Origin of the sequence: Staphylococcus sp. HMSC036D05, assembly GCF_001836225.1 — a bacterium.
Lineage (GTDB): Bacteria > Bacillota > Bacilli > Staphylococcales > Staphylococcaceae > Staphylococcus > Staphylococcus caprae.
In genome coordinates, this window is record NZ_KV827772.1 from 1 (window position 1) to 57,671 (window position 57,671).

Genomic DNA, 57,671 nt, shown 5'->3' on the forward strand with positions numbered 1-57,671 from the left:
GGTCAGAGGTTCGAATCCTCTATGGCTCACTCTTTAAAGCACCTTCATTATTGGAGGTGCTTTTTTTATTGTTAAATTTACAACTTCAAGTCGTTAAACCTTGAAAATTGCAAGCGTATACATTAATCTGAATCTATGTCAATGAAAGGAGAATATATCATGAATCAACGTATTGAAATAATTGGAGCACCTTCCACATTTGGTCAGAAAAAATTAGGTGTCAATTTAGGACCAGATGCAATTCGTTATGCAGGATTATTAGCGCGTCTTAAAAGAATGGGACATGATGTTATAGATAAAGGAAATATTGAAGTTCCAAATCTAGATGTTGAAAAGTTTCATTCTAATCAGGAAGGTTTAAGAAATTACAACGAAATCATAACTGTTTCTGAAAATCTTAGCAAAGCTGTATCTGAAACAGTTAAAAACGGAAACTTTCCACTAACATTAGGTGGAGATCATTCAATTGCTGTTGGTTCTATTTCAGGTATCAGTCAATACTACAATAATCTAGGTGTTATTTGGTATGACGCACATGGTGATTTAAATGTACCTGAAGAATCTCCTTCTGGTAATGTACATGGGATGCCTTTACGTATTTTAGCTGGTGATGGTCCAGAGGAATTAGTTCATTTAAATGGGTTCACTCCTAAAGTCAAACCTGAAAATATCGTATTAATTGGTATGAGAGATCTAGATAAAGGTGAGAGGGAATACATAAAAGATCAAAATATTAAAACATTCACTATGGCTGACATAGACCGTTTCGGAATACAAGAAGTCATTGAAAGATCTCTGGAATACTTGAAATCAAGAAATATTGATGGTTTGCATTTTTCTCTAGATGTTGATGCGCTAGATCCTACTGAAACACCAGGAACGGGTACTAGAGTATTAGGAGGCTTGAGTTATAGAGAAAGTCACTTTGCCTTAGAATTATTAAGTGAATCAAAACTTGTGACGTCAATGGATTTAGTTGAGGTTAATCCGCTTATTGATCATTTAAATAGTACTGCTGAACAAGCGGTAGCATTATTAGGAACATTCTTTGGCGAAACATTATTATAGAAAGTAGATTAAAGCTTACATGATTTATAATTATGTAAGTTTTTTCTATTTTAGTTATTGTTCATATGACACTATAAACAATGATTGGTATAATATTTAATATGGAAAAATATTACCCGGAGGAGATGTTATGGATTTTTCCAACTTTTTTCAAAATCTAAGTACATTAAAAATTATTACAAGTGTACTTGATTTACTGATCGTTTGGTACGTACTTTATCTTCTCATTACTGTATTTAAGGGAACTAAAGCGATTCAATTACTTAAAGGTATCGTAGTAATTGTTATCGGCCAACAAGTCAGTAAAATGCTTAATTTAACAGCAACCTCCAAATTGTTCGATATCGTTATTCAATGGGGAGTACTCGCATTAATAGTTATTTTCCAACCTGAAATTAGACGAGCATTGGAGCAATTAGGTAGAGGTAGCTTCTTAAAACGTTATACCAATACTTATAGTCGAGATGAAGAAAAATTAATTCAGGCTGTTTCTAAAGCCGTTCAATATATGGCCAAAAGGCGTATAGGTGCACTTATCGTTTTCGAAAAGGAAACAGGGCTTCAAGACTACATAGAAACTGGTATTCCTATGAATTCAGATATTTCTCAAGAATTATTGACTAATGTTTTTATTCCGAATACACCTTTACACGATGGTGCAATGATTATTCAAGGAACTAAAATTGCAGTCGCAGCAAGTTATTTACCTTTATCAGATAGTGTTAAAATTTCAAAAAGTTTGGGAACAAGACACAGAGCAGCAGTAGGGATTTCAGAAGTTTCTGATGCTTTTACAGTTGTTGTTTCAGAAGAAACAGGTGATGTATCGGTAACTTTTGATGGTAAATTACGTAGAGATATATCTAATGAAGTGTTTGAAGAATTACTTGCTGAACACTGGTTCGGTGCACACTTTCAAAAGAAAGGTGTGAATTAGTATGTTAGAAAGTAAGTGGGGATTAAGATTTGTAGCCTTAATTCTAGCCGTATTTTTCTTTTTATCAGTAAATAATGTATTTGGAAATGTATTTAATACTGATGACATATCCCAGAAATCTACTAAAACGATTCAAGATGTACCTGTAGATGTTATTTACAATAATAAAGATTTGCATGTTACAAAAGCACCTGATAGTGTAGATGTTAATTTATCGGGTCCTCAATCAAAGTTAATAAAAATTGAAAACCCTGAGGACCTCAAAGTTACAGTTGATTTATCAGATAAAAAAGCAGGAAGCTATCATAAAAAATATCAGGTTAAAGGTATAGGTAATGATGTTAGTTATAGTGTGAAACCTAAAACAGCAAACGTTAACTTAGAGAAAAAAGTAACGAAAGAAATGCATGTACAACCTGATGTTAGCCAAAGTGATATCGATGATAATTATAAAGTCAGTAAGCAAAAGATTTCTCCTGAAACTGTCAAAGTTACTGGAGGGGAACAACAACTTAAGAAAATTGCTTATTTAAAAGCTACTTTTAAAAATTCTAGTAAAATCACTAAAGATACAAATGATGTAGCAGAAGTTAATGCTTTTGATAAGGAATTGAATAAGCTTAATGTTTCAATTAATCCAAATGAGGTTAATTTAAAAGTCTCAGTCGCTCCTTTTAGTAAAAAGGTAAAAGTACATACTAAAACGACTGGGAAGTTAGATAATGATAAAGAATTAGACAATGTTAAATTGAATGATAAAGAAGTTCAAATTTATGGTAGTAGAGATGATTTACAAAGCATCAATGAAATAACTGCTGAAGTTGATTTGGATGGCATTTCAGACTCAACTGAGAAAACAGTGAAATTTGATTTACCTAAGAATGTTACGAAAGTAGATCCTAAAGAAACGAAAGCTTATATTAATGTTAAATAATTGATAGATACAAAAGGAGAGTTTAAGAATGGGAAAATATTTTGGTACTGATGGCGTTCGAGGAATTGCCAACCAAGAGCTTACTCCAGAGTTAGCATTTAAGTTGGGAAGATATGGTGGCTATGTTTTAGCACATAATAAAGGAGAGAAACATCCTAAAGTCCTTGTAGGTAGAGATACACGTGTTTCTGGTGAAATGCTTGAATCTGCTTTAATTGCGGGCCTTATCTCAATAGGAGCTGAAGTCATGCGTTTGGGTATTATTTCTACACCTGGTGTGGCTTATCTCACTAAAGAAATGGAAGCAGCTTTAGGTGTGATGATTTCTGCTTCTCATAATCCTGTAGCTGATAATGGTATTAAATTCTTTGGTTCAGATGGTTTCAAATTATCTGATGATCAAGAAAACGAAATTGAAACTCTACTTGACCAAGATAATCCTGAATTACCTCGTCCTGTAGGTGAAGATATAGTACATTATTCTGATTATTTTGAAGGTGCTCAAAAATATCTAAGTTACTTAAAATCAACAGTTGATGTTAACTTTGAAGGGCTAAAAATTGCATTAGATGGTGCTAATGGATCAACGTCTTCACTTGCGCCATTTTTATTTGGTGATTTAGAAGCTGATACAGAAACAATTGGCTGTAGCCCAGATGGATATAATATTAATGAGCAATGTGGCTCTACGCATCCTGAGAAATTAGCTGAAAAGGTTCTAGAAACAGAAAGTGACTTTGGTTTAGCATTTGATGGTGATGGCGATAGAATCATTGCTGTTGATGAAAAGGGTCAAATCGTCGATGGGGATCAAATCATGTTCATCATTGGTCAAGAGATGCATAAAAATCATGAATTAAATAACGATATGATTGTTTCAACGGTTATGAGTAATCTTGGTTTTTATAAAGCCTTGGAAAATGAAGGTATTCAATCCAATAAAACAAAAGTTGGAGATCGCTATGTTGTAGAAGAAATGAGAAGAGGTAACTACAATCTTGGTGGTGAACAATCTGGTCATATTGTTTTAATGGATTATAATACAACTGGTGATGGTTTATTAACAGGTGTACAATTAGCTTCTGTTATTAAAATGAGTGGAAAATCACTAAGTGAATTAGCAGCTCAAATGAAGAAATATCCACAATCTCTTATTAATGTTAGAGTAACGGATAAATATCGCGTTGAAGAAAATATCCATGTTCAAGAAGTTATGACAAAAGTTGAAACAGCAATGAATGGTGAAGGAAGAATTTTAGTTCGTCCTTCCGGTACAGAACCATTAGTAAGAGTCATGGTGGAGGCAGCTACAGATGAAGATGCCCAACGTTATGCTCAAGAAATCGCTGATGTCGTTAAAGAAAAAATGGGTTTAGATGAATAAAAGTTACAGATAAACTTTAAATCAAACATTACAAAACACCTCCGAAAGGTATTTCGATACATCTTTCGGAGGTGTTTATTATGGATGAAGTAGAGTATAAATTGTATGTTTTTAAACTCACATTTTTATAAAGCTTCTAAGGCTTTAACAATTTCATCAGCAAGTTGATCATCAACTTTAGCATAAGCTTTTAAGAACGCTTTAGCACCGTGTTCTTTAATATACGTATTCTTCTCAACTGTCTCTTGATCAGCTTTATCATCATAAGCGAGAAGTAGTGCTGCTGTATTAACTAAGCCGTCGCGTTCTAATCCTTTTTCATATAGGTATGTTAAAGGTTTAATAATACGATCTTTAGGGCCAATTTTACGTATCGTTCCTCGACCTACACGTGTCACTTCATCTGATAAATTTGGATTTTTAAAACGTTCGATAATTTTTTCTACATACTGTGCTTGTTCACTTTCAGAGAAATCAAATTGGTCTGTGATATATTGACTTGTTTCACTTAAAACTTGACGCAATCCAGCATTAATTTGATCATCTTCAACAGCATCTAAAACCGTAGCTTTATCACCATAATATCCTGCATATGCTAAATATGCGTGTCCAGTATTAACAGTTAATAATTTTCTTTCAATGTATGGAGTTAAGTCATCTACGTATTTGATGTGGTTTAATTCTTCTCCATACCATGCATCTTTTTCGATGACCCATTCGAAGAAAGGTTCTACCATAACATCTAATATATTGTCGTTCTTTTGTAATGGTACGATTCTGTCTACAGCTGAGTTAGCGAAGTGAATGTTATCACTTAATGGGCCTGTAATGTCTAAAATCGCTTTTTTCAAAGTATCTGTTGCCATAATTGCATTTTCACAAGCTACAATGTTTACGTGATTTTTCTTTTCTTTTAAATAAGGTGCAAATGATTTAGCGATAATAGGTAAAATGTTAACGCCGACAGCTGTTGTAATTAAATCTGCTTCAAGAATCGCTTCTTTAAGTTCATCAGAAGGTTGGGCTGAATTAATTGCATCGACATTATTAACACGTGTCGTTGTTTTGTATTCATCAGCTAGGATAACATCGTATTGATGCTCTTTATCTAAAGCATTAATGATTTCCTCGTTTACATCTGCGAAAGTCACTTTTACATTATTATCCGCTAAAATATATCCGATAAATCCCCGGCCGATATTTCCGGCTCCAAAATGGACTGCTTTCATTATGCGTCAGCCTCCTCGAAAACTTGTTTAATTTCTTCTGCTGATTTTGCGTTCACAATTCGATCGACATTTTCTTCTTCACTAAAAGTGATTGCAATTTTGGATAGTAAATCTAAATGTTCGCCATCTTTACCTGCAATTCCAACAACCACTTTAACTTCTTCGCCATTCCAATCTACGCCTTCAGGAATTTGTAATAAGCTTAATCCTGAACGAATTACGTTACCTTTAGCTTCTTCTGTACCATGAGGGATCGCTAAGCCATTACCCATAAACGTAGATACTACATCTTCACGGTCTTTCATTGCTTGAATATAGTTTTGTGTCACTGCACCGCTGTCTACAAGTGCTTGTCCTGCTTTTTCAATTGCATCGTTTTGACTTGATGCAGATACATTTAAAAAGATATTTTCGTTACTAAATAATTCACTCATTTTTATACACTCCTATAATAATTGACTTTTAATATGATTTAATAAATTTCTTTTTAGTATAGTTTTAAATTCCTGTGGTTTTTGCATATATTCATCAATATCCTCTAAATGTGAACTTAGCTCCTCAGATAGGGCGCTAACAAATCTAGCTATTTTTTGATTATCAGGAATAAACATACTAATCATATAGTGAATTGAGCTTTCATCATTTTGATTGTGTTGAAATTGAATTGGCTTTTCCAAAATAGTAATGAGTATCATAGGTTTCTTAAACATATCATCTCTTAAATGTGGAATTGCCACTGGATACGGATTAAGTACCCAATTAGGATTCTGTTCATATTTCAATTGCAACAAATCAGCGAATGATTGATTCCGCTCAATAACATTTTCATTGAGTAAATAGTCTTCTAAATATTGTTTCCAATTATCTACTAATTTATAATCTATTTTCACTGAATCTAACACTTCTAAACCTACACGCATGTCTTCAATTATAGTATCGGGATTAACGAAGGAATGTGTGTCAGTATCTTCAGAAGTATGCGTTTCATTCGATTTTGTACTTAAAAAGGAAGAAACATAAGCGACTTCATGCTCAGGTAATAATGGGTTTACAACGAGAAACGGTACGTCGATATCTAAATTAACAGTTGAAATAATTCCATCGTAAGCAGTTAAATCTAAAACATTTAAATCACTCACAGAAGCTTGAGTAATTCTTTCAATTTCATTAAAAGCTTGTTCTAAACGGGTTGATAACAAACGACTTGTGCCTATACCACTACTACATACGACCAAGATGTTTAAGAAGCGATTGCCTTGATTCTTAATCGAACCACCAAAGTGAAGTACAATAAAGGCGATTTCGCTTTCAGGGAAGATTAAGTCTGGCCAAACCATGTGCAAGGCTTTATGAATATTTTCAAAAAGTCGAGGATATTTAAATTTAATCATTTCAGTTAAAGGATTATACGTTTCGATATTTGATTTTAAACGATTAATTGCAGGATTAATATGCAGACTCAATCCCTCAACTAAATTGTCTTCATCATCAAAATGTTGTCCTGAAATGTGTTCTACCGTTTTTACAAATTGAATAATCTTAGAATCATTACTTTCATCTTCTGAAGAGGCGTCTTTCGATATCTTTCGCTTGGCACCACGCAAGTGAATCGTAATGAATGTGATTTCAGCTTGATTGAATGTGATATCATACATCTCTTCAAGTCGTTGAGCGATTTCTGTTGCAACTTTATGTTCAAGTGTATGTTTCACTGTTTCATAAATATCTTCATTAAGAGAAACATATTCGCCATTTTTCATGCGAGTGATACTTAAGACAATATGCACTGTTAGTGTTAAATAACTAGATTCAGTTAATGAATAGGGGAGTTCACCCAAATAATCCATGAGTATACGTTCGATCTTAAATATTCTGTCTAAATCTACTAAAGATTGTTGAGAATGATTTAATGACTGATATACGAAATGATTTTCAATCACTGAGTAGACGCTTGTACTATTCAAGTTATTTACCATGAGTTGGCTTAAGAACTCTCTTTTCTTTGATTCTGGACCGTTAAGATAAACACCTTCGCCACGCTTTCTAGATAGAAAAAGTTGATAAGAAGATAATTCAATTTCTAAATCATCTAATAATTTGGTTAACGTTTGAATAGAAACGCCTATTTCATGTGCCAAACTAAATTGTTTGATTGCGTGTTTGGACTGAATTAATGCATATAAGATGATAACTTTCTGCTCTTCAACTGATAAATCTAAAGTTTGTTGCTTTTTAACTTCTTCTTTTAAACCTTTAATATTAGCTTCTGTTCCTGCTAAGCGAATACCTTTTTTATTCGCACGTTCTAATTCAATAGAAAATGAATTGAGATATTTCTCGACATGTTTTAATTCTCTGTGAATTGTACGAGAGGACACCGCTAGTTGTTGAGCGATGTCGTATATAGTGACATATTGACCGTGATACTTGATTAATATATCAATAATATCTTTTTCACGTGTACTCAATAACATGGCGGTGTCCTCCATTTTCTTATATTTAAATTAGTCTTCTTTTTTCAAATTATTTAAAAGTTCTTCATATCTAGGTGAATTTAAGAAATTATCTACTGAAATATGAATGGCGTTAGGTACTTGTTTGATGGCACGGTCTGTCAATGTCTTTTGAGTAATAACAAGTTGTGCATCGTTAGGTAATTGGTTAATAGCTGTATTAGTTACATTTACATCTGTAATGCCAGCTTTCTTAAATTTATTACGTAACATACTTGCACCCATTGCACTTGAACCCATACCCGCATCGCATGCGAATATAACATGATTCACACCACTGTAGTCATGGGCATCTACATCCTCAGTATTATAGTTATCTAATAACTGTTCTGAGTCGTCTTCTCTTTCACTTGAGCTTGCTTGACTAGCTGTAGCGGCTGTTGCTCCTGTAGCACCAGCAGTTTGTTTAGATGTTTCAGTGCTTTCTTTGTCTGAAGCGGTTAATTTAGAAGACACATTCGACTTTTTACCTTTAGTAGCTTCCATTTGAGCAGTTGCAGCTTCTAAATCTTGTTTAGGTTCTTTCGTAAATTTCATGATTAATGCTGCGACTACAAATGATACGAGCGTTGCAAGAAATACACCAAGTAACATGTGTAGGAATTCGCCTTTAGGTGCGTTTAAACAATACACAATAAATGATCCTGGTGATGCTGGACTTCTAAAACCGAATCCAGTAGCTTGGTATGTTGCAACACCAGTCATACCACCTAAGATAACAGCTAAGAATAGTAAAGGACGCATTAATACATATGGGAAGTAAATTTCATGAATCCCACCTAAGAAGTGGATAATACCTGCACCATATGACGTTGCTTTTGCAGTTCCTTTTCCGAAAATCATATACGCTAATAAAATACCTAAACCTGGTCCAGGGTTTGATTCAATTGTGAATAAAATAGATTGACCTGCGTGCGCTGCTTGGTCGGAACCAAGTGGTGTAAATACACCGTGGTTAATAGCGTTATTTAAGAATAATATTTTAGCAGGTTCAACAATAATACTTACGATTGGTAGCATATGAAGGTGGACTAAGAATTCAACTGCAACTGATAAAATATGCATGATGAATTTCATAATTGGCGCTAAAATTTCAAAGCCAAGTATTGTCATGATGAAACCTAAAATACCAGCTGAGAAGTTATTAAATAACATTTCAAAACCTTGTGGCGTTCTAGGTTGAACAAATTGGTCGACTTTTTTCATTAACCAACCTACGAGAGGTCCCATAATCATAGCACCAAGTAACATTGGCGTGTCTGGTAATGCTACAATGACCCCCATTGTCGCTGTAGCTGCAATAATACCACCACGTAAACCGTGGATTAAACGTCCACCACTAAATGCAATAAGTAATGGAATTAAATACGTAATCATTGGTCCTGCTAATTGAGCTAAGTCTTTATTAGGGAACCAACCATTTTTTATAAAGATTGCGGCGATAAAGCCCCATGCAATAAATGCACCAATATTTGGCATAATCATACTACTTAAGAATGATCCAAATGCTTGAACTTTTCGTCCTAATCCTTTTTTCTCTTGAGTTTGTGACATCTCTACACCTCTTTTTAATTAGTATGTGTCTAAATTTAGTTTAAAGCCTTGGGTTACATTCACTCAATATAAACAAAATTTAAGTTTGTCATGTCATTTGTGACATATTAAATCTAACTATTGAAGATATTTAAAAGATGAATTAGTTTTTGTTTTAATTTCATTTCAATGGTTAAAAGAATAACTTTTTTAAATTGTTTCGAGAAACATTGTGAAATCATTTGCAAAATAAAACAACGACAGTGTACAATAATGATTAATGGAAAGGAGGAAAGAAAGGTAATAAATAATTATAGCGCCTGTGCAAAATGACTAAGTGATCATCGACGATTAAAAGTTAATTAGGAGAACTTTTATAGAGGATGATTTAGCTTTTGTAGACGAGGAGGATAGTGATCGAATAGATCGGCGGATGCTATCCCGGATGTGGCTCATTCGTTAGCTTATTAAGTAAAACACCAGGGTAACTTGGTGGACAAAGTTAATAAGATCGCCAAATATAATAAATACTTAGGGGAGCGTAGAGTAGCGTGTTTAAATTTGAATATCACACGCTTATTTCTTGATGTATTCAACATGACATCGTATATGATAGAAGATTATCAATCTAAATTAAGATAATGAATCATATTGCTCACGTTATCCCTCATTTTGGAGGAAATAAATTATGTGTGGAATTGTTGGTTACATTGGTTACGATAATGCCAAGGAATTACTATTAAAAGGTTTAGAAAAATTAGAATATCGTGGTTACGATTCAGCTGGTATTGCTGTAGTCAATGATCAAGGTACGAAAGTATTTAAAGAAAAAGGTAGAATTGCTGAATTACGTAAAGTTGCAGATAGCAGCGAAGAAGACGGAACAGTAGGTATTGGTCACACACGTTGGGCAACACATGGCGTACCTAACTATGAGAATTCTCACCCTCATCAATCTACTTCAGGTCGATTCACACTCGTACATAATGGTGTAATCGAAAATTATGAAGAGTTAAAAGCTGAATACTTATCAGATGTAACATTTTTATCTGAAACAGACACGGAAGTCATCGTTCAACTTATTGAGCGCTTTTCAAATGAAGGACTTTCAACAGAAGAAGCATTTACTAAAGTAGTGAAATTATTACATGGTTCATACGCTTTAGGCTTATTAGATGAAGAAGATAAAGACACTATTTATGTAGCTAAGAATAAATCACCATTGTTAATTGGTGTCGGTGAAGGTTTCAACGTTATTGCTTCAGATGCTTTAGCGATGTTACAAGCAACAAATCAATATAAAGAAATTCATGACCATGAAATTGTTATTGTTAAACGTGATGATGTCATCATTAAAGATATTAATGGTCAAGTACAAGATCGTGAATCTTACACTGCTGAAATCGATGCTTCAGATGCTGAAAAGGGTGTATACGATCACTACATGTTAAAAGAAATTCATGAGCAACCTGCAGTAATGCGTCGAATCATTCAAGAATATCAAGATGAAGAAGGAAACTTGAAAATTGATCAAGACATCATTAAAGATGTTGCCGATGCTGACAGAATCTATATTATTGCAGCAGGTACAAGCTATCATGCTGGTTTGGTTGGTAAAGAATTCCTAGAAAAGTGGGCTGGCGTGCCAACTGAAGTACATGTAGCATCAGAATTTGTGTACAATATGCCTTTATTATCTGAAAAGCCTTTATTCATCTATATTTCACAATCAGGTGAAACAGCAGATAGTCGTGCCGTATTAGTTGAAACTAAAAAATTAGGTCACAAATCATTAACAATTACAAATGTTGCTGGCTCAACATTATCTCGTGAAGCGGACCATACATTATTATTACATGCAGGTCCTGAAATTGCTGTTGCATCAACAAAGGCTTATACAGCACAAATTGCAGTTTTATCAATTCTTTCACAAATCGTTGCTAAAAATCACGGACGTGAAGCGGATATTGACTTATTAAGAGAATTAGCTAAAGTCACAACTGCTATCGAAACAGTTGTTGATGATGCACCTATTATGGAAGAAATTGCTACTGATTTCTTAGAAACAACACGCAATGCGTTCTTTATCGGACGTACAATTGACTATAATGTAAGTCAAGAGGGTGCGCTTAAACTTAAAGAGATTTCATACATTCAAGCTGAAGGCTTTGCTGGCGGTGAATTGAAGCACGGTACAATCGCACTTATTGAAGATGGTACACCAGTTATCGGCTTGGCCACTCAAGAGAACGTTAACTTATCTATTCGAGGAAATATTAAAGAGGTAGTCGCACGTGGTGCACATCCATGTATTATTTCTATGGAAGGCTTAGATAAAGATGGAGATACGTATGTTATCCCTCACGTTCATGAATTATTGACACCATTAGTTTCTGTAGTAACAATGCAATTAATCTCTTATTATGCGGCGTTACACAGAGATTTAGACGTAGACAAACCACGTAACCTAGCTAAATCAGTTACAGTTGAGTAAGCGTAGCTATCGCTATAGTAAATGCCGACAAAGAGTATTCTTTGTCGGTATTTTTAGTTTGAGTCTTATTTATAATAAATATTTTGAAAATATAAAAATTCATCTTACAATATTTCTATTTTAAAGTGATGAAGAACAATTTTTACTCCTGTGGTTGAAATAAATAGGTATTTTCTAAAAACTAAGTCGTTGCACTTTATCTTAAACAGTGCCACAATTTATTCAAGTAGAAATTGTAACGAGTGGAGGAACATATGAAAAACGTTAAAGCAATATTCTTAGACATGGATGGAACAATCCTACATGAGAACAACAAAGCATCTAGCTATACTAAAGAGGTCATCGACGAATTACGAGATAAAGGGTATAAAGTCTTTTTAGCGACTGGACGTTCGTATTCAGAAATTCATCAATTAGTGCCCGAAGGATTTAAAGTTGATGGAATTATTAGTTCTAATGGTACGACAGGTGAAATTGACAATCGTAATTTATTTAAACATAGCATGTCTTTAGAACAAGTTAAAAATATAGTTGAATTAGCTGAGCAACAAAATATTTATTATGAAGTATTTCCTTTTGGGGCACAGCGTATTGTTCTAAATAGGGATGAACAGTGGATGCGTGAAATGATTTCTAGTGAGACACCACCGAATCATGTAAGTCAAAGTGAGTGGTCATCTAGACGAGATGCCATGAGAGATAAGATAGATTGGCGCGACGAATTGCCTAATTTAGATTATTCTAAGATTTACTTATTCAATCCTAATTTAGATAAAATAACTATATTTAGAGACGAATTGATTCAAAATAAAGTGAAACTAAGTATTAGTGTATCTAATTCATCTCGTTATAATGCAGAAACAATGGCTTATAATACAGATAAAGGCACTGGCATTAAAGAAATGATAGAGCACTTTGGGATTAAACAAGAAGAAACGCTAGTCATCGGCGATAGTGATAATGATCGAGCTATGTTTGAATTCGGTCATTATACAGTGGCTATGAAAAATGCAAGACAAGAAATTAAAGACATCACAGATGATGTCACTGCAGAAACAAACGAGGAAGACGGCGCAGCCAAATATTTAAAAATGCATTTATTAGATAAATAATTGAAACTTAGATTATTTCAAGATATATGAAAAGCTCGCAAGTAACCATTATTGGCATTACCTGCGAGCTTTTTCATATCGATTTAGTTATTTGTTATCGAAAGTATCTTTTGCTTTATCACTGATGTTATCTTTAACGTCATTCGCTTTATGAGATGCATTATCTTTTAAATCTTGACCTTGATCAGAAATGCTATCTTTTTTATCGTTGATTTGACTTTCAGCTTTATCTTTGAAGTTATCATCAGTTGATTGATGATTATTAACTTTATCTTGTGCTTTTTCTTTCGCATCTGATGTTTGATGATTAACATCATCTTTAGTATCCGCTAAAGTATTTTTATTTTTCTTCTTATCTTTACGTGCTTTTTTATCAGGTTTATCAATCTTTTCACCACGAGTGATGAAGTAGTATACAATCCCCATGATGATAACGATGTAAATAAAGATTCTGATAAGGATGATAAGAATAAATACGATATATGCTAAAACTTGGGCAACAGATTGTGACATATTACCTGTTAATAAACTAAATATAGTAATAAGTGGTTGACCTGCAAGAAGCACAATTAGATTTAGTAATAATACACCAATAAAGAATTTAAACCATGTTTTATGACCATTTTTAATGCCTTTAAATCCTTCTTTGACATTGCTGAATGGACGACGCGTTGGATCTTCAGCAAATGCAACTGTGTAATTAATCATGAAAATAAGGAAGAACCAGTAAAATATTGATGTAATGAATCCCATTACTAAAATAAATACAATTTGAGAAATAAGTAAAATAGTCATTCCATTATCTGCAGTAGCTACGGATTGTTGAATCATTCCAAATAATGGTATTAATGTGAAATTGTATAATAAATTTAATAAGTATGCGATTGCTAATAAAATAAGGATTGTAATCACTGAGATCAATGCAAGTAATAAAGATTTTAAATAATACCCTTTATTAGTGAATGCAAAGAATAAATCGCTAAATTTTACTTTTTCATTTTTCATAGCTTTTTGGATAACATTCAATGCACCAGCGATTAATTGATATCCAATAAAGATGAATAGTATAGCTAAAATCAGATAAATAAGTAATAGTGGTAATAACAATGAAGTGGTCGGTTGACCAAATTGTTGTACCATTTGCATTTGTTGATTAATTTTAGTAGTCAATACAGATGCATATCTAGCAACAAAGAAACAAACTGCAAAACTTAATAAAGCAAATAATAAAGCTTTGAGTATTTGCGGTTTAGCATTTTTAAATGCTGATTTATAATATCTAAACAAATTATAAGCACTCCTTTACCGTAATATAAATACAATATCAAAAATCCTAATTTTTTTAAATTAATATCTAACATAATTAGGTATTGAGTGTTAAAATATGCTAATGAATTTATATTGAAAGGAGATATCATCATGAAATTTGCAGTTATTACTGATATCCATGGTAATTATGATGCATTAGAAAAGGTATTGGATGATATTGATAGTAGGGAAGATATCGATAAAATTTACAATCTTGGCGACAATATAGGTATTGGACATGAGACAAATAAAGTTTTAGATACTGTTTTTGATCGTGATGATATGGAAATAATTGTAGGAAACCACGATGAGGCAATTATGACACTTGTGAATGGTACAGAATATCCAGAAGACCTTAAAGGTAAATTTTATGAACATCATCAATGGATAGAAAGCCATCTCGACGAATCTTATTACGAGGAACTTAATCATTTACCACGTTATATAGAAACAACAATAAAAGGTAAAAAGGTTTTATTTATTCATTATGAAATTCCTAACGATAAATTAGACGTGGGTATTGAGGGACAACCGTTTGCTCCGATAGCAGGAGACGATGAACAAGAAATCGCTAAACTTTTTGAAGATAAAGAAGCTGATTTAATCTTATTTGGACACAATCATAGATTACACATGTTTGATGATAAATCTACCATTTATTTTAATCCTGGTGCAGTAGGTTTAAACAATGGAGCACACACAGTTTACGGTATTGTCACTATAAATGAACAAGGAATCTCAATCGAACGCGTTAAATTAGCGTATGACGATGAAGAATTTATAGAAGGCTTCGCTGAGAAACAAGTTCCTGCTCGTGATTTTATATTTGAAAAATTTATGTAAATAATACACATTACGAATAACAAATAGGCCGGTCTAGAGTGAATTTGAGGTTAATTCATTTTAGACAGGCCCTTTTTAATGTATACAATTTTAAACTCGAACCATTTTTAATGACTATGGGCGTGTTGATGTGTATGAGAATGATCATGAACGCCAGAGCATAATGTTGATTCGTCATGTTTATGTTTTGGTGTTTCTAATTGTATCGTCATATGTTGAACATTTTGATGTAATAAATCATGTTCGATTGTTTCCAAGAGTGATTCACATTCTTCAACTGTTAAGTGCTCAGGTACAACTGCATGACAACTTAATGCATTCATGTCGTTAGAAATTGTCCACACATGATAATCATGAACATTTTGGATACGCTTATCTTTAGTAATCGTTCTTATAACGGCCTCTAAATCAACATCGCTTGGTGTCCCTTCCATTAAAATATTGAGCGAAGATTTTGCTATGCCATAAGCACTTTTCAAGATAATAAGTGACACTAAAATACTAGCGATAGGATCGGCAACTGTGAAGTTGAATCCCCAAATTAATAATGCTGCTACGATGGCGCCAATAGATCCGAATAAATCGCCTAAAACATGTAAGAAAGCGCCACGCATATTTAGATTATGGGAAGTGTCGCCGCCTCTAAACATAAGTACTGCAACGATGACATTCACGATGAGACCCACCATACTAATGATAAACATTTCTTGTGATTGTACCTCTGGTGGTGCAAAGAATCTACGTATCGCTTCAATAATAATCATGATGCTAATGATAAATAGCGTTACACCATTGAATAGAGCAGCTAATACTTCAAAACGTTTATATCCATAGGTTTTAGTTTGTGTGGCATTCTTTTCAGCATAAATAAAGGCTACAAGTGCGACGCCGAGTGAAATCGTATCGCTTAACATGTGAAATCCATCTGAGAGTAATGCCAAACTATTAGCGACAAACCCACCGATAATTTCAACTATCATAAATAACCCGATAATAATAAATGAAATAAGAAGTACCTTTTTATTATTTGTGTGTACGTGACCGTGTGCATGATTGTGACCGTGATGTTGATGATTATGAGTTGTCATTTAATTTCCACCTTCATTAGGGTGACTTGCATGATGAATGGCTTGTTTCAGTAAAGTGGAGACATGCATGTCATCTAAAGCGTAAATCATAGATTGACCTTGGCGTTTAGATTTTACTAGATGAATACTTTTTAATAACTTAAGCTGATGAGATACGTTGGATTGAGACATGTTCAAAGTGTGAGAAATATGTCCAACACTCGCTTCACCATATTCAAGTAATTCCATAATTCGCAACCGATTTAAATCGCTCAGAGCTTTAAATATTTCTGTGACTCTCGTTAAAGTCTCAATATGAGAATCTACGTCATGTTCAAATTCATTCATCATGCTACACCTCTTTATATGAATATTTGTTCATATATTAATATAATCCACTGGCCACCTTATGTCAATGTGAATTGAATGAAGTTTATCTATGGAAAATAGTGGTAAATATCTTATACGATTTTTATAAGGAGGACGTTGATAATGAGTATTTTATTAATAGGTGCAAACGGTGGCGTAGGTTCAAAATTAGTGCAACAACTCAAAAATGATCATGTAGAATTTACTGCAGGTGTACGTAAAGATGAACAAGTAAAAGATTTAGAAAATGAAGGCGTAAAAGCCACACTCGTTGATGTAGAGAAAGATAATATTGATGACTTAACTAAAAAATTTAAAGAGTTCGATAAAGTGATATTTTCAGTAGGCTCTGGTGGTAGTACAGGTGCGGATAAAACAATTATTGTTGATTTAGATGGCGCAGTTAAAACAATGGAAGCAAGTAAAAAAGCAGGTATCAAACACTATGTGATGGTTTCAACATACGATTCTAGAAGAGAAGCATTTGATCCAAGTGGAGACTTGAAACCATATACGATTGCTAAACACTATTCAGACGATTATTTAAGAAATTCTGGTTTAAATTATACAATTGTTCATCCTGGATTGCTTAAAGATGAAGCGGGTTCAGGAAAAATTGAAGCAGGACTATATTTTGATGATAAAGGTTCAATCCCACGAGAAGATGTTGCCTCAGTACTTAAAGAAGTTGTAACGTCTGATAAATATGCTAATCAAGAGTTTCAAATCGTAAGTGGTGAAAAAGATATTAAAGACGCACTTCAAAAATACGAATAAAATTTGTGATTGTAGTGAATTAATCTTTCTTCAAAGAAGTCGAGTTGTTCAAAAATAACTCGGCTTCTTGCTTTATTTTACATAGATAAAGAGTAAAAGTGATGCTATTCAATTTTTAGTGCCATTGATATAATAATGAGTAACTTCATTTCAACTTTATAGAATATTGTTGAATTTAAATTTAATTAATGACGATTTGTTCTATTTGATTTTAAATAATTATCTTTATTTAAAAAATTCGATACTTCGCTAGAATTTGAAATATGGTACAATCATTAATAGTGATAATGGGGAAGAAATAAAAGTACATAGATACAGGGGTCTATACATATTCAATCATTTAAATCTTTATTTTTTAAATGATTCATATTACGAAGTAAAAGATATTAAAGTATCTGATGGGATGTAAAGATACTAAAGTTAACTTGAAAAACGATAGATTAAGTTAACATGTGAGATAATGGAGGTGTAATTATGCCGTTATTTTTAAAGCCAATTTTTCATGAAAAAGTTTGGGGAGGTAGCAAACTTGAACAATTTGGATACAACCTTCCCAATGCCCATATAGGTGAGTGTTGGGGAATTTCAGCACATCCAAATGGTAAAAGCGAGATTATCAACGGACCATATGCTGGGCAAACGTTAGATCAAGTTTGGAATGATCATAGAGAACTATTTGGCGAATTTCCAAGTAAAGACTTTCCTTTAATGGCCAAAATTGTAGATGCTGAAGCACCTCTATCAATACATGTCCATCCTGATGATTCATATGCATATGAAAATGAAGAAGGACAATACGGTAAGTCTGAATGTTGGTATATTATTGATGCAGAGGAAAATTCCGAAATTACAATTGGAACTCATGCTACATCGCGTGAAGCGTTTGAAAAGCAATTAAATGAAGGCACATTTGAAGAAAACTTGAGAAAAATTAAAGTTAACCCAGGTGACTTTTACTTTATTCCAGCAGGTACAATTCATTCTATTGGAGCTGGAATTATGGCATACGAAACGATGCAATCATCAGATATTTCTTATAGAGTCTATGATTATGATCGAAAAGTAGAAAATGGGGAGCCAAGATCTTTAAATATAGCTAAAGCGTTAGATGTGATGGACTATTCTAGTGAGTTACCAACCATTGTTCCTCAAAACGAAGTGATAGAAAGTCATAATTGTACTCATATTGTATCGAATGATTTCTTCACCATAGTAAAATGGGAAATTTCTGGCACTTTAAATTATATGAAGCCACGTGAATTCTGTCTGATTTCTGTACTAGAAGGCGACGGTAAAATTATCATTGATGGTGAAATTTTCGAAATTCATAAAGGAACTAACTTTGTCTTGACTTCAGAAGATTTAGATAGTGTTTTTGAAGGTGATTTCACACTAATTATCAGCTATATATAACATTTGGTTAGAAGATATATTGCGGTAGAGATTAATGATATAAGGAGCGTTAACGTTGAAACAATTTTTATATATTTCTCTCGTTTGTGGAATTATTGCGGGAGCAGGGATATTCTTACATATGCCACATTATCCATCGCTGATCATACCTAGATGTGTGGCCATATTAGGTATAATAAGTGCTTTAATTACTATTAAAGATAAAGAAATTAATATCATGCTTAAATTAGGAGGAGTAATGATTAATTTACTTCCTCTTTTAGGTAGCCTTATCACTCCTCGTTAAATAATGATTTATAGGTGCAAGTGTCTTCAATAGATACTTGCACTTTTTTACTGAAAATAATTAAAAAAATCAAATAGTTAGTGAATAATGAATATGTATGATAAAAATTATGATAAAATGAATTTAAAATTTGTGAGGAATAGCTCGAATTACGCAAATATATTTATATTATAGGAAAGGTAAGGAGTATCATAATGACTGAGGAAATCAATTATTTTTGGCTAAACTGTGGTTATAATAGATGGAATCACAATGAACCTCTAGTAGGACAAACTACTTTATTTGAATCAGGAGCCCATTTCAATCCTTCTCAAGGCTTTCGTGCCTTTAAAAAAGCTAAGGCTGGAGACAAAGTCATCTTTTATCAAGTACAAACAGACTCTGGCTTATTAGGTATGGGCGAAATTATAAGTGTTCAATCGGGAGCTCAAAATAAAATTAGAGTGGAATTTAAGTTCACCGAAGAATTAAAATCATTAACTACGGATTATTTAAAACGTAGTGAAGCTTTAGATTTTCGTATGAATAATATGAAAGAAACATTATTCAATCAGATTAAGGCATCAGAATTTGATTTAATTGTAAGTTTAGGTAAAGGTGAAACTAAAATTCCTAGGTACTTTTTATTATCAGAAACTGAGGATTTCGAACCTGGCAAAAATTATACAATTTATACACATACTTACAATGGAATTAAAAGAAATGGCTATCATTTCTACACACAACTAGAAGTTGGAGACAATATCATTATTTATAATAAGAAGAAAGAACAATCAGTTGTAGGCTTAGGAGAAGTATCACGTCATATACATGAAAAGCCACCAATTCCAGGTAGAACCAATAGTACAGCTATAGAAATATTATATAACGAAGATATTACACCTATTTCACTTGGACACTTAAATAAGCATCCTAAGTTAAAAAACTTATATTTCTTACAGGAAAATGCCAAACAAGCTATTGCAAGTATGTCGCAAGCACAATATGATGCAATATTAGACATGAGTGCGAATAATGGAATTAAAAATCCATTTGAAACCGTTCAAAAATCTGAGATAACTGAGCATCAGAATGATGACGCACTTAAGCCTTTTATTTTATTAGTTGTTGAGAAAAAAGAAGAAGGTTTAAAAGCAGCGAACGACTTGTTACAAAAGACGAATGCGAATCCAGTAATTACAAGTGGTCATCCTGATTTTACAGAGGATATGCTATATGGTAAATATTTACCAAACGAGACGGGTGCCTTGTATTATCGAGAAGGATTTATTACTCAACTTATGCCAAATAAAGATAAAAATTATCTTGTGATTGATAATTTCAATCGTATAGATCCTGATATTTTCCAAACATATATTAATGTACTTGAAGGTTATGAAGTCACTTTACCAAGATATAATAAGGATGGAAGTATGATTAAGTGGTCTAAGAATAAAGATTCGTTCTATCATTTTAATCCCAATTGGCACATTATAGGTGTGACTTACGATTCTATTGACGAAATTAAGGAAAAATATTCACAACAATTCCTTAAATACACACGTATCGTCCGCGTAAAAAATGATTAGGGAGCGGGACAGAAATATAATTTAGTAAAATTATTTTCGTTGTCCCTCACCCAACTTTCATTGTTTGTAGAATTTCTTAAAAAGAAATTCTCTATGTTGGGGCCCCGCCGGCAAGGATGGCTAGGATTGAAGAAGCTTGATATAAGCGCACTTTCAATTCAGACATCTACTGCTAATACGTTGAATTAAACTGTAATATTAAATTTTGTGCCACTCTCTTATGCAATAGACAAAGTCTATTGTAAACCTTTAAAGAAGTACTGGTTTCTTTGAAAGCTAGTACTTCATATTTAAACCTAGAACTTCAAATCAATATCTATATTTATTCCCTTTAAAATTGTCATTAACAGTGATGATAATTTTAAAGGGAGTTTTTCTATTGAGACATGGGTGTTTAATTTTATTTTAAAAAAGGAAATATATTTATATATAGATGACAATAAGGAGGGTATTTAATTATGCCTATTATTTATTATGACGGTAATTGTGTATATTGTTATAATTACGCAATTTGGTTAATTCAAAACGGTCTTTCTCATAGATATGAATTTGCAACAATAAAGGCAAATATGGAGAACACTTTTTCAAACAATACCCTGAAGCTGAAAATAGAAATAGTGTGATATTGCAAGAGGGCAATCATTTAGAGTACAAATCAAATGCAATTGCAACGCTCATCACTTCATTGCCTAATAACCATAAATGGCTCGGTATAGGTTTAAGAGTAGTGCCTAAACCATTACGTGATCTAGGTTATAACTTATTTGCGAATAATAGAGATAAAATGTGGAAAACACATTGGCATAAGCCAACAGAATATGAAAAATCTTTCTTTTTAGATGATAATGCAAAAATTAAGTTAACTTAATTGATAATAATAAGTTCTAATTGATAATATAATATTATAAGGGAAAAAGCTGAGCTGTGATGTTCAAGCTTTAGAATAAGGGCGTTTTAAAGAAAGAATAGTATTTCATTCCGTAGACTTCTGTCACAAACTAGATATTTATTTATAATTACTACAAATAAAAGTGTGATTTTGCTTTACAGATTATAATTATTATAATATAATAGTCGTTGTAATTAAGAAGGAAACAGTTAAGGAGTGTATTTAGATGAGTAATCAACAAGATGTAGTAAAAGAATTAAATCAACAAGTAGCAAACTGGACAGTAGCATATACGAAATTACACAATTTCCATTGGTACGTTAAAGGACCTAATTTCTTCTCATTACACACTAAATTTGAAGAACTTTATGATGAAGCAAGTCAATATGTAGATGATTTAGCAGAAAGAATTTTAGCAATTGGTGGTAATCCAATTGGAACGCTAACAGAAAGCTTAGATAAATCAATTGTAAAAGAAGCTGGAAAAAATTATGCAGCTGAACAAATGGTAGAAGAACTTTCTAAAGATTTCACTAATATTTCTAAACAATTAGAAAATGCAATTGAAGTCGCAGGTAATGCAGGTGACGATGTATCAGAAGATATGTTTATTGGCATGCAAACTTCAGTAGATAAACACAACTGGATGTTACAATCATATTTAGGTAAATAATTGAATAGTTAAAGCAAACACTTTGTTAAGTGTAAGTGATATAAATAAAGAGGGAACAAGTCTCCAAGTAGGCTTGCTCCCTCTTCTTATTTTGTATCTGATTATTCTGCGATTTCTAAAGCGATTTCCATCATTTGTGTAAATGAATTTTGTCTTTCTTCAGCACTTGTTGCTTCATCACGTAAAATGTGGTCACTTACTGTGAAAACGCCAAGCGCCTTTTTACCAGAATGAATCGCGTTTAAGTATAAGCCTGCGGATTCCATTTCGATACCTAAGATACCCATTTTCTTCCATGCGTCATTAAATGTAGTATCAGCGTTGTAGAAAGTATCAGAAGATAATACGTTTCCTACATGAGAGATCGCACCAATTTCATCTGCTGCTTTTTTCGCCTTAGTGACTAAATCAAAGTCGGCAATAGGTGCAAAGTGTCCAGGAATATTAAATTGATCTACGTAATTTGAGTTTGTAGAAGCGGCTTGAGCAATGATGACATCATATAAGTTGACGTCCTCCTGAAGCGCACCACATGAGCCAACTCGAATAATTGTATCTACATCAAAGAAATTGTATAACTCATATGAATAAATTCCGATACTAGGAATACCCATTCCTGACCCCATTACAGAAACTTCTTTACCTTTATATGTACCTGTATAACCGAACATATTTCGAACTTCATTGAATTGTTCCACATTCTCTAAAAAATGATCTGCAATATATTTAGCACGCAAGGGATCTCCTGGCATTAATACTGTTTTAGCAATTTTCACACCATTTGGTTGAATATGTGGTGTACCGTTTGTCATTTGTCATCTTCTCCTTATTTTAAAACGATTAATATGGTTAAAAACCTCTCTATTACAATAATAAGATAACATTTGTTTATCTTTTTTGCGAATTTTTGTACTATATAATTGTAGGCAAATATTATGTGATTATTAACTAAGTATTAATGTTATATTTAATATTTATAACTGAGGAATATATTGCATTTTATTTTGGAAAATGGAGGAATGGAAATGAATAAAGCAAAATATATAGACCACACATTATTAAAGCCAGATTCAACACGTGAGCAAATTGATACGATCATTGAAGAGGCCAAAACATATCAATTTAAGTCTGTATGTATAAACCCGAGCCATGTGGCATATGCTGCTCAAAAATTAAAAGAAACGGATGTACTTGTATGTACAGTCATCGGCTTCCCGTTAGGTGCTACTACGACAAATGCGAAAATTTTTGAAACAGAAGAAGCAATCAAGAATGGCGCTTCAGAAATTGATATGGTGATTAATATCGGCGCATTAAAAGATAAACGCTACGATGATGTGCAAAAAGATATAGAAGGCGTTATAGGCGCAGCTAATGGTAAAACAGTCAAAGTCATTATTGAAACTGTGTTATTAACGGATGAAGAAAAGGTTAAAGCTTGTGAATTAGCTGAAAAAGCTGGTGCTGATTTTGTTAAGACGTCTACAGGATTTGCAGGTGGGGGTGCCACACCTGAAGATGTTAAATTAATGAAGGATACAGTAGGTGATCGTTTAGAAGTTAAAGCCTCTGGAGGCGTTAGAAATCTTGAAGACTTTAACAAAATGATTGAAGCTGGAGCGACTAGAATTGGGGCGAGTGCAGGAGTACAAATCATTAAGGGACTTGAATCCGACTCAGATTATTAAACAATTCATTTAAGGGAATGATTTTTATGAGAATGGTCGATATTATCGAAAAGAAACGTGACGGACATGCTTTAAGTAAAGAAGAAATTGAATTCTTTATTAAGGGTTATACAAAAGGTGACATACCTGATTATCAAGCTTCAAGTTTAGCTATGGCTATCTTTTTTCAAGATATGAACGAAGAAGAACGAGCGGCAATGACAATGGCGATGGTCAATTCAGGTGATCGAATCGATTTATCGCAAATTCATGGTACTAAAGTAGATAAACATTCTACGGGTGGTGTAGGAGATACAACAACGCTTGTACTTGCGCCTTTAGTTGCATCAGTAGGGGTACCTGTGGCCAAAATGAGTGGTCGTGGATTAGGTCATACAGGCGGAACAATTGATAAGTTAGAGTCAGTAAAAGGTTTTAATGTTGAAATCAGTGAAGAAGATTTTATTAAATTGGTCAATGACAATCAAGTAGCAGTCATAGGGCAATCTGGCAACCTAACACCTGCTGACAAAAAACTTTATGCATTACGTGATGTAACAGGGACAGTTAATTCAATACCACTCATTGCTTCATCTATTATGAGTAAGAAAATAGCCGCTGGGGCAGACGCTATTGTTTTAGATGTAAAGACAGGTAGCGGTGCTTTTATGAAAACATTAGAAGATGCAGAAGCATTAGCGCATGCAATGGTAAGTATAGGTAATAATGTAGGTAGAAATACTATGGCAATTATTTCAGATATGAGTCAACCATTGGGACGTGCAATTGGAAATGCATTAGAGTTGCAAGAAGCAATTGATACATTAAAAGGTCAAGGGCCTGATGATTTAACAGAACTCGTATTAACGTTAGGTTCTCAAATGGTTGTTTTAGCAGGTAAAGCAAGTACGCTAGATGAGGCGAGACAGCTTCTTGAAAGTGCAATCCACACAGGACAAGCATTAGAAAAGTTTAAAACATTTATTAGTAATCAAGGCGGCGATGCGTCTATCGTCGATCACCCTGAACAATTGCCACGTGCGCGCTATCAAATTCATTTTCAAGCACAGAAAGATGGCATGATTACTGAAATGATTGCGAATGAAATTGGCGTAGCTTCAATGATGCTTGGAGCAGGTCGTCAAACCAAAGAAGATGTCATCGACCTTGGCGTAGGTATTGTTCTGAATAAAAAGGTCGGCGATCGTGTTACTAAAGGTGATAGTATTCTTACTATTCATAGTAATAAAGAAAATGTTGATGAAATATTAGACAAATTACAAGAGAGTATTACAATTGAGGAAAAAGGTGAAGTTCCAACCTTAATTCATAAAATAATAACTGAGTAGGAGATGTAAAGAATGACTACAGCGTTTAATCGAATTCATCTTATCGTCATGGATTCAGTGGGTATTGGTGAAGGTCCAGATGCAGTTGCCTTCAATGATGAAGGTTCACATACGTTAAAGCATACACTAGAAGGATTTAACCAAGATCTTCCTAATCTTCAAAGATTAGGTTTAGGGAATATCGATACTTTACCAGTAATTTCAAAGGTTGATAAACCTGGCGCATTTTATACTAAATTGAGCGAAGCTTCAGTTGGTAAAGATACGATGACTGGACATTGGGAAATTATGGGTCTAAATATTATGCAACCATTTAAAGTTTATCCTGATGGCTTTCCAGATGAATTAGTTAAAGAAATTGAAGCAATGACGGGACGTAAAGTTGTAGCAAACCGTCCAGCTTCAGGCACACAAATTATTGATGAGTGGGGCAAGCATCAAATGGAGACAGGGGATTTAATCGTCTATACAAGTGCAGACCCTGTGTTACAAATAGCTGCCCATGAAGATATCATCCCATTAGAAGAATTGTATGATATTTGCGAAAAGGTCCGCGAGTTAACGAAAGACCCTAAATATTTAATTGGTCGTATTATCGCAAGACCATATGTGGGTGAACCAGGGAATTTCACTCGTACATCTAATCGCCATGATTATGCGTTAAAACCTTTTGGAAAAACAGTCATGAATTCATTGAAAGATAATCATTACGATGTCATTGCCATTGGTAAAATTAATGACATTTATGATGGCGAAGGTGTGACAGAGGCGATTCGTACTAAAAATAATATGGATGGCATGGATCAACTTATCGAAGTGGTTAAAAAAGACTTTACTGGTATCAGTTTCTTGAATTTAGTCGATTTCGATGCGCTATATGGTCATCGTCGTGATAAAGAAGGGTACGCACAAGCGATCAAAGATTTTGATAATCGTTTACCTGAATTAATTGATCATTTACAAGAGGATGATTTAGTGATTATTACAGCGGACCACGGAAATGATCCAATCGCTGATGGCACAGACCATACACGTGAATATATTCCAGTATTAATGTTTAGTCCAAAAATTAATGAATATCACGAACTATCACAAGACACGACATTCAGTTCAATTGGTGCTACGATTGCAGATAACTTCAACGTAGAACTACCAGAATACGGTAAAAGCTATTTAAAAGAAATGGGAGTTGAACACGAATGAAATTGTTAAGATTTCTATTAGGCTTAGGATTTGGAACAGCAGGCGTTCTTCACTTTACAAATGAACGTCAATTTAGAAATATTGTTCCAGATTACTTACCATTACAAAAGACAGCTGTACTTGTGACAGGTGTTTTCGAAATCTTCTTTGGTGTGATGTTAGTGCTTAAAAGACCAGCAAACTGGTTGAAAAAAGGTATTAATTTATTCTTATTAGCAGTATTTCCAGCAAATATTTACATGGCTCGAAAAGAATTACCATTAGGTGACAAAGAGGTCCCTAAATGGGCGCTTTATTTAAGATTGCCATTACAGTTTGTATTGATGGGTATTGTTAAAAAATTATAATTAAGCCATTCGATAAACATACTAAGATGAGCTATGTGGAGATTTATGACGATAGATTTCTTCATAGCTATTTTTATTTATTGAGAGAAGCTTGATATAAGCGTACTATAAATCCAGTCATCTTCTGCCAATATGTTTAAGAAGACTGAGATATCACTTGATGTCCTTGCCTAGTGGTTGTGATTAATTTTCTAAAATTCGGGAAACTATAATAAACTCTTAGAGGAGAGTAATTAAGGAATGTAGTAAAAAGGAGTTATGTTTATGTTAATCATTACTGGTGCTACTGGCACTTTAGGTCAACTTGTAGTTGAGGAAGCATTAAAAGTATTTCCAGCGAATGAAGTAGGCGTAAGTGTAAGAGATGCTTCAAAAGCACAAGAATTAGTCAAAAGAGGCGTGAGTGTAAGAGAAGGCGACTTTAAAAAAGCTGAGTCATTAACACAAGCGTTTGATGGTGCAGATGATTTATTAGTTATTTCGGGAAATGGTCAAGGTGAGGAACTTGTACAGGCTCATAAAAACGTAATTGAAGCGGCTAAACAAGTCGGCGTCAAACGTATATTATATACTAGCCAAATTGGTAGCGCGCCTCAATCTCATTTCCAACCTATGGTCGATCATTATCAAACTGAGCAATTATTAGAAGAAAGTGGATTAAACTTTATTGCATTAAGAAATGGATTCTATTCAGCTAGTGGTCAACAATTCTTCTTAGGTGGACTGCAAGATGGTCAATTGAAATTGCCTAAAGATGGTCCTGTAAACTGGACAACACATGAAGATTTAGCTGAAGGCATTGTCAAAATTATTCAAGATGAAAATTTTGATGAAAAATACCCACAATTAACAAGTTCACGTGCGATTACTATGGAAGAAATTGCAAATGAATACAAACAAGATGGCATTGAAAGAGTCGTTATTAGTAGTGATGAATATAAAGAAGCGTTAAGTTTTATTCCAAATTTACCAGAGGAAATGAAACAAATGTTTGTTGATATTTTTGAAGCAAGTGCAGATGGAGATTTTAATAAAACATCTCCATTATTAGAACAATTATTAGGACGTAAACCTCAAGACATTGTAGATATTTTAAATAATAAATAATTTAGCTGTTTAAAAACATGCAGAATGAAAAAAGCCTCTAGATTAACCTTGTAATAAAAGTTAGTCTAGAGGTTTATTTAAGTTGATTGAATTAATTATTTTCCTTCGCCGTAAATATCATTCCATTGTTCACGTTTGTCTAAAAAGGCTTGAGCGATTTCTTTTGCACCTTCTAATGAATGACTTGCAGCCCAACCGCATTGTACTTCATTACATGCTGGAACTTCAGTCGCATTTAAGACATCGTTTAAAGTTTTTTCAACAATATTTAAAACATCTTCATAATCATCATGATTAATAAATGATACATAGAAGCCTGTTTGACAACCCATAGGACTTAAATCTACTACTTTGTCTGTATGATTTCTAATATTTTCAGCCATTAAATGTTCTAATGAATGTAAACCAGGCATTTCCATATGTTCTTTGTTAGGTTGTTTGAAACGAATATCATATTTATGAATGACATCCCCGTTTAAACCTTCCATCGTACCAGCCAAACGAATGAATGGGGCAACGACTTTTGTATGATCCAAATTAAAACTTTCAACGTTCATTTTAGGCATTTCATAATCCTCCTTATTGCGAATACGCAACATATTGTTCAATTCAATAGTTAGATTGTAACAATCCTTTTCATGATTTACAATTTTGAAAAATATCGAGACAAAGTTGGAAATTGAATTGTAAGAAAATTGTGTAAATATAATTAAAAGTAATGACAACGCTAATTTAATCCGATAGAATAAGTAATAATTAAATTGAAGTCACAATGGCAAAGCTATAAATCTTCACAATAAGGTTTATCTAATATGTATATCGTTTAATTATATAAGAAATCTATCAATGCTTTTCATCTTAATCAATGTGAAGCAAAAATGATGAGATGGCAATGTTTCAAAGGGAGTTAGATACAATGAGTGCTAAACAAGAGATTTTAGATTTTATTGAAAATAAAAAATATGATTATGTCGAAATCAGTCATCGTATTCATGAACGCCCTGAATTAGGAAATGAAGAAATTTTTGCTTCAAGAACATTAATCGACATTTTAAGAGCTTATGAGTTTGAAATTGAAACAGATATCGCTGGTCATGCGACAGGTTTTATCGCTTCTTATGATTCCAATAAGCCGGGGCCTACAATCGGCTTTTTAGCTGAATATGATGCTTTACCGGGTCTTGGACATGCATGTGGTCATAATATTATAGGTACTGCAAGTGTGTTAGGCGGCACAGCTTTAAAACAAGTCATCGATGATAAAGGTGGCAAAGTTGTGGTGTTAGGTTGTCCAGCTGAAGAGGGTGGCGAGAACGGTTCGGCGAAAGCCTCTTATGTGAAAGCAGGTATCATTGATGATATAGATGTTGCGCTTATGGTGCATCCTGGTAATGAAACATATCGTACAATCGATACGCTTGCAGTAGATGTATTGGATATTAAATTTTATGGACGCAGTGCCCATGCTTCTGAAAATGCAGACGAAGCACTGAATGCTTTAGATGCTATGATTACCTATTTTAATGGTGTGGCTCAACTCAGACAGCATATTAAAAAGAGCCAACGCGTGCATGGTGTTATTTTAGACGGTGGTAAAGCTGCAAATATTATTCCTGACTTTACACATGCTCGTTTTTACACGAGAGCCACGACGCGTAAAGAATTAGATATTTTAACTGAAAAGGTTAATCAAATTGCACGAGGTGCAGCAATTCAAACGGGTTGCGATTATGAATTTGGCCCAATTCAAAATGGGGTGAATGAGTTTATTAAGTCACCAAAGCTCGATGATTTATTTGAAAAATATGCAATTGAAATGGGCGAAGATGTCATCGATGACGATTTTGGTTATGGTTCGACAGATACGGGTAATGTAAGTCACATCGTGCCTACGATTCATCCGCACATTAAAATAGGTTCTGGAAATTTAGTGGGCCATACGCATCGCTTTAGAGAAGCGGCAGCAAGTGTACATGGGGACCAGGCATTGATAAGAGGGGCTAAAATCTTAGCTTTAATGGGCTTAGAATTAATTGAAAATGAGCAGTTGTTCAATGAAATAGTTGAAGAACATACTCATAAAAAGGGGCATGTTAAATGATGAATGAAAAAGTGAAAGGACCTATGTTAACACTGAGTGATCTATACAATGACGATGTAGTATATACATCCAGGCCTTCATATATTTCCAATCCGTGGTTAAAACCTGATGAACATCAATCAAACTTTTTAACGGGAAGAGAATTGCTTATCGCAAATCAGTTCCCAGTTATTGTGCATGAGGCAAGTGTTACTGAGAAATTAGAACAATTATTTAAATTGGTTGGGAAACAAATACCTGAACATATATATAAATTTAAGAATAAAGAAACGTATGAAGCATTAATTAAACAACTCGCACATGAAAAAGGGAAAAAGATTTATTTTCAATATATTCATGATGAAGATATCTTAGAGAAAGAGTTTTACGCATTAGACAAGGATATCTTTGTAGCTCTAAATAATAAATCTCGAATTCCTGAATGGACTAATTATAAATATGTACCTAAAAGAGACATTGTACCTATAGAAGAATTTGAAACGCGTATCCAATCATGGTCATATCCATTTGTAATTAAACCCGGTGATGATTTACCTACAGCCGGTGGGTATGGCGTGATGATTTGTTATAACGATGAAGATTTAGAAAAGGCGATAACACGTATTAAAGAAGCTACTGAAGCTACAGAACAATTAATTATTGAACAAAAGATTGAAGCAGTAAATAATTATTGCGTTCAATATGCTTACTCGGATGAACTAGGATTACAATATTTAGGAACAGCACAACAACTGACTAATGATTATGGCTTTTATAACGGCAACGAAAATGTGACTGATGTTCCACAATATGTGATTGACGCTGGCAGAGAGATCATGAAAATAGGAGTGAGTAAAGGCTTCTTTGGTGTTGCTGGTTTTGATTTACTTGTAGATAAAAATGACGATGTTTTTGCGATTGATTTAAATTTTAGGCAAAATGGTTCGACAAGTATGCTATTACTCGCTAATGACTTAACTGAAGGATATCACAAATTTTATAGTTATTTTTCAAAAGGAGATAACACACATTTCTTTAACACGATTCTTAAATACGTAGAAAAAGGCGTATTATATCCTTTATCTTATTACGATGGCGATTGGTATGGTAAAGATGAAGTGAATTCTCGATTCGGATGTATATGGCATGGTGCAAATAGATCAGACATTATTGAGTATGAAAATGCGTTTATCAAAGAACTAGGTTTATAGAAAATAGTATGACGCTTGGTTTAAAATGATTACCTTTCAATTTATTATTTTCTTAATATTCAGATATTAAATTCTTGAAATGTTTATATTTTGCATAATTGACTAACAATTCTAAGTCATTTAAGATTTTGATTGTAAACGATACGAATAACTAATGAATTGAGGGTTAAGCATGTCATATAAACATGAAGCATTTTTCAAAGATATTTTAATCAACGAATATATTTATTTTGCTTCAAAAAATAAGAAATTAGTGAGATTAAATCAAAAAAATCAATCCTATATTGCGATGTGGACGGACGAATCTGTAGCAGAGTCTTATTTATCTCAAAATTCTGTTGAGTTTGACAAGATTGTCCGTGCGGATATCGACCGTTTTGTCACATATGAAATGGATGATTTGTTTGATAACGGGGATGAAATTCTAGTAAATATTACTGAAGAAGAACAAGGTCATTTAGTGGATGTTGTCAAAATGACTGACGAGTTAATGTCAGAACTCGATGAAATTAGAATGAAAGAATTTGTAAAAGATGTAGCTAAATATGATGAAGTATATGGTTTAACTAATAAAGGCGAGAAAAACTTTATTATGATTAGTGATGATGACCATCATAAACCTCATATTATGCCGGTATGGAGCATTAAAAATCGTGCACGTAAAGTGCGAGACGAAGATTTTGAAGAATGCGAAATTATCGAAATTGAAGGTAAAGTATTTGGTGAATGGTTAGATAAGTTACGTGATGATGATAAAGCAGTAGCTGTAGATTTAAAACCTGGGGTTGTAGGTACTGTATTATCAGCACAGAAACTTTCTAATGAAATTACTTTTTAAAATATGATAAGTATAAAAAATAGGAGCAAGGTAGAAATCTAATTTTTAGTAAGATGATTTCTATACCTTGCTCTTTTTTTATGAATATGAGTTAGAGGTAGATTGCACCTAATGCGCCTGAAAACGCGCCATGTTCAATATAATAAGGTTTAAATCCTCTTAAAACAGTGTAATCTTCAATGACTTCGCGTAATAAATGATTATTATTAAAAGATGAGCCGATGTAGACTACATTCTCAGTGTGATATTCACGAGCTAATGTAATAGCCATCGTTGTAATTACTTCACCGACGACACCAATAACAGAAGCAAGTTTATCCGCAGAAGAAAAATTCTCATCTAGATGATGTAGGACATTTCCAAAGTTAGCAGCAGTTAAATCGCCAGAAATCGGTGGTTCAGTATCTTTATAAATATGTTTGACCTTCAAATCAATCGAATCTCGACAGCCACCTTGTGCTAAATTAGTTAATTCAGTGTAATCAGTTAAGTTTGATAACAGGTAACCTAGCCCTTGGATCATACCGCCTCCAGTTCCGACACCACCCACACGTTGTTGATCTTTACCATCAAAGTAATGCAGTGAAGTCCCTGTACCAACATTTGCAAATATATAATTTTCAAGATGATGTCCTTGTTCTTTCAAAAGAATACCTAGCCCTTTTGAGGAAGCGTCAAATTCCACAAAAGTTTGAGCTGGAATCGTAATATTTTCTGCAATAACACCAGCATTACCACCAGTTAAATGAAGTGAGTCGATTGTTTCATGATTTAACCAATCAATCACTTTCTCTATATTTGTAGTTAATTCTGTTCTGTATGAACGTTTATCATTTTGTTCTTGAACAATCTTTATTAAAGTGCCCCCGGCATCAATACCGACCTTCATATGATTATCACTCCACATCAAAAATACGTCACTCATAATAGTATATTAAAATTTTTGAAAAACAAGTGCAATTTAATTAAAAATCACTTTATGGTTGTTAATTTACTTTAATAGGGTATGGACATTGTAAGAATCTTTTTTGTAAAAGGGTAAAGTAAATCAATCCTTGTCAAATCAGTAAATTTCTACAATCTTAAATAGTAATCGATATTTAATTCATATATAATTAATAGTGTAACTAATGAATAGGGGATTAATCATATGTTTATCAAAAAAGAGTTTGAAGATATTATAGTTCAAGTCTTCGAGGAAAAGTATCGCGAAGCAGTACAAGAGTTTGAGTTAAGTGAAAGACAACAAATTTATTCTTCACTACCGAAAGATGTTTTAGATGACGCTTTAAATGATGACAATAGAGTAGCTAATATCGCTATGAATCAACATGGGGAAGTCGTGGGATTCTTTGTTTTGCATCAATTTTATCAACATGAAGGTTATGATACACCAGAAAATGTCGTATATGTTCGTTCATTGTCAGTGAATGAGAAATTTCAAGGTCATGGTTATGGCACAAAAATGATGATGTTTTTACCACAGTATGTGCAAGAATTGTTCCCAGATTTTAATCATTTGTATCTTGTCGTAGATGCGGAAAATAAAGGAGCATGGAATGTTTATGAGCGTGCTGGTTTCATGCATACGGCAACCAAAGAGGAAGGACCAATCGGTAAAGAGCGTCTTTACTACTTAGATTTAGATTCTAAACATGTGTCTTCACTTCGATTAGTTGAAAGTGAAACATCGGAAGAAGCAAATATTCATGTAATTAACTTACTTAAAGATAAAGAAAAAGTTGGATTTATCGCTGTAGAGCAAATCGAAAATAGAATGAGAATTTCTGCAATTGAAGTCAATAAAGAACACAGAAATGAAGGTATTGCTGAAAGTGCACTTCGCCAACTGCCAACGTATATTCGTAAAAACTTTGATAGTATTAAAGTTTTGGCAATCACTTTATATGGTGAACATAATGAATTGAAACCTTTATGTGTAAATAGTAATTTTGTAGTCATTGAAGAAGCTGAAGATTATGTACTATTTGAAAAATACATAAACTATTAGTTGTGATTGCGAAATCACATGTTGTCATTTATAATTTATTTTTGTTAATATTAGTTAATGAAAATTTGACGTTAATAAGAGAAAAAATCCTTTGAAAGGAAGTATTTTTTAATGAAAATTCAAGATTACACGAAAGAAATGGTAGATGAGAAGTCATTTATCGATATGGCTTACACTTTATTAAATGATAAACAAACAACAATGAACTTATACGATATCATTGATGAATTTAAATCTTTAGGTGGATATGAATACGAAGACATTGAAACACGTGTTGTTCAATTCTACACTGACCTTAATACTGATGGACGTTTCTTAAACGTTGGAGAGAATCAATGGGGACTTCGTGACTGGTATTCAGTTGATGATATTGAAGAGAAAATCGCACCTACGATTCAAAAATTTGATATTCTTGATGACGATGATGAAGAAGATAAAAATCTTAAATTATTAGGTGAGGATGACATCGATGATGACGATGATATTCCTGCTGAAACTGACGATCAAGAAACATTAAATGATCCTGAAGATGAGGATGTAGAAGAAGAAATCAACGATTCTGACATCGTTATTGAAGAAGATGAAGACGATGACATGGCAGAAGAGGAAGAAGAAGAGTTCGAAGACGAAGAAGACTTCAACGACTAATTCACATTCTTTGATTTAATTATTAGTAAATGAGTTAGACATAAAGTGGAGTACGAACACATGTGATTTATGCATGTGTCATAAGAAAGCTGGTACAAAAAGATTTATTCTTAATTTAAATACGGAGTATTGATAATCTAGCTTAATTTTAAAAGGTATCTCTACAGTCTAGAATAAAAAATGGGACTTTTATTTTTAGTTAAAAGATGATAGAATTTTATTCGGGCTCCTTTAATTAGGACACGTGTATTAAGTAGATAGGCTCCCCCTTACAATTGTTGTGAGAGGGAGCGTTTTTTTGTTTTTTCAAATACCTCAATATTAAAAGTGAACAGAATTGTAGAGTAACTTTGAAACATTTATATGTTTTACATAAAAGGATGTCATGTTACTCACAGTTTTAAATATTATTTCAACTACGAGGTAGCAACCCTAAATTTTACAGGAGGTCAGACAATGACAAAATTTATTTTTGTAACAGGCGGAGTAGTCTCATCATTAGGAAAAGGAATCACAGCCGCTTCTCTCGGTAGATTGCTCAAAGATAGAGGGCTTAAAGTTACAATTCAAAAATTTGATCCATATTTAAATGTGGACCCAGGTACAATGAGTCCATATCAACATGGTGAAGTATTTGTTACAGATGATGGAGCAGAAACAGACTTAGACTTGGGTCACTATGAGCGATTTATTGATATTAATTTAAATAAATATTCAAACGTAACTGCTGGGAAAGTATATTCTCATGTATTAAAGAAAGAGCGTAGAGGCGACTATTTAGGTGGAACAGTACAAGTTATTCCACATATAACAAATGAAATTAAAGAAAGATTATTATTAGCAGGAGAAAGCACAAATGCAGATGTCGTTATTACTGAAATTGGTGGTACGACAGGTGACATAGAATCACTACCTTTCTTAGAAGCAATCCGTCAAATTAGAAGTGATTTAGGCCGTGAAAATGTCATGTACGTGCATTGTACATTATTACCTTATATTAAAGCAGCTGGAGAAATGAAGACTAAGCCTACACAACACAGTGTTAAGGAATTACGTGGTTTAGGTATTCAACCAGATTTAATTGTAGTAAGAACAGAATATGAAATGACTCAAGACTTGAAAGATAAAATTGCATTATTCTGCGATATCAATAAAGAAAGTGTTATTGAATGTCGTGACGCAGATTCTCTTTATGAGATTCCGTTACAACTTAGCAAACAAGACATGGACGATATTGTTATTCAACGTCTTCAGTTAAATGCGAAGTATGAAACACAACTAGATGAATGGGAACATCTTTTAAATACAGTGAATAATCTTGATGGTAAAATTACAATCGGTTTAGTAGGTAAATACGTAAGTTTACAAGATGCATACTTGTCAGTAGTTGAATCACTTAAACATGCGGGTTATCCACTTAAGAAAGATGTAGTGGTAAAATGGATTGATTCTAGTGAAGTTACTGATGATAATGTTGAAAGTTACTTATCAGATGTTGATGGTATCTTAGTACCTGGTGGTTTCGGTTTCCGTGCTAGTGAAGGTAAAATTTCTGCAATTAAATATGCTCGTGAGAACAATGTTCCATTCTTTGGTATCTGTTTAGGTATGCAATTAGCAACGGTAGAGTATGCACGTAACGTATTAGGTTTAGAAGGCGCACATTCAGCCGAACTAGACCCAAGCACACCTTATCCAATTATCGATTTATTACCTGAACAGAAAGATATCGAAGATTTAGGTGGTACACTTCGTCTTGGTTTATATCCATGTCATATTAAAGAAGGCACACTTGCCGAATCAATTTACTCTGAAAATGATATCGAAGAACGTCATCGTCATCGTTATGAATTTAACAATGAATTTAGAGAACAAATAGAAGAAAATGGTATGGTCTTCTCAGGTACAAGCCCAGATGGACGACTTGTAGAAATTGTTGAAATTCCTGAAAATGATTTCTTCATCGCATGTCAATTCCACCCAGAATTCTTATCAAGACCTAACCGTCCACAACCAATATTCAAATCATTTATTGAAGCTTCATTTAAATACCAACAACAATAAATATTTATAAAACATATAAAAACGGAGATCGCTATTCTGATGTCATAGCAATCTCCGTTTTCTTTGCTTTTAAAGGTCTATATCATATTCTTATTCTAAAATTACAGATTATGAATGATTATTTTCAATACAAAAATAATGTAGAGGGCGTAAGTTTAAAATTTAAATATAACTGGAGGTTTTGCCTCATAATCTGTTGATTTAAGTTTCGTTTTCCGGATGATTTCATTAGGAAAATCTGGATTTTCTGAGTCAGTTTTAAACATTTTATCAATTTTGTCAGAAATAGTAAGATCTTCTTCGAACTGAAAGTTTGTATCGCTAGTCATTGTAGCAGTGAAATTCAATCTTTTATTATGGTTGATGGTACCTTCAATGTTATAACTTCCCATTGGAGATTTATAAGTGTTTTTAATATCAATATTTTTGTAGCCTTTTAAATTATGTTTGAAAAATAATTCAATACGTGCTTTTTGAACTTTGATATAGTGCTCTCTCTTAATTTCATGAGATATGTAGAAAGATAATATTATTAATGCTAAAATTAATATTATTAAAATGTTGACTTTTTTCATTTAATTCACTTCCGATAGAAAAGGTTAATATATGAATAGTTCAAATGAAGGCACACATAATGTTGATTCCTCATATAAAGATGAGGACATTGATAAAGGCTCTCTATTAAAATACTAGGGAAGGAGACATACTACTATGTCTCTATAGCCCACCATCTTAGCTCTTATGTTTTAAATTGTACCTTATAATTCTAAATCTCGTGTCATTTCTATCATTTGCGTATAGATTTCATAATATATGTAATTGAATGCCATTGGATGAGGTTGAACGATTTTATCGTAATCTTCAGTATAAACAATAGGTCTAGGTGTAGATAAATTCACATAATGCATCAGATGCTCCGGAAAATCATCACGCTTAGGATTGTTACATACCAATACGAAATCAACATCTAAGTCAATTAAACGTTGAACATCTTTTTCTACTTCTTCAGTATAAAATGGCGAAAATAAGAATACTCGATCAGTCGAATCTATCTCTTCAAATGAATTTAAGTGCTCAAGAGAACGGCTTGAATCAAGCTTTTCCTCACCATCTAACACAAATGCTTCATAAAATTTTAAATCGCCATATCCTTTTATGTATACATAGCCTTCGCCTCCGATAGCTTGTATTAAACATTGTGCTGCCATTTGAATATCTAATGCTTGTTTTTCGAGTCTATTAAATATGCCTGTCAATTGTGTATTAAGAATTTTTGACATGATGTTCCTCCATTCTTTTCATTAAAATATTGTAAATAATACGAGTAGGTTATGCAATATGTGAGTAATTGTAATCTTGTATGCGTTTGCAATTGTTGAAAGGTTAAGGATTGTGAAAATTATTAATTTTAAATAAAGTATTCGCATGCATTCACTATGTATTTTTGATATAATGATGTTGAAAAAATACGTGCACAGATGCACTCAAGGAGGAACTTTCATGCCTTTAGTTTCAATGAAAGAAATGTTAATTGATGCGAAAGAAAATGGTTATGCAGTTGGTCAATACAACTTAAATAACCTTGAGTTTACACAAGCTATTTTAGAAGCGTCACAAGAAGAAAATGCACCAGTAATCTTAGGTGTTTCTGAAGGTGCTGCTCGTTATATGAGTGGTTTCTATACAGTAGTTAAAATGGTTGAGGGATTAATTCATGATTTAAATATTACTGTTCCAGTGGCGATTCATTTAGACCATGGTTCAAGTTTCGAAAAATGTAAAGAAGCAATTGACGCTGGATTCACTTCAGTTATGATTGATGCTTCTCATAGCCCATTCGAAGAAAATGTTGAAATCACATCTAAAGTAGTTGAATACGCACATGAAAGAGGCGTTTCTGTAGAAGCTGAATTAGGTACAGTTGGGGGACAAGAAGATGACGTTGTTGCTGACGGCGTAATCTATGCAGATCCTAAAGAATGTCAAGAATTAGTTGAAAAAACTGGTATCGATACTTTAGCACCTGCATTAGGTTCAGTTCATGGACCATACAAAGGTGAACCTAAATTAGGCTTCAAAGAAATGGAAGAAATTGGTGCTTCTACTGGATTACCATTAGTATTACACGGTGGTACAGGTATCCCAACTAAAGACATTCAAAAAGCAATTCCTTACGGTACTGCGAAAATTAATGTAAACACTGAAAATCAAATTGCTTCAGCTAAAGCTGTTCGTGATGTATTAAATAACGATAAAGATGTTTACGATCCACGTAAATATTTAGGACCAGCACGTGAAGCAATTAAAGAAACTGTAAAAGGTAAAATTAAAGAATTCGGTACATCTAACCGCGCTAAATAATTTTATATCATATCGCTCTAAGACCATTGAAACGATGCTTTCAATGGTCTTTTTTATGCTATACTAAAATCAGAAATTCAATTATAAATATACACTTCACACGTTTAAACAGATATTAATTAAAATGAAACAATATTTATTTCATACATATACACAATTTTAACGATTAAATTATTGTAGAAGAGGTAATAATTTAATATCGATGTAAACTTGAATTAAGTAGAACACGAATTAATGACGTTAAGTATAATAATTTTTCAAATAAATCATTTTCTGTAGCTAAGAATTGAAGTATTTTACAAACAAAGTAAAATTATTTTATAATGCTAATAATGTGAAATTTTAAAAAAGAAGGAAACAAAGGAGACAAATCGTATGGTTCAAGAGGTAATAAAAATAAGAGGTGGACAAACACTAAAAGGAGAAGTAGAAATTAGTGGTGCGAAAAATAGCGCTGTTGCTATTATCCCCGCAACTTTATTAGCTCAAGGACATGTAAAGTTGGATGGTCTTCCTCAAATCTCTGATGTCAAAACTTTAGTGAGTTTGTTAGAAGATTTGAATATTAAAACGAAATTAAACGGTAAAGAATTAGAAGTAGATACTACTGAAATAGAAAATGCACCTTTACCTAACAATAAAGTTGAGTCACTACGTGCTTCATACTATATGATGGGCGCAATGCTTGGACGCTTCAAAAAGTGTGTAATTGGTTTACCAGGAGGATGTCCATTAGGACCTCGTCCAATAGATCAACATATTAAAGGGTTTAAAGCATTAGGCGCAGAAGTAGATGAATCGAGTGACACATCTATGAAGATAGAAGCTAAAGAATTAAAGGGAGCTAATATTTTCTTAGATATGGTCAGTGTAGGTGCTACGATTAATATTATGCTTGCAGCAGTTCATGCTAAAGGTCAAACTATCATTGAAAATGCCGCTAAAGAACCTGAAGTTGTAGATGTTGCAAATTTCTTAATGAGTATGGGAGCTAATATTAAAGGTGCAGGTACTACTACAATAAAAATTACAGGCGTTGAAACATTGAATGGTACAGAATACCAAATCATCCCTGATAGAATTGAAGCGGGTTCATATATGTGTATGGCTGCTGCAATGGGTGAAGAAGTGACATTAAATAACATCGTACCTAAGCATGTAGAAGCTTTAACGGTAAAATTAAGAGAACTTGGTGTCGACATCCAAATTGAAGACGAGAAAGCAATTATTCGTAAACAAGCGCCATATAAGAATGTAGATATTAAAACTTTAGTTTATCCAGGTTTTGCTACGGATCTTCAACAACCAATTACACCTCTATTATTTATGACGAACGGTCCTTCTTTTGTAACGGATACGATTTATCCAGCAAGATTTAAACATGTGGAAGAACTCAAACATATGGGAGCTAATATTTATTCTGATGAAGGCACTGCAACAATTAAACCATCTCACTTAAAGGGTGCAGAAGTTTATGCAAGTGACCTTCGTGCAGGCGCATGCTTGATTACGGCTGGGTTAATTGCTGAAGGTGTAACTACTATTTTCAACGTAAAACATATTTATAGAGGGTATACTAATATCGTTGAACACTTGAAATCACTCGGTGCAGATATTTGGACTGAAGAAATTTAAGATTTTGTGATATACTATTTATACTAATAATTGGGAGACAAAAGATACATGCCTACAATTATGAGCATATTTAATATGAGGTGAGGCAAATGGAAATCTGTCCATATCTTGAAGAAACCTTCAAAATTGTCGGTCGGAGTTGGAATGGACTTATTATTAACTATTTATCTAGATGTGAAAGTCATTCTGCTCACTTTTCCGATATGAAAAGAGATTTAAAAACAATTACTCCTAGAGCTTTAAGTTTAAAATTAACTGACTTAGGAGAATGGAATCTTGTTGAAAAGAAAATTATTTCTTCAAGTCCTATAGAAATTGTGTATGAATTGACTGATAAAGGACATGCATTAGCAGAAGCATTGAAGCCTATGGAAGAATGGGCACAAAAATATGTCGAATTAGAAACGAATGCTTCAAAATAAATCTAAGTAAAATATTTAGTCAGAAATTGCTTACGGAGTTCAACTTTGTAGGCAATTTTTTTGTGCAATAAAGGGCATTTCGTTTATAGTTACTAAACGGAAAATAAATAACGCTCAATTTATTCCAATTATATTGATGTTTAAAGTAGGCTTTCAAAGGATATTTAATATATATAACTATTTCGAAGGAGTGAAGATTGAATATGAGAAATTTCACTAAACAATATATTAACGGCGAATGGGTTGATAGTGCGAGTGGCGAAACAATAGACGTAATCAATCCTGCAACTGAAGAAGTGATGGGTTCAGTAGCAAAAGGTAATGCAGATGACGTCAACAAAGCAGTAGAAGCTGCTGATAGCGTTTATGTACAATTCCGTCATAGCTCTGTTGAAGAGAGAAGAGATTTACTAGATAGAATTGTAAAAGAGTATGAAAATAGAAAAGAAGATATCATTGAAGCAATTACTGATGAACTTGGTTCACCATTATCCGTTTCTGAAAATGTACATTACCAAATGGGATTAGATCATTTTACAGCTGCAAGAGATGCGCTAGATAACTTTGAATTTGAAGAACAACGTGGTGATGACTTAGTAGTTAAAGAAGCAATCGGGGTAGCTGGATTAGTAACACCATGGAACTTCCCAACTAACCAAACATCATTGAAATTAGCTGCAGCATTTGCGGCAGGTAGTCCAGTCGTGTTAAAACCTTCTGAAGAAACACCATTTGCGGCAATTATCTTAGCTGAAATCTTCGACAAAGTTGGTGTACCTAAAGGTGTATTCAACTTAGTAAATGGTGATGGTGAAGGTGTAGGTAATCCATTAAGTGAACATCCTAAAGTAAGAATGATGTCATTTACTGGTTCAGGCCCTACAGGTTCTAAAATTATGGAAAAAGCAGCAAAAGATTTCAAAAAAGTATCTCTTGAATTAGGTGGTAAATCACCTTACATCGTATTAGATGATGTTGATATTCAAGAAGCTGCTAAAGCGACGACTGGCAAGGTTGTCAACAATACTGGACAAGTTTGTACTGCAGGTACACGTGTACTAGTTCCTGAAAGCATTAAAGAAGATTTCTTAACTGCAGTGAAAGAACAATTTAGTCAAGTTAAAGTTGGTAATCCTAGAGAAGAAGGCACACAAGTTGGTCCAATTATAAGTAAAAAACAATTCGACCAAGTTCAAGATTATATTGATAAAGGTGTTAACGAAGGTGCTGAACTCTTCTACGGTGGTCCTGGCAAACCAGAAGGATTAGATCAAGGTTACTTCGCTCGTCCAACTATTTTCATCAATGTGGACAATCAAATGACTATTGCTCAAGAAGAAATCTTTGGTCCTGTAATGTCTGTAATCACTTATAATGATTTAGATGAAGCCATTGAAATTGCGAATGATACTAAATATGGTTTAGCCGGATACGTTATCGGTAAAGATCAAGACACATTACGCAAAGTAGCACGCTCAGTAGAAGCCGGTACAATTGAAATCAATGAAGCTGGCAGAAAACCAGACCTACCATTTGGTGGCTATAAACAATCAGGTTTAGGTCGCGAATGGGGCGATTACGGTATTGAAGAATTCTTAGAAGTTAAATCAATTGCTGGATATTTTAAATAATTGAATAAATAGATTAAATCTTGCAATTAAACGATGCACGGAACTATTTTAGTTCCGTGTTTTGTTTTTATTGTTATATTTTCTAAATTCATTTTGTAATTAAAATGAAAATTTGCTATAGTTATTCTAGTATTTAGAAGGTTAAGACACATATGAACGTGAAAAAGTAGTTAACTTTGCTTTGTTTTTATAAAAGTTAAAAAAGTTTTCGCAAGGTTAAATTTTGAAACTTTTCATCAAAACCTACTAAAAACGTTTAATATGTCAGAGCCTCGCAACATAAAAAATAACGAAATGGGTGCAAGTCTATGCCTGAAAGAGAACGAACGTCTCCTCAGTATGAATCTTTCCACGAACTTTACAAGAACAATACTACTAAAGAGCTCACTCAAAAAGCCAAATCTTTAAAATTGACGAATTATAGTAAATTAAATAAAAAAGAATTAGTTTTAGCCATCATGGAAGCTCAAATGGAGAAAGATGGCAATTACTACATGGAAGGTATCTTGGATGATATACAACAAGATGGATATGGTTTCCTTAGAACAGTCAACTATTCTAAAGGTGAGAAAGATATTTATATTTCTGCCAGCCAAATTCGACGTTTTGAAATTAAACGTGGCGATAAAGTAACTGGTAAAGTCCGTAAGCCTAAAGATAATGAGAAATATTATGGATTACTCCAAGTTGACTTTGTTAATGATCAGAATGCAGAAGAAGTAAAAAAACGTCCTCACTTCCAAGCGTTAACACCTCTATATCCTGAAGAAAGAATCTTATTAGAAACAGCTCCAACTAATTATTCTACTCGTATTATGGATTTAGTGACGCCGATTGGTTTAGGTCAACGTGGGTTAATCGTAGCTCCGCCTAAAGCTGGTAAAACAAGTTTATTAAAAGAAATTGCAAATGCGATTGCAGCGAATAAACCAGAAGCAAAACTCTTTATTTTACTTGTAGGTGAGCGTCCAGAAGAAGTGACAGATATTGAAAGATCTGTTGAATCTGCGGAAGTTGTACATTCTACATTCGATGAGCCGCCAGAACATCACGTTAAGGTAGCTGAATTATTACTAGAGCGTGCCAAGCGTTTGGTTGAAATTGGTGAAGATGTCATCATCTTAATGGATTCAATTACACGTTTAGCTCGTGCATACAACCTTGTTATTCCACCAAGTGGTCGAACATTATCTGGTGGTTTAGATCCAGCATCTCTTCATAAACCGAAAGCCTTTTTCGGTGCAGCGAGAAATATTGAAGCAGGGGGAAGCTTAACTATTTTAGCTACAGCACTTGTTGAAACTGGATCAAGAATGGATGATATGATTTACGAAGAATTCAAAGGTACAGGAAACATGGAACTTCATCTTGATCGTAAATTATCAGAACGTAGAATATTCCCAGCCATTGATATTGGTAGAAGTTCTACGCGTAAAGAAGAATTACTTATTTCGAAAGCCGAACTCGATTCATTATGGCAATTACGTAATTTATTTACAGACTCTACTGATTTTACAGAACGCTTCATCCGAAAATTAAAACGCTCGAAAAATAATAAAGAATTTTTCACTCAATTACAAAAATCAGCCGAAGAAAGCACGAAAACAGGTAAACCAATTATCTAACGAATATTGATAAAGGGTTGCGTTTTAAATTGATTCCTATTATAATTACACAGTATTGGGTAAAAAACTCACAAATAACTCTGTTCCAGATGGTTCAGGGCAAAGGAGCTGAAAGAAATGAAACAAGGAATTCATCCTGAATACCACAAAGTTATCTTTTTAGATACAACTACAAACTTTAAATTCTTAAGTGGTTCTACTAAAACATCTTCAGAAACTATGGAATGGGAAGATGGAAATGAATACCCAGTTATTCGTTTAGACGTATCTTCTGATTCACATCCATTCTATACTGGCCGTCAAAAATTCGCTGCTGCGGATGGTCGTGTGGAACGCTTCAACAAAAAGTTTGGTTTCAAATCAAACAACAACTAATTTTGAATTTCAACTGTCTACGTATCCATTATTATGGGATTGTAGACAGTTTTTTTATTTTGGATATTTTCGTTACAATAAATGAGGGTTGAGAGTTAAGTTCCTAAATTGTTTGTAATAAGTGAGTATCATTGCTTAATTTAGAATAATACTTTGAAAATGCATTTAACTACATAAAAAATATGATATAATTAAGCGATTATGTTTTGAAAAAAGGTGGAACTCTCAATGTATGAAACGTACCATTCCGGATGGATTGAAACTATTACTGGAAGTATGTTTAGTGGTAAATCCGAGGAGTTAATACGTCGATTAAGACGTGGGATTTATGCGAAACAGAAAGTAGTCGTGTTCAAACCGGCAATTGATGATCGTTACCATAAAGAAAAGGTCGTCTCCCATGATGGTAATGAGATTGAAGCGATAAATATTTCTACGGCTAGAGAAATTTTAAATCAAGATTTACACAATGTAGATGTTATCGGAATAGATGAAGTGCAATTCTTTGATGATGAGATTGTCAATATAGCAGAACAACTTGCTGAAAATGGTCATAGAGTTGTTGTAGCAGGTCTTGATATGGATTTTAGGGGAGAACCATTTGAACCTATGCCAAAGTTATTAGCGGTAAGTGAACAGGTAACTAAACTGCAAGCGGTATGTGCCGTTTGTGGCTCACCATCAAGCCGTACGCAACGATTAATCAATGGTGAACCAGCTAAAATTGATGATCCAATTATATTAGTTGGTGCAAATGAAAGTTACGAACCACGTTGTAGAGCGCATCATATTGTGGCTCCAAGTGAAAATGAGAAGGAGGAAATGTAGTGTTTGATCAATTAGATATAGTTGAAGAGCGATATGAACAATTAAATGAAATGTTAAGTGACCCTGATGTTGTCAATGATTCAGATAAATTAAGAAAGTATTCTAAAGAACAAGCAGATTTACAGAAAACGGTAGATGTTTATCGTAGTTATAAATCGAAAAAAGAAGAATTAGAAGATATCGAAGAAATGTTAAGAGAAACTTCTGATAAAGAAGAAGTTGAGATGCTTAAAGAAGAAAGTACTGCATTAAAAAATGAATTACCAGAAATGGAAGAAGAACTGAAAATTTTATTAATACCTAAAGATCCAAATGATGAAAAAGACGTTATCGTTGAGATTCGTGCTGCTGCTGGAGGAGATGAGGCAGCTATTTTTGCCGGAGATTTAATGAGAATGTACTCTAAATATGCCGAAGCAAATGGCTTTAAGACTGAAATAGTCGAAGCATCAGAAAGTGATCATGGTGGTTATAAAGAAATCAGTTTTTCAGTATCTGGTAGTGGCGCATATAGTAAACTGAAATTTGAAAATGGGGCACATCGTGTGCAACGTGTACCAGAAACAGAATCAGGCGGTCGTATTCATACATCTACTGCTACAGTAGCAGTTCTACCTGAAGTAGAGGATGTTGAAATTGAAATACGCAATGAAGACTTGAAAATTGATACGTATCGTTCAAGTGGTGCGGGTGGTCAGCACGTCAATACAACTGACTCAGCTGTCCGTATTACTCACTTGCCAACGGGTGTAATTGCGACATCTTCTGAGAAATCTCAAATTCAAAACCGTGAAAAAGCAATGAAAGTGTTGAAAGCACGTTTATATGATATGAAATTACAAGAAGAGCAACAAAAATATGCATCTCAAAGAAAGTCGGCAGTAGGGACAGGGGACCGTTCTGAACGTATTAGAACTTATAATTACCCACAAAGTCGTGTGACTGACCACCGTATTGGTTTAACACTGCAAAAGCTCGGCCAAATCATGGAAGGACATTTAGATGAGATTATCGACGCGCTCACACTTTCTGAACAAACTGAGAAATTGAAAGAATTAAATAATGGTGAATTATAAAGAAAAGCTTGAAGAAGCTATCCAACTCACTTTAGATAAAGGATATGAACAAAGTAGAGCAGAATGGTTATTCTTAGATGTTTTTCAATGGTCTAGGACAGATTATCTTATTCATAGTCAGGAATTAATGTCACAGGCTGATATTTCGAAATTTGATTTAGCGCTACATAGAATGTTGAAGGGAGAACCGATTCAATATATTGTAGGTTTCCAATCATTTTATGGATATAAGTTTAAAGTTGATGCCAACTGTCTTATCCCACGTCCGGAAACTGAAGAAGTGATGCTTCATTTTCTTAAATTATGTCGTAATAAAGATGGTGTAGTAGATATAGGAACAGGTAGTGGAGCAATTGCAGTCACTCTGAAATTGCTTCGCCCCGATTTAGATGTCTATGCTACAGATTTATATGAAGATACTTTAAATGTGGCTAGAAACAATGCGGATACCCATCAACAGGATATTCACTTTCTTCAAGGAAATGCGTTAAAGCCATTAATTGAGAAGGGGATTAAAGTAGATGGCTTAATTTCGAATCCTCCTTATATTGATGAAGCGGAATCTAAAGACATGGATGATACGGTACTTCAATTTGAACCTCACCATGCACTTTTTGCTGAAAATAAAGGCTATGCTATTTATGAGGACATCTTAAAAGATTTACCACAAGTAATGAATGAAAATGGACATGTTGTTTTTGAAATTGGTTATAATCAAGGTGAAAAATTGAAGTCGATCGTGACAACAATGTATCCAAACAAAGAAGTAGAAGTGATACGAGACATTAATGGGCATCAGCGTATCGTATCTATTAAATGGTAATTCAACTTTCAATTGTTAAGTGTATATTTAATCGTGGTTTCAATAAATAAAAAATGTTTAACCATATGTTGTGTTACTAATATAATCATTATAAATATAAGATGGGTGGGACTTTAAATTCAACAAACGACTAACTGAATTAAGTTCCACTCTTTTTTCCGGACATGATATAAATTAGAAAGAGGTGAAGAAAATGGAAACTCACATTTGGGATGTTCGGGCCTTTAAAGATAACTTACATCAATATCCATATATAAATTATATCAAAGATACCGTGATTAAAGGTGGATTAGTAGCGATTCCAACGGAGACGGTATATGGGTTAGGTGCAAATGCAAAAGATGAAGAAGCAGTTAAAAAGATTTATGAAGCTAAGGGTCGACCTTCTGACAATCCTTTAATCGTTCATGTACATCATAGAAAGCAACTGGATAATTTTGTTGAACATGTTGATGAACGTGTTTCAAAACTAATGGATGCATTTTGGCCTGGGCCTATTTCCTTTATTTTACCGCTTAAATCAGGTTATTTATGTGAAACAGTAACAGGGGGATTGAATTCCATTGCTGTTCGTATGCCTAGTCATAAAATAGGAAGAGCGTTACTTCAAGTTATAGATGAACCCATTGCTGCACCAAGTGCTAACTTAAGTGGTCGCCCATCACCTACGACATTTGACCATGTGTTTCATGACTTAAATCATAAAATTGACGGTATTGTAAACGGTGATCAAAGTGAAGAAGGGCTCGAGAGTACAGTTCTTGATTGCACGCAGTTTCCATTTCGCATTGCGCGTCCAGGCTCAGTAACGAAAGAGATGATTGAGAAAGTCTTACCAGAAAGTGTGCAAGATATTCATTTTACTGAAAATGAAAAGCCTATTGCGCCAGGTATGAAATATAAACATTATTCGCCAGATACTCCTCTTACAATTATTGAAAATATAAATCATAAAATTGATAATAATGAGAAATGGAAAGATACTGCTTTTATTTTTCCTGAAAGTATGAAATCTTTACTACCGGAAAGTGCACAGTTCATTTCTTTATGTAAGAATGCTCAAGATATTAAAACTGCTAACCACAATTTATATAGCATCTTGCATTCAATAGATCGCTCTAGTGACATTCAACGTGCTTTTATTTTCGGATTTGAAAAAAAGGATCAATCTGAGGCAATTATGAATAGAATGCTCAAAGCAGCAGGTAATGAAATAATTAAAGGTGATACGCTATGAAAATCATATTTGTATGTACAGGAAATACATGTCGTAGTCCATTGGCAGAAAGTATTGCTAAAAAGTTATTGCCAAATGATGATATTCAATCACGTGGATTATTTGCGATGGATGGACAAGCTATTTCAGAAGCATCGTTACAACTTATTCATGATCATCATTTGCCTGAGCCTACGAATGCCCAACAGTTAGGCATAGATGATTTAGAAGCGGATTTAATTTTAACGATGTCTAAATCTCATAAAGAATTGATTATGGCACAATATGGTCAGCATTCAAATGTTTATACACTCAATGAATACGTCAATGTTAATGGTGAAATTGCAGATCCTTATGGGGCTCCTGCAGAAGTATATGAACAAACGTATCACAAGATTTACGATTTAGTTAAGAAAATGAAAACCACTCGGGATTAAATTATATATAATTAGTATATGTTAGGCTTTAAATAAGTTATAATTAGGGAGTATAGCAGGTTTGCTATGTTCCTTTTTATTTTATACAAAGGGGTGGGTTCAAATGCGTGATTTACAAAAACTGCTTGACGAACTAAAAGATATGTCGTTCTTTAAGAAAGGCGAATTGTGTATCATTGGATGTTCAACTTCAGAAGTGATTGGTGAAAAAATTGGTTCAGTGGGATCAATGGATATTGCTAAAGAAATTTTTGAAGCATTGAAACAAATTGAAAAGGATACAGGCGTGTCGTTTGTCTTTCAAGGATGTGAACATATCAATAGGGCGATTACAATGGAAAGCACAAATTTCAACCCACTGACTATGGAAGAAGTTACTGTTGTTCCAGATGTACATGCAGGTGGAAGTTTATCCACTTATGCTTATCAACATATGAAAGATCCAATTGTAGTAGAACATATTACTGTTCCAAAAGGTATAGATATTGGTCAAACATTAATTGGTATGCATATTAAACATGTTTGTGTTCCAGTTAGAACAAGTGTTAAACAAGTTGGAGAAGCTATCGTTACCATAGCAACATCAAGACCTAAGAAAATTGGTGGCGAACGTGCTAAATATCATTAATATTAAGGAAGAAGGGGATTTTTTATGTCTTATATCGAAAAACAGGATAAAGTTATTTTTGAAGCAATTCAAAAGGAGTACAACCGTCAAAACGGAAATATTGAATTAATTGCATCTGAGAATTTTGTATCTGAAGCTGTTATGGAAGCACAAGGCTCAGTTTTAACAAATAAATATGCAGAAGGATATCCTGGTCGCCGTTACTATGGTGGTTGTGAGTATGTAGATGTAACTGAAACTGTTGCAATCGACCGTGCTAAAGCATTATTTGGTGCTGAACATGTAAATGTGCAACCTCATTCAGGTTCTCAAGCCAATATGGCTGTATATCTAGTAGCCATTGAAATGGGAGATACTGTTTTAGGAATGAACTTAAGTCATGGAGGTCATTTAACACATGGCTCACCAGTGAATTTCAGTGGTAAATTCTATAATTTCGTTGAATATGGTGTAGATAAAGAAACTGAACGTATTAATTATGACGAAGTACGTCGATTAGCTTTAGAACATAAACCAAAATTAATTGTCGCTGGAGCTTCTGCATATTCAAGAACGATTGACTTCAAAAAGTTTAAAGAGATTGCGGACGAAGTTGGCGCTAAATTAATGGTAGATATGGCACATATTGCTGGATTAGTAGCAGCTGGTTTACATCCTAACCCTGTGGAATATGCTGATTTTGTTACGACTACGACACATAAAACTTTACGTGGACCTCGTGGGGGTATGATTTTATGTAAAGAAGAGTATAAAAAAGACATAGATAAGACAATCTTCCCTGGCATTCAAGGTGGACCTTTAGAACACGTAATTGCTGCTAAAGCCGTAGCATTTGGAGAAGCATTGCATAGCGACTTTAAAGTTTATCAACAACAAGTCATTAAAAATGCTCAAGCTTTGTCTAAAACTTTAATAGATGAAGGGTTTAGAGTTGTCTCAGGTGGCACAGATAACCATTTAGTAGCTGTTGATGTTAAAGGTTCTATTAATATTACTGGTAAAGTAGCAGAAGAAACACTTGATAAAGTAGGCATTACTTGTAATAAGAATACGATTCCATTTGATCAAGAAAAGCCATTTGTTACAAGTGGTATTAGACTTGGAACACCTGCAGCAACAACACGTGGTTTCGATGAATCAGCATTTGAGGAAGTAGCAAGAATCATTAGCTTAGCTTTAAAACATACAGATGATGAAGCTAAACTCAATGAAGCTAAAGAAAGAGTACACGCCCTTACTTCAAAATATCCACTATATGAATAATAGATAAACACATTGGAGGAATATGAAAATGAGTAAAGTACATGTTTTTGATCATCCGTTAATTCAACACAAATTAAGCTATATTAGAGACGCTCATACTGGTACGAAAGAATTCAGAGAGCTTGTAGATGAAGTAGGCATGTTGATGGCTTATGAAGTAACTAGAGATTTAGAGTTACAAGATGTTGAAATTCAAACACCTGTAACCAAAATGACAGCTAAGCGCTTAGCAGGTAAAAAATTGGCTGTTGTACCTATTTTGAGAGCAGGTTTAGGAATGACTGATGGCGTATTAAGCTTAGTTCCTGCTGCAAGAGTAGGGCATATTGGCTTGTACAGAGACCCAGAAACACTTAAAGCTGTAGAGTACTTTGCCAAATTACCTCAAGATATCGATGAGAGACAAATTATTGTTGTTGATCCAATGTTAGCAACAGGCGCTTCAGCTATAGAAGCCATTTCATCATTAAAACAACGTGGTGCGAAAAGTATTCGTTTTATGTGCTTAATCGCTGCACCCGAAGGTGTTGAAAAGATGCAAGAAGCACATCCTGATGTTGACATTTATATCGCAGCACTTGATGAAAAGCTAAATGATAAAGCATACATTACACCTGGTTTAGGTGATGCTGGTGATAGATTGTTTGGTACTAAATAATAGATTCGGAGATAGATATTTTTGAAGAAAAAAATTATGACCATTTTCGGAACAAGACCTGAAGCTATTAAGATGGCACCACTTGTAAAAGCATTAGAAAAAGATCCTGAGTTGGAGCCTATAGTTGTTGTTACAGCACAACATAGAGAAATGCTTGATTCAGTTTTGAAGACGTTTAATATCGTTCCTCATCATGATTTAAATATCATGAAAACAGGGCAAACATTGTCTGGTATTACATCGAAATCGATGGTTCAACTTGAGGACATAATTAAATCTGAAGTGCCAGATATGGTTCTTGTACACGGTGATACAGTCACTACATTCTCAGGAGCACTTGCTGCATTTTATAATCAAACACCAATCGCTCATGTTGAAGCAGGTTTAAGAAGTTACGATAAATATTCTCCATTTCCTGAGGAGATGAACAGACAAATGGTTGGGGTAATGGCAGACTTGCATTTTGCCCCAACTCTTAATGCAGCAACGAATTTAATTAATGAAGGTAAGGCTTCTGACAAAGTAGTTGTCACAGGTAATACAGCTATTGATGCAATGGATTATACAATTGATGATCAGTATACATCTCAAATTATTGATAAACATAGAAATAAAAAGTTTATTCTACTTACTGCACACAGAAGAGAAAATATTGGTCAACCAATGAAAAATGTGTTTAAAGCAGTGAGAAGGTTAATTGAAGATTACGATGATTTAGTTTTAGTATATCCAGTACACATGAATCCTAAAGTAAGGGAATTAGCTGAAACATACTTAGGCAATCATGAACGCATAGAACTCATTGAACCTTTAGATGTTGTTGATTTTCATAATTTTGCGAAACATGCATATCTTATTATGACAGATTCAGGTGGTATTCAAGAAGAAGCGCCATCATTGCATAAACCAGTCCTTGTGCTTAGAGAGACGACTGAACGACCTGAGGGGGTAGAGGCAGGTACCTTGAAAGTTGTGGGTACCGATGAGCAACAAGTTTATAACGCAACGAAACAATTATTAGATAATGAAATTGTTTATAACAAAATGAGCCATGCAATGAATCCATATGGAGACGGCAAAGCTAGTTTAAGAATTGTGGAGCATATCAAATTCTACTTTGGCTTATTAGATAAAAAACCTAATCATTTTAAATAACGAAAAAATTGCATTGATATATTTTGTGAATATTTTGTGACGAAAATGTCTTAAAATTTAACAAGACTTTGAATGGAATTGACACCGTACAATAGCCTGTATTATCATTTAGATTGTATGAGTGGAACGGTTTACATGATTGGTATAAGACACTCGGAGGCATATAAATGAGTCGTTTCTACATCATTTTCAAACAATATATCCAATATTATCTCTATCTCTTGATAATACTTGGGATATTGTATCTAATTGTACCCCGCCCTTTTATTTTAGGTTTATTGATAGGTGCATGTGGTTCTTTGGTTAATACATACATCTTTGAAAGCTATTTGGCAAAGGCTAAAGAGAAAGATGCTATACATATATCAACGGGCAATATTTGGAGATATTTAGTAGCAATCATTGCGTGTTTGTTATGGTTTTTCTTTAAGAATCACATCAATATCATAGGTGTATTAATTGGTTTAATGATTTCTTATATTGTAATCATATTGCGCCCTCTACTTAAAAGGGAGTAAAAATTTAATATGAAAGAGGTGAGTTTATGGATCACAAATCCCCACTCGTCAGTTGGAACGTGTTTGGATTCGATATCGTCTTTGACATGGCCAGTGTTATGATGGTAGTTATTACAGCGATTTTGGTTTTCATCATAGCTATAATATGTACACGTAATCTTAAAAAACGACCAACTGGAAAGCAAAACTTCATTGAATGGGTATTTGATTTTGTAAGAGGTATCATTGAAAGTAATATGGCTTGGAAAAAAGGTGGTCACTTCCACTTCTTAGCAGTGACATTAATTCTTTTCATTTTTGTAGCCAATATGCTTGGTTTACCATTCGCTATTATTACTAAAGATCATTATTTGTGGTGGAAATCGCCAACAGCTGATGCAACGGTGACTCTTACGTTATCTACAACTATGATTTTACTAACGCATTTTTATGGTATTAAAATGCGTGGACCTAAAGCATATGCAGCTGGATACTTTAAACCTTTCTGGCCACTTGCAATCATTAATGTATTTGAAGAATTTACATCTACATTAACGTTAGGTTTACGACTTTATGGGAATATCTTTGCTGGTGAATTACTACTAAGTTTACTAGCAGGATTAATTTTCGAACAACCAGCATGGGGTTGGATTATTAGTATTCCAGGTTTAATCGTTTGGCAAGCTTTCTCAATCTTTGTTGGCACAATCCAAGCGTATATCTTCATTATGCTTTCAATGGTTTACATGTCACATAAAGTGGCAGATGGACACTAAATTAATTTAATAATTATATACAATTCTTAGGAGGAAAATTTATTATGAATTTAATCGCAGCGGCAATCGCAATTGGTTTATCAGCATTAGGTGCAGGTATCGGTAACGGTCTTATCGTATCTAGAACAGTTGAAGGTGTAGCACGTCAACCAGAAGCACGTGGTCAATTAATGGGTATCATGTTCATTGGTGTTGGTTTAGTTGAGGCTTTACCTATCATCGGTGTTGTAATTGCGTTCATGACATTTGCTGGATAAGACATATTAAGGCGAAGTCTGTTACAAGACTATCGCCGTTCGTTTTGTTTTTTATAGCTTAGTGATTATATCGACGAAAGGAGTGTCATGAGCCCGTGACTGCAACAGCTAATACATTCGTTCTAGGTGCAGGTGTACAATGGGGAACAATGCTTGTAACTATAGCCACATTCGTAGTACTACTTGCACTATTAAAGAAATTTGCTTGGGGTCCATTAAAAGAAGTAATGGACAAACGTGAGCGTGATATCAATAAAGATATCGACGATGCTGAACAAGCTAAAGTTAACGCTCAAAAACTTGAAGAAGAAAATAGAAAGACACTTAAAGAGACTCAAGATGAAGTTCAAAAAATCTTAGACGATGCTAAGATTCAAGCTCGTAAGCAACATGAAGAAATTATTCATGAAGCAAACGTAAGAGCTAACGGCATGATTGAAACTGCTCAAAGTGAAATTAACAGTCAAAAAGAACGTGCGCTTGCTGATATCAACAATCAAGTATCTGAACTATCAGTATTAATCGCATCTAAAGTTCTTAGAAAAGAAATTTCAGAGCAAGATCAAAAAGCATTAGTTGAAAAGTATTTAAAAGAGGCAGGGGATAAATAATGGTAAAGGTAGCAAAAAAATATGCCAAAGCATTATTTGATGTCTCTAACGATACAAATCAATTAGATGTAGTATATGAAGATTTAGAAACGATTAGTCATTCATCTTTTGACTACATTAAAAGTTTAAAAGCGATTGATAGTAACCCTTCATTAACAGCAAATGAACGTAAAACGTTCGTTAATGAGGTTTATAGCAGTGCAAATGAATATGTTGTTAACACGCTAAAAGTTTTAGCAGATAACCGTCATTTATCATATATTGAAGATGTATTTAGAGCTTTTCAAAGCTTATATAATGCACACTACAATCAAGACTTTGCAATTGTAGAGTCAACTTATGAATTAAGTGAAGATGAATTATCAAGAATCGAACAATTAATTAAGAATCAAACACATTTATCTAGAGTAATTGTAAGCACTAAAATCAATCCAGACTTAATCGGTGGATTTAGAGTGAAGGTCGGTACAACTGTGATGGACGGTAGTGTTAAAAATGACCTTGTTCAATTACAAAGAAAATTTGAAAGAGCTAACTAATATTTAAAGAGGAGTGACATAGATGGCCATAAAAGCTGAAGAAATCAGTGCATTACTTCGCTCACAGATTGAAAATTATGAGTCTGAAATGTCCGTAACTGATGTCGGTACTGTACTTCAAATTGGTGATGGTATTGCATTAATTCACGGATTAAACGACGTTATGGCTGGTGAGCTAGTAGAATTCCACAACGGCGTGCTAGGTTTAGCGCAAAACCTTGAAGAGTCTAATGTTGGTGTGGTTATTTTAGGACCATACAACGAAATTAGTGAAGGTGACGAAGTTAAACGTACAGGTCGTATTATGGAAGTACCAGTAGGAGACGAATTAATCGGAAGAGTCGTTAATCCACTTGGTCAACCTATTGATGGGCAAGGTCCTATTAATTCAACTAAAACACGTCCAGTTGAGAAAAAAGCAACTGGTGTTATGGATCGTAAATCAGTTGATCAACCATTACAAACTGGTATTAAAGCAATCGATGCGTTAGTACCAATTGGTCGCGGTCAACGTGAGTTAATTATCGGTGACCGTCAAACTGGTAAAACAACTGTTGCTATCGACTCAATTCTTAACCAAAAAGACCAAGATACGATTTGTATCTATGTTGCAATTGGTCAAAAAGATTCAACAGTTCGTGCAAATGTAGAAAAATTAAGACAAGCCGGAGCTTTAGATTACACAATCGTTGTATCAGCTTCAGCAGCTGATCCAGCTCCATTACTATATATTGCGCCTTATGCTGGTGTAACTATGGGTGAAGAGTTCATGTTTAATGGTAAACATGTTCTTATCGTATATGATGATTTAACTAAACAAGCAGCAGCTTACCGTGAATTATCATTACTATTACGTAGACCTCCAGGTCGTGAAGCGTACCCAGGTGATGTATTCTACTTACATAGTAGATTATTAGAAAGAGCAGCAAAACTTAACGATGAGTTAGGTGGCGGTTCGATTACAGCATTACCAATTATCGAAACACAAGCTGGTGACATTTCAGCGTATGTACCAACTAACGTTATTTCAATTACTGATGGACAAATCTTCTTACAATCAGACTTATTCTTCTCTGGTGTAAGACCAGCTATTAACGCTGGACAATCAGTATCTCGTGTTGGTGGTTCAGCTCAAATCAAAGCTATGAAAAAAGTAGCCGGAACGTTACGTTTAGATTTAGCTTCTTACCGTGAGTTAGAATCATTCGCACAATTTGGTTCTGATTTAGATGAATTTACTGCACAAAAATTAGAACGTGGTAAACGTACTGTAGAAGTTCTAAAACAAGACCAAAACCATCCTCTACCTGTTGAATATCAAGTGTTAATTATTTATGCATTAACAAAAGGTTATTTAGACGATATTCCTGTGGAAGATATTACTCGATTTGAAGATGAATTAAACCACTGGGCAGATGCGAATGCAACTGAATTATTAAGTGAAATCAGAGAAACTGGTGCTTTACCAGATGCTGATAAATTTGATTCTGCTATTACAGAATTCAAAAAAAGTTTTAATAAATCAGAACAATAATTCTACCTAAATAGAATGTAACTGCGAAATTGAGAGTACATTTAAGACGTCACTTCATTTTGAAAGTTTAAAGTGAAGCGTTAATACTCTAAATAATAAGGTGGTGAGATAATGGGCTCTCTAAAAGAGATAGATAATCGAATAAAATCGACAAAAAAGATGAAACAAATTACTAAGGCCATGAACATGGTATCTAGTTCTAAATTACGTAGAGCTGAGAAAAATACTAAACAGTTCAGACCTTACATGGAAAAAATGCAAGATGCTATTACAGCAGTAGCAGGTGCAAATAGTTCCTCAAATCATCCTATGCTTAAACCAAGAGATGTTAAACGTAGTGGTTATTTAATTATTACGAGTGATAAAGGTTTAGCAGGAGCATATAGTACGAACGTATTAAAA

The 57,671-nt window shown here is 33.8% G+C and carries 57 protein-coding genes and 1 pseudogene (1 of these 58 running past the window's edge); 46 read left to right on the forward strand and 12 right to left on the reverse strand.

Features of this window, described 5'->3' with window-relative positions:
* Positions 1-159 precede the first annotated feature (159 nt).
* The 4 genes from rocF to glmM all read left to right on the forward strand — a co-directional run bounded on the left by rocF (position 160) and on the right by glmM (position 4,323).
* Positions 160-1,068: an arginase gene (rocF, locus tag HMPREF2580_RS00100; RefSeq protein ID WP_070829980.1), complete on the forward strand. Its 909-nt coding sequence runs from the start codon at positions 160-162 to the stop codon at positions 1,066-1,068.
* 130 nt (positions 1,069-1,198) lie between these two features.
* Positions 1,199-2,005: a diadenylate cyclase CdaA gene (gene cdaA, locus HMPREF2580_RS00105; RefSeq protein WP_002445639.1), complete on the forward strand. Its 807-nt coding sequence runs from the start codon at positions 1,199-1,201 to the stop codon at positions 2,003-2,005.
* A 1-nt stretch (position 2,006) separates the two neighbouring features.
* Positions 2,007-2,939 (forward strand): CdaR family protein, encoded by a 933-nt coding sequence (locus HMPREF2580_RS00110; RefSeq protein WP_070829981.1) that lies wholly within the window; start codon positions 2,007-2,009, stop codon positions 2,937-2,939.
* A 28-nt stretch (positions 2,940-2,967) separates the two neighbouring features.
* A complete protein-coding gene (gene glmM / locus HMPREF2580_RS00115; protein WP_002445637.1) occupies positions 2,968-4,323 on the forward strand; it encodes a phosphoglucosamine mutase in 1,356 nt (451 codons plus the stop codon).
* Positions 4,324-4,448: 125 nt separating this feature from the next.
* On the opposite strand, the gene HMPREF2580_RS00120 is transcribed toward glmM, so the two are convergent.
* From HMPREF2580_RS00120 to HMPREF2580_RS00135, 4 genes are read right to left on the reverse strand one after another with little or no spacing between them, the layout of a single operon-like run.
* Positions 4,449-5,552 (reverse strand): mannitol-1-phosphate 5-dehydrogenase, encoded by a 1,104-nt coding sequence (locus tag HMPREF2580_RS00120; protein WP_070829982.1) that lies wholly within the window; start codon positions 5,550-5,552, stop codon positions 4,449-4,451.
* On the reverse strand, positions 5,552-5,986 hold the full coding sequence (locus HMPREF2580_RS00125) for a PTS mannitol transporter subunit IIA (RefSeq protein WP_002445634.1): 435 nt from the start codon (positions 5,984-5,986) through the stop codon (positions 5,552-5,554). Before HMPREF2580_RS00125 ends, HMPREF2580_RS00120 begins: the two co-directional genes overlap by 1 nt.
* 12 nt (positions 5,987-5,998) lie before the next feature.
* Complete coding sequence (locus HMPREF2580_RS00130; RefSeq protein WP_070829983.1) at positions 5,999-8,026, reverse strand: BglG family transcription antiterminator; 2,028 nt, start codon at positions 8,024-8,026, stop codon at positions 5,999-6,001.
* A gap of 30 nt (positions 8,027-8,056) precedes the next feature.
* Positions 8,057-9,619 (reverse strand): PTS mannitol transporter subunit IIBC, encoded by a 1,563-nt coding sequence (locus HMPREF2580_RS00135; RefSeq protein ID WP_070829984.1) that lies wholly within the window; start codon positions 9,617-9,619, stop codon positions 8,057-8,059.
* A gap of 667 nt (positions 9,620-10,286) precedes the next feature.
* On the opposite strand from HMPREF2580_RS00135, the gene glmS reads away from it, so the two are divergent.
* Both glmS and HMPREF2580_RS00145 read left to right on the forward strand, forming a co-directional pair.
* On the forward strand, positions 10,287-12,092 hold the full coding sequence (glmS, locus tag HMPREF2580_RS00140) for a glutamine--fructose-6-phosphate transaminase (isomerizing) (RefSeq protein WP_070829985.1): 1,806 nt from the start codon (positions 10,287-10,289) through the stop codon (positions 12,090-12,092).
* Positions 12,093-12,346: 254 nt separating this feature from the next.
* On the forward strand, positions 12,347-13,204 hold the full coding sequence (locus tag HMPREF2580_RS00145) for an HAD family hydrolase (RefSeq protein WP_070829986.1): 858 nt from the start codon (positions 12,347-12,349) through the stop codon (positions 13,202-13,204).
* Positions 13,205-13,291: 87 nt separating this feature from the next.
* On the opposite strand, the gene HMPREF2580_RS00150 is transcribed toward HMPREF2580_RS00145, so the two are convergent.
* Complete coding sequence (locus HMPREF2580_RS00150; protein WP_070829987.1) at positions 13,292-14,491, reverse strand: YtxH domain-containing protein; 1,200 nt, start codon at positions 14,489-14,491, stop codon at positions 13,292-13,294.
* A 132-nt stretch (positions 14,492-14,623) separates the two neighbouring features.
* Here HMPREF2580_RS00150 and HMPREF2580_RS00155 point away from each other — a divergent pair, with 132 nt between their 5' ends.
* The gene (locus HMPREF2580_RS00155) at positions 14,624-15,355 is read left to right on the forward strand and encodes a metallophosphoesterase family protein (RefSeq protein ID WP_070829988.1); all 732 of its coding nucleotides are present in this window, start codon (positions 14,624-14,626) and stop codon (positions 15,353-15,355) included.
* Positions 15,356-15,462: 107 nt separating this feature from the next.
* Here HMPREF2580_RS00155 and czrB read toward each other — a convergent pair whose 3' ends face one another.
* Entirely contained in the window at positions 15,463-16,443 is a 981-nt protein-coding gene (czrB, locus tag HMPREF2580_RS00160) for a CDF family zinc efflux transporter CzrB (RefSeq protein ID WP_070829989.1), read from the reverse strand.
* Positions 16,444-16,770 carry an ArsR/SmtB family transcription factor gene (locus HMPREF2580_RS00165; protein WP_037541876.1) on the reverse strand — a complete coding sequence of 109 codons (327 nt, stop codon included), beginning with the start codon at positions 16,768-16,770 and terminating at the stop codon, positions 16,444-16,446.
* Positions 16,771-16,914: 144 nt separating this feature from the next.
* Between HMPREF2580_RS00165 and HMPREF2580_RS00170 the strand changes: the two genes are divergently transcribed.
* The 6 genes and pseudogenes from HMPREF2580_RS00170 (at position 16,915) to HMPREF2580_RS00195 (ending at position 22,397) form a co-directional block, all read left to right on the forward strand.
* Positions 16,915-17,568 (forward strand): SDR family oxidoreductase, encoded by a 654-nt coding sequence (locus tag HMPREF2580_RS00170; protein WP_070829990.1) that lies wholly within the window; start codon positions 16,915-16,917, stop codon positions 17,566-17,568.
* Between the two features lie 474 nt (positions 17,569-18,042).
* Complete coding sequence (locus tag HMPREF2580_RS00175; protein ID WP_070829991.1) at positions 18,043-18,981, forward strand: type I phosphomannose isomerase catalytic subunit; 939 nt, start codon at positions 18,043-18,045, stop codon at positions 18,979-18,981.
* Between the two features lie 55 nt (positions 18,982-19,036).
* Positions 19,037-19,267 (forward strand): hypothetical protein, encoded by a 231-nt coding sequence (locus HMPREF2580_RS00180; RefSeq protein ID WP_002445619.1) that lies wholly within the window; start codon positions 19,037-19,039, stop codon positions 19,265-19,267.
* A gap of 194 nt (positions 19,268-19,461) precedes the next feature.
* Positions 19,462-20,835: an EVE domain-containing protein gene (locus tag HMPREF2580_RS00185; RefSeq protein ID WP_002445618.1), complete on the forward strand. Its 1,374-nt coding sequence runs from the start codon at positions 19,462-19,464 to the stop codon at positions 20,833-20,835.
* A 458-nt stretch (positions 20,836-21,293) separates the two neighbouring features.
* Positions 21,294-21,703, forward strand: a pseudogene (locus HMPREF2580_RS00190) (DUF393 domain-containing protein).
* A 247-nt stretch (positions 21,704-21,950) separates the two neighbouring features.
* Positions 21,951-22,397 carry a Dps family protein gene (locus tag HMPREF2580_RS00195; protein WP_002445616.1) on the forward strand — a complete coding sequence of 149 codons (447 nt, stop codon included), beginning with the start codon at positions 21,951-21,953 and terminating at the stop codon, positions 22,395-22,397.
* A gap of 101 nt (positions 22,398-22,498) precedes the next feature.
* Here HMPREF2580_RS00195 and deoD read toward each other — a convergent pair whose 3' ends face one another.
* Positions 22,499-23,209 (reverse strand): purine-nucleoside phosphorylase, encoded by a 711-nt coding sequence (gene deoD, locus HMPREF2580_RS00200; protein ID WP_002445614.1) that lies wholly within the window; start codon positions 23,207-23,209, stop codon positions 22,499-22,501.
* Positions 23,210-23,422: 213 nt separating this feature from the next.
* Between deoD and deoC the strand changes: the two genes are divergently transcribed.
* From deoC to HMPREF2580_RS00225, 5 genes are all read left to right on the forward strand, one after another.
* Positions 23,423-24,085 carry a deoxyribose-phosphate aldolase gene (deoC, locus tag HMPREF2580_RS00205; RefSeq protein WP_070829992.1) on the forward strand — a complete coding sequence of 221 codons (663 nt, stop codon included), beginning with the start codon at positions 23,423-23,425 and terminating at the stop codon, positions 24,083-24,085.
* 26 nt (positions 24,086-24,111) lie between these two features.
* Positions 24,112-25,413, forward strand: a complete 1,302-nt coding sequence (locus HMPREF2580_RS00210; RefSeq protein WP_070829993.1) for a pyrimidine-nucleoside phosphorylase — start codon at positions 24,112-24,114, stop codon at positions 25,411-25,413.
* A gap of 12 nt (positions 25,414-25,425) precedes the next feature.
* Positions 25,426-26,616 carry a phosphopentomutase gene (deoB, locus tag HMPREF2580_RS00215; RefSeq protein ID WP_002445609.1) on the forward strand — a complete coding sequence of 397 codons (1,191 nt, stop codon included), beginning with the start codon at positions 25,426-25,428 and terminating at the stop codon, positions 26,614-26,616.
* On the forward strand, positions 26,613-26,963 hold the full coding sequence (locus HMPREF2580_RS00220) for a DoxX family protein (protein ID WP_002445608.1): 351 nt from the start codon (positions 26,613-26,615) through the stop codon (positions 26,961-26,963). Before deoB ends, HMPREF2580_RS00220 begins: the two co-directional genes overlap by 4 nt.
* Positions 26,964-27,227: 264 nt before the next feature.
* The gene (locus tag HMPREF2580_RS00225) at positions 27,228-28,070 is read left to right on the forward strand and encodes an SDR family oxidoreductase (RefSeq protein ID WP_070829994.1); all 843 of its coding nucleotides are present in this window, start codon (positions 27,228-27,230) and stop codon (positions 28,068-28,070) included.
* 95 nt (positions 28,071-28,165) lie between these two features.
* Here the strand turns inward: HMPREF2580_RS00225 and HMPREF2580_RS00230 are convergent, their stop codons facing one another.
* Entirely contained in the window at positions 28,166-28,636 is a 471-nt protein-coding gene (locus HMPREF2580_RS00230) for an S-ribosylhomocysteine lyase (RefSeq protein WP_037541867.1), read from the reverse strand.
* Between the two features lie 350 nt (positions 28,637-28,986).
* Between HMPREF2580_RS00230 and HMPREF2580_RS00235 the strand changes: the two genes are divergently transcribed.
* From HMPREF2580_RS00235 to HMPREF2580_RS00245, 3 genes are all read left to right on the forward strand, one after another.
* Positions 28,987-30,171, forward strand: a complete 1,185-nt coding sequence (locus HMPREF2580_RS00235; RefSeq protein ID WP_070829995.1) for a M20 family metallopeptidase — start codon at positions 28,987-28,989, stop codon at positions 30,169-30,171.
* The gene (locus tag HMPREF2580_RS00240) at positions 30,171-31,361 is read left to right on the forward strand and encodes an L-aspartate--L-methionine ligase LdmS (protein ID WP_070830026.1); all 1,191 of its coding nucleotides are present in this window, start codon (positions 30,171-30,173) and stop codon (positions 31,359-31,361) included. The genes HMPREF2580_RS00235 and HMPREF2580_RS00240 overlap by 1 nt, the downstream gene beginning before the upstream one ends.
* 172 nt (positions 31,362-31,533) lie before the next feature.
* Complete coding sequence (locus HMPREF2580_RS00245; protein ID WP_070829996.1) at positions 31,534-32,199, forward strand: DUF2750 domain-containing protein; 666 nt, start codon at positions 31,534-31,536, stop codon at positions 32,197-32,199.
* A gap of 91 nt (positions 32,200-32,290) precedes the next feature.
* Here the strand turns inward: HMPREF2580_RS00245 and coaW are convergent, their stop codons facing one another.
* Positions 32,291-33,088: a type II pantothenate kinase gene (coaW, locus tag HMPREF2580_RS00250; RefSeq protein ID WP_037541865.1), complete on the reverse strand. Its 798-nt coding sequence runs from the start codon at positions 33,086-33,088 to the stop codon at positions 32,291-32,293.
* 261 nt (positions 33,089-33,349) lie between these two features.
* Here coaW and HMPREF2580_RS00255 point away from each other — a divergent pair, with 261 nt between their 5' ends.
* From HMPREF2580_RS00255 to HMPREF2580_RS00265, 3 genes are all read left to right on the forward strand, one after another.
* A complete protein-coding gene (locus HMPREF2580_RS00255; protein ID WP_002445602.1) occupies positions 33,350-34,210 on the forward strand; it encodes a GNAT family N-acetyltransferase in 861 nt (286 codons plus the stop codon).
* Positions 34,211-34,321: 111 nt separating this feature from the next.
* Entirely contained in the window at positions 34,322-34,858 is a 537-nt protein-coding gene (gene rpoE, locus HMPREF2580_RS00260) for a DNA-directed RNA polymerase subunit delta (protein ID WP_037541864.1), read from the forward strand.
* Positions 34,859-35,314: 456 nt separating this feature from the next.
* Entirely contained in the window at positions 35,315-36,922 is a 1,608-nt protein-coding gene (locus tag HMPREF2580_RS00265) for a CTP synthase (protein WP_037541863.1), read from the forward strand.
* Positions 36,923-37,077: 155 nt separating this feature from the next.
* On the opposite strand, the gene HMPREF2580_RS00270 is transcribed toward HMPREF2580_RS00265, so the two are convergent.
* Together HMPREF2580_RS00270 and HMPREF2580_RS00275 are read right to left on the reverse strand one after the other, a co-directional pair.
* On the reverse strand, positions 37,078-37,497 hold the full coding sequence (locus HMPREF2580_RS00270; RefSeq protein WP_070829997.1) for a DUF1433 domain-containing protein: 420 nt from the start codon (positions 37,495-37,497) through the stop codon (positions 37,078-37,080).
* A 183-nt stretch (positions 37,498-37,680) separates the two neighbouring features.
* Positions 37,681-38,202 (reverse strand): DUF2529 domain-containing protein, encoded by a 522-nt coding sequence (locus tag HMPREF2580_RS00275; protein ID WP_070829998.1) that lies wholly within the window; start codon positions 38,200-38,202, stop codon positions 37,681-37,683.
* Positions 38,203-38,422: 220 nt separating this feature from the next.
* On the opposite strand from HMPREF2580_RS00275, the gene fdaB reads away from it, so the two are divergent.
* From fdaB to atpG, 22 genes are all read left to right on the forward strand, one after another.
* A complete protein-coding gene (gene fdaB, locus HMPREF2580_RS00280; protein ID WP_037541862.1) occupies positions 38,423-39,283 on the forward strand; it encodes a class IIb fructose-bisphosphate aldolase FdaB in 861 nt (286 codons plus the stop codon).
* Positions 39,284-39,658: 375 nt separating this feature from the next.
* Complete coding sequence (locus tag HMPREF2580_RS00285) at positions 39,659-40,918, forward strand: UDP-N-acetylglucosamine 1-carboxyvinyltransferase (RefSeq protein WP_070829999.1); 1,260 nt, start codon at positions 39,659-39,661, stop codon at positions 40,916-40,918.
* A gap of 89 nt (positions 40,919-41,007) precedes the next feature.
* Entirely contained in the window at positions 41,008-41,340 is a 333-nt protein-coding gene (locus HMPREF2580_RS00290) for a winged helix-turn-helix transcriptional regulator (RefSeq protein WP_002445593.1), read from the forward strand.
* A 203-nt stretch (positions 41,341-41,543) separates the two neighbouring features.
* Positions 41,544-42,971, forward strand: coding sequence for an aldehyde dehydrogenase family protein (locus HMPREF2580_RS00295; RefSeq protein ID WP_002445591.1), 1,428 nt, complete (start codon positions 41,544-41,546; stop codon positions 42,969-42,971).
* Between the two features lie 308 nt (positions 42,972-43,279).
* Positions 43,280-44,596: a transcription termination factor Rho gene (gene rho / locus HMPREF2580_RS00300; protein ID WP_002445589.1), complete on the forward strand. Its 1,317-nt coding sequence runs from the start codon at positions 43,280-43,282 to the stop codon at positions 44,594-44,596.
* 117 nt (positions 44,597-44,713) lie between these two features.
* A complete protein-coding gene (locus HMPREF2580_RS00305) occupies positions 44,714-44,971 on the forward strand; it encodes a type B 50S ribosomal protein L31 (protein WP_002435494.1) in 258 nt (85 codons plus the stop codon).
* A 228-nt stretch (positions 44,972-45,199) separates the two neighbouring features.
* Positions 45,200-45,799 (forward strand): thymidine kinase, encoded by a 600-nt coding sequence (locus HMPREF2580_RS00310; RefSeq protein WP_070830000.1) that lies wholly within the window; start codon positions 45,200-45,202, stop codon positions 45,797-45,799.
* Complete coding sequence (gene prfA / locus HMPREF2580_RS00315; protein ID WP_070830001.1) at positions 45,799-46,875, forward strand: peptide chain release factor 1; 1,077 nt, start codon at positions 45,799-45,801, stop codon at positions 46,873-46,875. The genes HMPREF2580_RS00310 and prfA overlap by 1 nt, the downstream gene beginning before the upstream one ends.
* Positions 46,862-47,698: a peptide chain release factor N(5)-glutamine methyltransferase gene (prmC, locus tag HMPREF2580_RS00320; RefSeq protein ID WP_070830002.1), complete on the forward strand. Its 837-nt coding sequence runs from the start codon at positions 46,862-46,864 to the stop codon at positions 47,696-47,698. The genes prfA and prmC overlap by 14 nt, the downstream gene beginning before the upstream one ends.
* A 193-nt stretch (positions 47,699-47,891) precedes the next feature.
* Complete coding sequence (locus HMPREF2580_RS00325) at positions 47,892-48,935, forward strand: L-threonylcarbamoyladenylate synthase (RefSeq protein ID WP_070830003.1); 1,044 nt, start codon at positions 47,892-47,894, stop codon at positions 48,933-48,935.
* A complete protein-coding gene (locus tag HMPREF2580_RS00330; RefSeq protein WP_002445583.1) occupies positions 48,932-49,351 on the forward strand; it encodes a low molecular weight protein arginine phosphatase in 420 nt (139 codons plus the stop codon). Before HMPREF2580_RS00325 ends, HMPREF2580_RS00330 begins: the two co-directional genes overlap by 4 nt.
* Positions 49,352-49,454: 103 nt before the next feature.
* Complete coding sequence (locus HMPREF2580_RS00335) at positions 49,455-49,979, forward strand: TIGR01440 family protein (RefSeq protein ID WP_002445581.1); 525 nt, start codon at positions 49,455-49,457, stop codon at positions 49,977-49,979.
* A gap of 24 nt (positions 49,980-50,003) precedes the next feature.
* On the forward strand, positions 50,004-51,242 hold the full coding sequence (glyA, locus tag HMPREF2580_RS00340; protein ID WP_070830004.1) for a serine hydroxymethyltransferase: 1,239 nt from the start codon (positions 50,004-50,006) through the stop codon (positions 51,240-51,242).
* Positions 51,243-51,270: 28 nt separating this feature from the next.
* A complete protein-coding gene (gene upp, locus HMPREF2580_RS00345; protein WP_037541861.1) occupies positions 51,271-51,900 on the forward strand; it encodes a uracil phosphoribosyltransferase in 630 nt (209 codons plus the stop codon).
* A gap of 36 nt (positions 51,901-51,936) precedes the next feature.
* Complete coding sequence (gene wecB, locus HMPREF2580_RS00350) at positions 51,937-53,055, forward strand: non-hydrolyzing UDP-N-acetylglucosamine 2-epimerase (RefSeq protein ID WP_070830027.1); 1,119 nt, start codon at positions 51,937-51,939, stop codon at positions 53,053-53,055.
* A gap of 167 nt (positions 53,056-53,222) precedes the next feature.
* Positions 53,223-53,573: an ATP synthase subunit I gene (locus tag HMPREF2580_RS00355; RefSeq protein WP_070830005.1), complete on the forward strand. Its 351-nt coding sequence runs from the start codon at positions 53,223-53,225 to the stop codon at positions 53,571-53,573.
* Between the two features lie 26 nt (positions 53,574-53,599).
* Positions 53,600-54,328 (forward strand): F0F1 ATP synthase subunit A, encoded by a 729-nt coding sequence (atpB, locus tag HMPREF2580_RS00360; RefSeq protein WP_070830006.1) that lies wholly within the window; start codon positions 53,600-53,602, stop codon positions 54,326-54,328.
* Between the two features lie 44 nt (positions 54,329-54,372).
* Positions 54,373-54,585 (forward strand): F0F1 ATP synthase subunit C, encoded by a 213-nt coding sequence (atpE, locus tag HMPREF2580_RS00365; protein ID WP_001048816.1) that lies wholly within the window; start codon positions 54,373-54,375, stop codon positions 54,583-54,585.
* A gap of 95 nt (positions 54,586-54,680) precedes the next feature.
* Complete coding sequence (locus tag HMPREF2580_RS00370; RefSeq protein WP_002445575.1) at positions 54,681-55,196, forward strand: F0F1 ATP synthase subunit B; 516 nt, start codon at positions 54,681-54,683, stop codon at positions 55,194-55,196.
* Entirely contained in the window at positions 55,196-55,735 is a 540-nt protein-coding gene (locus HMPREF2580_RS00375; RefSeq protein WP_070830007.1) for a F0F1 ATP synthase subunit delta, read from the forward strand. Before HMPREF2580_RS00370 ends, HMPREF2580_RS00375 begins: the two co-directional genes overlap by 1 nt.
* 22 nt (positions 55,736-55,757) lie before the next feature.
* Positions 55,758-57,269 (forward strand): F0F1 ATP synthase subunit alpha, encoded by a 1,512-nt coding sequence (gene atpA, locus HMPREF2580_RS00380; RefSeq protein ID WP_002445571.1) that lies wholly within the window; start codon positions 55,758-55,760, stop codon positions 57,267-57,269.
* Positions 57,270-57,380: 111 nt separating this feature from the next.
* Positions 57,381-57,671: the start of an ATP synthase F1 subunit gamma gene (gene atpG, locus HMPREF2580_RS00385; RefSeq protein WP_070830008.1), read on the forward strand. Its footprint extends 576 nt past the window's final position; 291 of the gene's 867 nt are visible here — the first part of the coding sequence; it begins with the start codon at positions 57,381-57,383; its stop codon lies beyond the right edge, outside the window.

What these genes read in the sequence shown, in the direction of transcription:
- rocF (WP_070829980.1), top strand. Translation starts at nt 160, where the DNA reads ATGAATCAACGTATTGAAATAATTGGAGCACCTTCCACATTTGGTCAG.
- cdaA (WP_002445639.1), top strand. Translation starts at nt 1,199, where the DNA reads ATGGATTTTTCCAACTTTTTTCAAAATCTAAGTACATTAAAAATTATT.
- HMPREF2580_RS00110 (WP_070829981.1), top strand. Translation starts at nt 2,007, where the DNA reads ATGTTAGAAAGTAAGTGGGGATTAAGATTTGTAGCCTTAATTCTAGCC.
- glmM (WP_002445637.1), top strand. Translation starts at nt 2,968, where the DNA reads ATGGGAAAATATTTTGGTACTGATGGCGTTCGAGGAATTGCCAACCAA.
- HMPREF2580_RS00120 (WP_070829982.1), bottom strand. Translation starts at nt 5,552, where the DNA reads ATGAAAGCAGTCCATTTTGGAGCCGGAAATATCGGCCGGGGATTTATC.
- HMPREF2580_RS00125 (WP_002445634.1), bottom strand. Translation starts at nt 5,986, where the DNA reads ATGAGTGAATTATTTAGTAACGAAAATATCTTTTTAAATGTATCTGCA.
- HMPREF2580_RS00130 (WP_070829983.1), bottom strand. Translation starts at nt 8,026, where the DNA reads ATGTTATTGAGTACACGTGAAAAAGATATTATTGATATATTAATCAAG.
- HMPREF2580_RS00135 (WP_070829984.1), bottom strand. Translation starts at nt 9,619, where the DNA reads ATGTCACAAACTCAAGAGAAAAAAGGATTAGGACGAAAAGTTCAAGCA.
- glmS (WP_070829985.1), top strand. Translation starts at nt 10,287, where the DNA reads ATGTGTGGAATTGTTGGTTACATTGGTTACGATAATGCCAAGGAATTA.
- HMPREF2580_RS00145 (WP_070829986.1), top strand. Translation starts at nt 12,347, where the DNA reads ATGAAAAACGTTAAAGCAATATTCTTAGACATGGATGGAACAATCCTA.
- HMPREF2580_RS00155 (WP_070829988.1), top strand. Translation starts at nt 14,624, where the DNA reads ATGAAATTTGCAGTTATTACTGATATCCATGGTAATTATGATGCATTA.
- czrB (WP_070829989.1), bottom strand. Translation starts at nt 16,443, where the DNA reads ATGACAACTCATAATCATCAACATCACGGTCACAATCATGCACACGGT.
- HMPREF2580_RS00165 (WP_037541876.1), bottom strand. Translation starts at nt 16,770, where the DNA reads ATGAATGAATTTGAACATGACGTAGATTCTCATATTGAGACTTTAACG.
- HMPREF2580_RS00170 (WP_070829990.1), top strand. Translation starts at nt 16,915, where the DNA reads ATGAGTATTTTATTAATAGGTGCAAACGGTGGCGTAGGTTCAAAATTA.
- HMPREF2580_RS00175 (WP_070829991.1), top strand. Translation starts at nt 18,043, where the DNA reads ATGCCGTTATTTTTAAAGCCAATTTTTCATGAAAAAGTTTGGGGAGGT.
- HMPREF2580_RS00185 (WP_002445618.1), top strand. Translation starts at nt 19,462, where the DNA reads ATGACTGAGGAAATCAATTATTTTTGGCTAAACTGTGGTTATAATAGA.
- HMPREF2580_RS00195 (WP_002445616.1), top strand. Translation starts at nt 21,951, where the DNA reads ATGAGTAATCAACAAGATGTAGTAAAAGAATTAAATCAACAAGTAGCA.
- deoD (WP_002445614.1), bottom strand. Translation starts at nt 23,209, where the DNA reads ATGACAAACGGTACACCACATATTCAACCAAATGGTGTGAAAATTGCT.
- deoC (WP_070829992.1), top strand. Translation starts at nt 23,423, where the DNA reads ATGAATAAAGCAAAATATATAGACCACACATTATTAAAGCCAGATTCA.
- HMPREF2580_RS00210 (WP_070829993.1), top strand. Translation starts at nt 24,112, where the DNA reads ATGAGAATGGTCGATATTATCGAAAAGAAACGTGACGGACATGCTTTA.
- deoB (WP_002445609.1), top strand. Translation starts at nt 25,426, where the DNA reads ATGACTACAGCGTTTAATCGAATTCATCTTATCGTCATGGATTCAGTG.
- HMPREF2580_RS00220 (WP_002445608.1), top strand. Translation starts at nt 26,613, where the DNA reads ATGAAATTGTTAAGATTTCTATTAGGCTTAGGATTTGGAACAGCAGGC.
- HMPREF2580_RS00225 (WP_070829994.1), top strand. Translation starts at nt 27,228, where the DNA reads ATGTTAATCATTACTGGTGCTACTGGCACTTTAGGTCAACTTGTAGTT.
- HMPREF2580_RS00230 (WP_037541867.1), bottom strand. Translation starts at nt 28,636, where the DNA reads ATGCCTAAAATGAACGTTGAAAGTTTTAATTTGGATCATACAAAAGTC.
- HMPREF2580_RS00235 (WP_070829995.1), top strand. Translation starts at nt 28,987, where the DNA reads ATGAGTGCTAAACAAGAGATTTTAGATTTTATTGAAAATAAAAAATAT.
- HMPREF2580_RS00240 (WP_070830026.1), top strand. Translation starts at nt 30,171, where the DNA reads ATGAATGAAAAAGTGAAAGGACCTATGTTAACACTGAGTGATCTATAC.
- HMPREF2580_RS00245 (WP_070829996.1), top strand. Translation starts at nt 31,534, where the DNA reads ATGTCATATAAACATGAAGCATTTTTCAAAGATATTTTAATCAACGAA.
- coaW (WP_037541865.1), bottom strand. Translation starts at nt 33,088, where the DNA reads ATGAAGGTCGGTATTGATGCCGGGGGCACTTTAATAAAGATTGTTCAA.
- HMPREF2580_RS00255 (WP_002445602.1), top strand. Translation starts at nt 33,350, where the DNA reads ATGTTTATCAAAAAAGAGTTTGAAGATATTATAGTTCAAGTCTTCGAG.
- rpoE (WP_037541864.1), top strand. Translation starts at nt 34,322, where the DNA reads ATGAAAATTCAAGATTACACGAAAGAAATGGTAGATGAGAAGTCATTT.
- HMPREF2580_RS00265 (WP_037541863.1), top strand. Translation starts at nt 35,315, where the DNA reads ATGACAAAATTTATTTTTGTAACAGGCGGAGTAGTCTCATCATTAGGA.
- HMPREF2580_RS00270 (WP_070829997.1), bottom strand. Translation starts at nt 37,497, where the DNA reads ATGAAAAAAGTCAACATTTTAATAATATTAATTTTAGCATTAATAATA.
- HMPREF2580_RS00275 (WP_070829998.1), bottom strand. Translation starts at nt 38,202, where the DNA reads ATGTCAAAAATTCTTAATACACAATTGACAGGCATATTTAATAGACTC.
- fdaB (WP_037541862.1), top strand. Translation starts at nt 38,423, where the DNA reads ATGCCTTTAGTTTCAATGAAAGAAATGTTAATTGATGCGAAAGAAAAT.
- HMPREF2580_RS00285 (WP_070829999.1), top strand. Translation starts at nt 39,659, where the DNA reads ATGGTTCAAGAGGTAATAAAAATAAGAGGTGGACAAACACTAAAAGGA.
- HMPREF2580_RS00290 (WP_002445593.1), top strand. Translation starts at nt 41,008, where the DNA reads ATGGAAATCTGTCCATATCTTGAAGAAACCTTCAAAATTGTCGGTCGG.
- HMPREF2580_RS00295 (WP_002445591.1), top strand. Translation starts at nt 41,544, where the DNA reads ATGAGAAATTTCACTAAACAATATATTAACGGCGAATGGGTTGATAGT.
- rho (WP_002445589.1), top strand. Translation starts at nt 43,280, where the DNA reads ATGCCTGAAAGAGAACGAACGTCTCCTCAGTATGAATCTTTCCACGAA.
- HMPREF2580_RS00305 (WP_002435494.1), top strand. Translation starts at nt 44,714, where the DNA reads ATGAAACAAGGAATTCATCCTGAATACCACAAAGTTATCTTTTTAGAT.
- HMPREF2580_RS00310 (WP_070830000.1), top strand. Translation starts at nt 45,200, where the DNA reads ATGTATGAAACGTACCATTCCGGATGGATTGAAACTATTACTGGAAGT.
- prmC (WP_070830002.1), top strand. Translation starts at nt 46,862, where the DNA reads ATGGTGAATTATAAAGAAAAGCTTGAAGAAGCTATCCAACTCACTTTA.
- HMPREF2580_RS00325 (WP_070830003.1), top strand. Translation starts at nt 47,892, where the DNA reads ATGGAAACTCACATTTGGGATGTTCGGGCCTTTAAAGATAACTTACAT.
- HMPREF2580_RS00330 (WP_002445583.1), top strand. Translation starts at nt 48,932, where the DNA reads ATGAAAATCATATTTGTATGTACAGGAAATACATGTCGTAGTCCATTG.
- HMPREF2580_RS00335 (WP_002445581.1), top strand. Translation starts at nt 49,455, where the DNA reads ATGCGTGATTTACAAAAACTGCTTGACGAACTAAAAGATATGTCGTTC.
- glyA (WP_070830004.1), top strand. Translation starts at nt 50,004, where the DNA reads ATGTCTTATATCGAAAAACAGGATAAAGTTATTTTTGAAGCAATTCAA.
- upp (WP_037541861.1), top strand. Translation starts at nt 51,271, where the DNA reads ATGAGTAAAGTACATGTTTTTGATCATCCGTTAATTCAACACAAATTA.
- wecB (WP_070830027.1), top strand. Translation starts at nt 51,937, where the DNA reads ATGACCATTTTCGGAACAAGACCTGAAGCTATTAAGATGGCACCACTT.
- HMPREF2580_RS00355 (WP_070830005.1), top strand. Translation starts at nt 53,223, where the DNA reads ATGAGTCGTTTCTACATCATTTTCAAACAATATATCCAATATTATCTC.
- atpB (WP_070830006.1), top strand. Translation starts at nt 53,600, where the DNA reads ATGGATCACAAATCCCCACTCGTCAGTTGGAACGTGTTTGGATTCGAT.
- atpE (WP_001048816.1), top strand. Translation starts at nt 54,373, where the DNA reads ATGAATTTAATCGCAGCGGCAATCGCAATTGGTTTATCAGCATTAGGT.
- HMPREF2580_RS00375 (WP_070830007.1), top strand. Translation starts at nt 55,196, where the DNA reads ATGGTAAAGGTAGCAAAAAAATATGCCAAAGCATTATTTGATGTCTCT.
- atpA (WP_002445571.1), top strand. Translation starts at nt 55,758, where the DNA reads ATGGCCATAAAAGCTGAAGAAATCAGTGCATTACTTCGCTCACAGATT.